This is a genomic window from Nocardia miyunensis NBRC 108239, assembly GCF_001613065.1.
Lineage (GTDB): Bacteria > Actinomycetota > Actinomycetes > Mycobacteriales > Mycobacteriaceae > Nocardia > Nocardia miyunensis.
On sequence record NZ_BDBQ01000117.1, the window covers coordinates 1 to 41788 of the forward strand.

General features: G+C 63.9%; 35 protein-coding genes. 12 read left to right on the forward strand and 23 right to left on the reverse strand.

All coding sequences use genetic code 11. The features are described from left to right. The first annotated feature begins 376 nt into the window (after window positions 1-376). Together NM2_RS41860 and NM2_RS41865 are read left to right on the forward strand one after the other, a co-directional pair. Window positions 377-1585 (forward strand): acetyl-CoA C-acetyltransferase, encoded by a 1209-nt coding sequence (locus tag NM2_RS41860; protein WP_067681948.1) that lies wholly within the window; start codon window positions 377-379, stop codon window positions 1583-1585. Window positions 1586-1604: 19 nt separating this feature from the next. Further along, window positions 1605-3770 carry a 3-hydroxyacyl-CoA dehydrogenase NAD-binding domain-containing protein gene (locus NM2_RS41865; RefSeq protein WP_067681952.1) on the forward strand — a complete coding sequence of 722 codons (2166 nt, stop codon included), beginning with the start codon at window positions 1605-1607 and terminating at the stop codon, window positions 3768-3770. Between the two features lie 107 nt (window positions 3771-3877). On the opposite strand, the gene NM2_RS41870 is transcribed toward NM2_RS41865, so the two are convergent. The 7 genes from NM2_RS41870 to NM2_RS41900 form a co-directional block, all read right to left on the reverse strand. Then, on the reverse strand, window positions 3878-7330 hold the full coding sequence (locus tag NM2_RS41870) for a serine/threonine-protein kinase (protein WP_067681959.1): 3453 nt from the start codon (window positions 7328-7330) through the stop codon (window positions 3878-3880). 182 nt (window positions 7331-7512) lie between these two features. Beyond that, window positions 7513-8067 (reverse strand): flavin reductase family protein, encoded by a 555-nt coding sequence (locus NM2_RS41875; RefSeq protein ID WP_067682031.1) that lies wholly within the window; start codon window positions 8065-8067, stop codon window positions 7513-7515. Between the two features lie 56 nt (window positions 8068-8123). Continuing rightward, window positions 8124-8738, reverse strand: coding sequence for a hypothetical protein (locus NM2_RS41880; RefSeq protein WP_157121768.1), 615 nt, complete (start codon window positions 8736-8738; stop codon window positions 8124-8126). 138 nt (window positions 8739-8876) lie between these two features. Then, window positions 8877-10382 carry an aldehyde dehydrogenase family protein gene (locus NM2_RS41885; protein ID WP_067681964.1) on the reverse strand — a complete coding sequence of 502 codons (1506 nt, stop codon included), beginning with the start codon at window positions 10380-10382 and terminating at the stop codon, window positions 8877-8879. A gap of 47 nt (window positions 10383-10429) precedes the next feature. Next, window positions 10430-11995, reverse strand: a complete 1566-nt coding sequence (locus tag NM2_RS41890) for an acyl-CoA synthetase (RefSeq protein WP_067681966.1) — start codon at window positions 11993-11995, stop codon at window positions 10430-10432. A 2-nt stretch (window positions 11996-11997) separates the two neighbouring features. Then, window positions 11998-12501 (reverse strand): ketosteroid isomerase-related protein, encoded by a 504-nt coding sequence (locus NM2_RS41895; protein WP_067681970.1) that lies wholly within the window; start codon window positions 12499-12501, stop codon window positions 11998-12000. A gap of 30 nt (window positions 12502-12531) precedes the next feature. Continuing rightward, complete coding sequence (locus NM2_RS41900) at window positions 12532-12981, reverse strand: ketosteroid isomerase-related protein (protein ID WP_067681973.1); 450 nt, start codon at window positions 12979-12981, stop codon at window positions 12532-12534. A gap of 369 nt (window positions 12982-13350) precedes the next feature. On the opposite strand from NM2_RS41900, the gene NM2_RS41905 reads away from it, so the two are divergent. After that, window positions 13351-13764, forward strand: coding sequence for an SCP2 sterol-binding domain-containing protein (locus tag NM2_RS41905; protein ID WP_067681976.1), 414 nt, complete (start codon window positions 13351-13353; stop codon window positions 13762-13764). Window positions 13765-13809: 45 nt separating this feature from the next. Next, entirely contained in the window at window positions 13810-15048 is a 1239-nt protein-coding gene (locus tag NM2_RS41910; protein WP_067681978.1) for an acyl-CoA dehydrogenase family protein, read from the forward strand. Window positions 15049-15232: 184 nt separating this feature from the next. Here NM2_RS41910 and NM2_RS41915 read toward each other — a convergent pair whose 3' ends face one another. The 14 genes from NM2_RS41915 to NM2_RS49860 form a co-directional block, all read right to left on the reverse strand. Beyond that, window positions 15233-16228, reverse strand: a complete 996-nt coding sequence (locus tag NM2_RS41915; RefSeq protein ID WP_051194370.1) for an ABC transporter ATP-binding protein — start codon at window positions 16226-16228, stop codon at window positions 15233-15235. A gap of 33 nt (window positions 16229-16261) precedes the next feature. After that, a complete protein-coding gene (locus NM2_RS41920) occupies window positions 16262-16951 on the reverse strand; it encodes an Rv1363c family protein (protein WP_084532094.1) in 690 nt (229 codons plus the stop codon). Further along, window positions 16948-17640 (reverse strand): Rv1363c family protein, encoded by a 693-nt coding sequence (locus tag NM2_RS41925; RefSeq protein ID WP_067681979.1) that lies wholly within the window; start codon window positions 17638-17640, stop codon window positions 16948-16950. Before NM2_RS41925 ends, NM2_RS41920 begins: the two co-directional genes overlap by 4 nt. Then, complete coding sequence (locus NM2_RS41930; RefSeq protein ID WP_157121770.1) at window positions 17637-18143, reverse strand: Rv1363c family protein; 507 nt, start codon at window positions 18141-18143, stop codon at window positions 17637-17639. The genes NM2_RS41925 and NM2_RS41930 overlap by 4 nt, the downstream gene beginning before the upstream one ends. A gap of 80 nt (window positions 18144-18223) precedes the next feature. After that, on the reverse strand, window positions 18224-18916 hold the full coding sequence (locus tag NM2_RS41935) for an Rv1363c family protein (RefSeq protein ID WP_067681994.1): 693 nt from the start codon (window positions 18914-18916) through the stop codon (window positions 18224-18226). Continuing rightward, window positions 18916-20328 carry an MCE family protein gene (locus NM2_RS41940; RefSeq protein ID WP_067681996.1) on the reverse strand — a complete coding sequence of 471 codons (1413 nt, stop codon included), beginning with the start codon at window positions 20326-20328 and terminating at the stop codon, window positions 18916-18918. The genes NM2_RS41935 and NM2_RS41940 overlap by 1 nt, the downstream gene beginning before the upstream one ends. Then, the gene (locus NM2_RS41945; protein WP_084532095.1) at window positions 20325-21464 is read right to left on the reverse strand and encodes an MCE family protein; all 1140 of its coding nucleotides are present in this window, start codon (window positions 21462-21464) and stop codon (window positions 20325-20327) included. The genes NM2_RS41940 and NM2_RS41945 overlap by 4 nt, the downstream gene beginning before the upstream one ends. Continuing rightward, window positions 21464-22747 (reverse strand): MCE family protein, encoded by a 1284-nt coding sequence (locus NM2_RS41950; protein ID WP_067682037.1) that lies wholly within the window; start codon window positions 22745-22747, stop codon window positions 21464-21466. The genes NM2_RS41945 and NM2_RS41950 overlap by 1 nt, the downstream gene beginning before the upstream one ends. Before the next feature lie 2 nt (window positions 22748-22749). Then, window positions 22750-23907, reverse strand: coding sequence for an MCE family protein (locus tag NM2_RS41955; protein WP_067682040.1), 1158 nt, complete (start codon window positions 23905-23907; stop codon window positions 22750-22752). Then, on the reverse strand, window positions 23907-24926 hold the full coding sequence (locus NM2_RS41960; protein ID WP_067682002.1) for an MCE family protein: 1020 nt from the start codon (window positions 24924-24926) through the stop codon (window positions 23907-23909). Before NM2_RS41960 ends, NM2_RS41955 begins: the two co-directional genes overlap by 1 nt. Then, complete coding sequence (locus NM2_RS41965) at window positions 24923-26122, reverse strand: MCE family protein (protein WP_067682005.1); 1200 nt, start codon at window positions 26120-26122, stop codon at window positions 24923-24925. Before NM2_RS41965 ends, NM2_RS41960 begins: the two co-directional genes overlap by 4 nt. 7 nt (window positions 26123-26129) lie before the next feature. Next, window positions 26130-26957, reverse strand: coding sequence for an MlaE family ABC transporter permease (locus NM2_RS41970; protein ID WP_051194377.1), 828 nt, complete (start codon window positions 26955-26957; stop codon window positions 26130-26132). Window positions 26958-26959: 2 nt separating this feature from the next. Next, complete coding sequence (locus NM2_RS41975; protein WP_067682010.1) at window positions 26960-27745, reverse strand: MlaE family ABC transporter permease; 786 nt, start codon at window positions 27743-27745, stop codon at window positions 26960-26962. Window positions 27746-27963: 218 nt separating this feature from the next. Beyond that, window positions 27964-28113, reverse strand: a complete 150-nt coding sequence (locus tag NM2_RS49860) for a hypothetical protein (RefSeq protein ID WP_157121772.1) — start codon at window positions 28111-28113, stop codon at window positions 27964-27966. 172 nt (window positions 28114-28285) lie between these two features. Here NM2_RS49860 and NM2_RS41980 point away from each other — a divergent pair, with 172 nt between their 5' ends. After that, window positions 28286-29596, forward strand: a complete 1311-nt coding sequence (locus NM2_RS41980; RefSeq protein ID WP_245718500.1) for a C40 family peptidase — start codon at window positions 28286-28288, stop codon at window positions 29594-29596. A 117-nt stretch (window positions 29597-29713) separates the two neighbouring features. Here the strand turns inward: NM2_RS41980 and NM2_RS41985 are convergent, their stop codons facing one another. Together NM2_RS41985 and NM2_RS41990 are read right to left on the reverse strand one after the other, a co-directional pair. Continuing rightward, window positions 29714-30523 (reverse strand): helix-turn-helix transcriptional regulator, encoded by an 810-nt coding sequence (locus NM2_RS41985; protein WP_245718501.1) that lies wholly within the window; start codon window positions 30521-30523, stop codon window positions 29714-29716. A 377-nt stretch (window positions 30524-30900) separates the two neighbouring features. Continuing rightward, window positions 30901-32013 (reverse strand): LuxR C-terminal-related transcriptional regulator, encoded by a 1113-nt coding sequence (locus NM2_RS41990; protein WP_245718502.1) that lies wholly within the window; start codon window positions 32011-32013, stop codon window positions 30901-30903. A gap of 349 nt (window positions 32014-32362) precedes the next feature. Between NM2_RS41990 and NM2_RS41995 the strand changes: the two genes are divergently transcribed. From NM2_RS41995 to NM2_RS42025, 7 genes are all read left to right on the forward strand, one after another. Beyond that, window positions 32363-33415, forward strand: coding sequence for an NAD(P)H-dependent flavin oxidoreductase (locus NM2_RS41995; RefSeq protein WP_084532099.1), 1053 nt, complete (start codon window positions 32363-32365; stop codon window positions 33413-33415). Window positions 33416-33597: 182 nt separating this feature from the next. Continuing rightward, on the forward strand, window positions 33598-35196 hold the full coding sequence (locus NM2_RS42000; protein ID WP_040830944.1) for an acyl-CoA carboxylase subunit beta: 1599 nt from the start codon (window positions 33598-33600) through the stop codon (window positions 35194-35196). A gap of 8 nt (window positions 35197-35204) precedes the next feature. Beyond that, window positions 35205-37244 (forward strand): ATP-binding protein, encoded by a 2040-nt coding sequence (locus tag NM2_RS42005; protein ID WP_067682022.1) that lies wholly within the window; start codon window positions 35205-35207, stop codon window positions 37242-37244. Continuing rightward, window positions 37237-38001: an enoyl-CoA hydratase/isomerase family protein gene (locus NM2_RS42010; RefSeq protein WP_067682023.1), complete on the forward strand. Its 765-nt coding sequence runs from the start codon at window positions 37237-37239 to the stop codon at window positions 37999-38001. The genes NM2_RS42005 and NM2_RS42010 overlap by 8 nt, the downstream gene beginning before the upstream one ends. Next, complete coding sequence (locus tag NM2_RS42015) at window positions 38001-38801, forward strand: TIGR03084 family metal-binding protein (protein WP_067682025.1); 801 nt, start codon at window positions 38001-38003, stop codon at window positions 38799-38801. The genes NM2_RS42010 and NM2_RS42015 overlap by 1 nt, the downstream gene beginning before the upstream one ends. A gap of 14 nt (window positions 38802-38815) precedes the next feature. Beyond that, entirely contained in the window at window positions 38816-40615 is a 1800-nt protein-coding gene (locus NM2_RS42020) for an acyclic terpene utilization AtuA family protein (protein ID WP_067682028.1), read from the forward strand. Continuing rightward, window positions 40602-41753, forward strand: coding sequence for an acyl-CoA dehydrogenase family protein (locus NM2_RS42025; protein WP_040830948.1), 1152 nt, complete (start codon window positions 40602-40604; stop codon window positions 41751-41753). Before NM2_RS42020 ends, NM2_RS42025 begins: the two co-directional genes overlap by 14 nt. The last annotated feature ends 35 nt before the right edge of the window (window positions 41754-41788 follow it).

The window sequence follows — 41788 nt, forward strand, 5'->3', positions numbered from 1 at the left end:
CTAGGTCGCCGACCATCCATCCGGTGACAGATACAACCTGCAAGTGACCAGCTACAACCTGTCGTCACCGGACATCGGCCGACCCGACATGCCCCATGACGAAATATATTACTACACAAGATAATTCGATCTTATTGAGGACGAATTACCACAGCGCCGCAGCAGCTGTCACCGATCACCGACCCATGACAGCCCAACCTCACACCACCTACAGTCAATATTGACTGTAGGTGGTGTGCTGCGTTACCTTCAGCTGACACCGCGCGAGCGCGGGAGCGCATGACTTATCACCAAGTGATTGATCGTTCGACTGTCCGAGCCACCATCACGGCCGGAGAACGCCCACAGATAGGGCCGCAGACAATGAGGAGCGCCGATGCCGAACGAGGCCATCGTGTACGAGGCGATTCGCACCCCCCGAGGTAAGGGGAAGAACGGATCGCTGCACAGTGTCAAGCCGATCGACCTCGTAGTCGGCCTGATCAATGAACTGAAGGTTCGCTTCCCCGATCTCGATCCGGCTGGTATCGACGACCTCGTTCTGGGCGTCGTCACGCCGGTGGGCGATCAGGGAGGCAATATCGCGAAGGCAGCCGCACTGGCCGCCGGATTGCCGAATACTGTTGCGGGAGTTCAGGTCAACCGATACTGCGCCTCTGGCCTGGAGGCGACCAATCTAGCCGCTCAGAAGGTGCGTTCCGGATTCGAGAATCTGGTTCTGGCCGGTGGGGTCGAGTCCATGTCGCGTGTTCCGATCGGTACCGACGGCGGGCCGTTGTTCAACGATCCGGCCACCGCCTACGATCTCCACTTCGTCCCGCAGGGCGTAGGCGCCGACCTCATCGCGACGATCGAGGGGTTCAGCCGCGCCGACGTCGACGCCTACGCCGTCCGGTCCCAGCAGCGTGCGGAATCTGCTTGGGTTGGTGGGTATTTCACGAAGTCGGTGGTTCCGGTCAAGGATTTCAACGGTGTCACCGTGCTCGACCAGGACGAACATCGACGCCCGGCGACGACGATCGAGTCGCTGGCAGCACTGAAGCCGTCGTTCGCCAAGCTCGGAGCCGCCGGCTTCGATGCGGTTGCGCTGCAGAAGTATCCCTCCGTCGAGCGGATCGACCACGTCCACCACGGTGGTAACAGCTCCGGAATCGTCGACGGCGCCGCACTGGTTCTGATCGGAAACGAAGGAGCGGCCACGCAGTTCGGACTCACGCCCAGGGCGCGCATCGTGGCAACCGCGGTATCGGGCGCCGACCCGACGATCATGCTGACAGGACCGCGTCCGGCCACCGAGAAGGTGCTCGCCCGGGCGGGTCTGAGCATCGACGACATCGACCTTTTCGAGTTGAACGAGGCCTTCGCCTCGGTGGTTCTGAAGTTCCAGAAGGATCTGGGCATTCCCGACGAGAAGCTGAACGTCAACGGTGGCGCGATCGCTATGGGGCACCCGCTCGGCGCCACCGGGGCCATGCTCGTGGGCACTGTGATCGACGAGCTGGAACGACGCGGAGATCGCCGTGCACTGGTCACGCTGTGCGTCGGCGGCGGTATCGGAATCGCGACCATCATCGAACGCCTCTGAGCTGGAACGGAACTCTGCAATGAAGCAACCACAGGTAATCGGCTGGCAGCGAGACTCGGACGACATCGTGGTCCTGACCCTCGACGATCCAGCCGCGGCGGCCAACACGATGAACAACGAGTTCCTCGAATCACTGACCGCAGTGGTCGATCGACTCGAGACCGAGCGCGACTCGCTCCGCGGCATCGTTCTGACCTCGGCGAAGAAGACATTTTTCGCGGGCGGCAACCTCGACGACCTGATCGCCGCGACACCCGCCGACGCACAGCACTTCACCGATTTCTGCAACAGCCTGAAACGACAGCTGCGCCGGCTCGAGACATTGGGCAGGCCCGTTGTGGCTGCCATCAACGGCGCCGCGCTCGGCGGCGGACTCGAGCTCGCACTCGCGACACATCACCGGATCGCCTGCGCACGAGGCGTAGTCGTCGGACTGCCCGAGGTCGGGCTGGGACTGCTGCCCGCGGTCGGCGGAGTCACGCGCACCGTGCGCATACTCGGCCTGCAGCGTGCGCTGAGCGAGGTTCTGCTGTCCGGCACGCGGTTCAAACCAGAGAAAGCGTTGCAGCTCGGACTGATTCACCGGATCGTCGACACGGTCGAGGAGTTGGTCCCGGCCGCCAAGGCATGGATCGAGGCGAATCCGGATGCCGGCCAGCCATGGGACGCCAAGGGCTACCTGATTCCCGGCGGCTCCCCCGCCGATCCCGAACTGGCGACCCAGCTTCCGATCCTGACCGCGGCCCTGCACAGCCGGTCGAAGGGTGCTCCGCTACCGGCACCGCGTGCCATCCTGGCCGCGGCGGTCGAGGGCGCACAGGTCGACTTCGAGTCGGCCGCACTGATCGAGACCCGCTATTTCATACCGTTGGTCACCGGCCAGATCGCGAAGAACATGATCCAGTCGGCATTCTTCGATATCCAGACCGTGCATGGGGGCGCCAGCCGTCCCGCGGACGAGCCGGCCTTCGCCGCGAAGAAAGTCGGTATCCTCGGCGCCGGAATGATGGGCGCCGCGCTGGCGTACGTGTGCGCGCGGGCAGGGCTTCCGGTGGTCCTCAAGGACGTCACTGCGGAATCGGCGGTGCGCGGCAAGGGATATGCAGAGGCGTTGGAGGCCAAGGCACTGGCCCGCGGCACAACGACCGAAGCGAAATCGAAGGAACTCCTCGACCGCATCGTTCCGACCGCCGATAGCGCCGACTTCGAAGGCGTGGACTTCGTCGTGGAGGCGGTATTCGAGGACGTCGAGATCAAACAGCGTGTGTTCCAGGAGATTCAGGATATCGTCACCCCCGACGCGGTGCTGGGATCCAATACCTCCACACTGCCGATCGGCACGCTGGCCGAGGGCGTGAATCGGCAGCAGGACTTCATCGGCATCCATTTCTTCTCTCCCGTCGACAAGATGCCGCTGGTCGAGATCATCACCGGTAAGAACACCTCCCGGCAGACCTTGGCGAAGGTTTTCGATTTCACCCAGCAGATCGGCAAGGTCCCGATCGTCGTGGGCGACAGCCGCGGCTTCTTCACCAGCCGAGTGATCATGACCTTTCTGGACGAGGCCGTCGCCGCGGTCGGCGAAGGCGTCACTCCGGCGCTGATCGAGCAGGCCGGTGCGCAGGCCGGATACCCCGCTCCGCCACTGCAACTCATGGATGAACTGACCCTCACGCTGCCGCGTAAGATCCGCCAGGAGAAATGCGCCGCGATCGAGGCCGCCGGTGGACGATGGACGGCGCACGGCTCCGAAGCGGTCATCGACACCATGATCGACGCATACGATCGCAAGGGTCGCTCGACCGGTGGTGGCTTCTACGACTACGACGAATCAGGTAAGCGCATCGGCCTATGGGCCGGGTTGCGTTCCGCCTTCGGCGCGGGCGCCAACGACATCCCCCTGCGAGATCTACAGGACCGGATGCTGTTCGCCGAAGCGTTGGAAACCGTGCGATGCTTCGACGAGGGCGTTTTGACCTCCGTTGCCGACGCCAATATCGGGTCGCTGTACGGAATCGGCTTTCCGGCCTGGACCGGCGGGGTGCTTCAGTACATCAACGGCTACGACGGCGGGCTGACCGGTTTCGTCTCGCGGGCACGGGAACTGGCCGACCGCTATGGTGATCGCTTCACGCCGCCGGACTCGCTGCTGGCCAAGGCATCGCGCGGCGAGACATACCGCTGATGCGACCCTTTCGGCCGACGGGACACCCGGTCCGCTGGGTGTCCCGTCGGCCGTAACATTGTGTGGCAGGTAGGCCGGACCGGATCCGCGCTCGCCTCGACGTTCTACTACGACAACACCGCGTCGAGGAATGCCTCGGGCAGCGTGGACCCGCGCTCGGTGTCGCGCGCGACGCGTTCGAGGATCGCGAGCACTCCTGGGTCGCCGTAGCGGAGCAGACCGATCAGCGATCGTTCCGCGCACATCCGTGCGCACGGCAGCAGGATCCGCTCGGCCTGTTCCGTCTCGCCTGCCGCGGCGAGACAGGCGACCAGCAGCAGGTTGGCCTGCAACAGCGCCCTGGGCCGACCTTGTCCGGCGATGCGGTCCACGCGGGCTCGCGCGAGCATACCTGCCTCGGCCGTAGCTGTGATCGACTGCCGCGCAAGCAACTCCCGGATCACCGAGTCCTGCTCCAGTTCCGCCGTCACCAGCTCTATCCCGTTCCCGGCTTCGCCCGAGCCGGGCCGTGCGGAGCCCTCGTCCGAATCGCGTTCGGCGGGAACGGGTATCCCGGTCCGGATGCTCTCGTTCACGATGCGGGCCGCCAGCCGGGGCAAGGACAGCGCGGTAGCGAGGCGCAAGCCGTCCGACAGGCGCTGCCGGGCGCCGTCGAGATCCCCGCGCAACGCTTTGATCCGTGCGCCCGTGCCGAATGTGGCAAGCATGGAATCGACGATGCCGCCCTCCTGACCGAGTTCATATCCTTCGTCGAGCAGACGTTCCGCGGCATCGATATCGCCCATGTCGAACAGGAGGTCGCCCAGCAGGGCGCTGGCGATCCGCGCCGCGTGCAACCGTCCGCCACGGCTCTGCCTCGCGATGCGCACCGCGTTACGGAAGTACTCCTCGGCAGCGGCGATATCGAGCTCCTCGTTCGCCGCGATGCCGTCGAAGCTGTAGCCGTACATGACACTGAACGGCCCACGCGTGTGCCGATGATAGTCGGCCGCCCACTGCTGCCTTCGATGCACCGCCGCGAAATCGAAGCGGTAGATCGCGTCGAAGGCGTCCATATCGGCCGCGGTGCTGACGACCCAAGGATGCAGTATGTCCGGCCGGGCCAACGCATCGGCCACCAGTTCGCGCACTCCACCGACACGGTCACCAGACACGCGCACGGCGGCCTCGACCACGGCGGCCTCGATCTCCAGGCTCTCGTCCCGCTCGCGGCCATCACAGCGAAGTAGTGAACGCACATGCGCCAAAGCGGAATTCGCGGTGTCACGACGTTGCAGGAGCAGGCTGGACCATACCACCGCGAGTTGCAGGCGCGGACTCGACGACACCGCGGACACCGGCAGCTTCCCGATCACCGCGAGCAGTGTCGACATCTGCGACTGCTCGAGCAACCGCGTGCCGTCACGCTCCACCATGTCCACAGCCCATCTCTGGTCACTGGCCGCCAGCGCGTGCTCGACCGCCTCGCGAAGGAGTCGCTCGTGCGAGAACCACCGGGCTGCGGCGCGATGCAGGTCCGCGATCCATTCCGGATGATCACGCTCGAGCCGCCGGCGCAGGAACTCGGCGAAAAGATGGTGATACCGGAACCACTCCCGATCCACGTCGACTCTGCTGAGGAACAGGTCACGGGCCTCGACCTCCTCCAGTAATGCGGTGCCATCCGGCATTCCGGACAATGCCGAGGCCAGGCCGCCCGACAAGCGATCGGTGATCGAGGTGCGCAGCACGAATTCGAGCATCCGCGGTTCCAGCCCGTCGAGCACGTTCTCGGCCAGAAAGTCACCGATGGCGTGGTGGCGGCCCGACATGTTGCCGATCAGGTCGCTGGGATCCTCGGCGGTCCGCAGCGAGAGCGATGCCAGCTGTAATGCGGCCACCCAGCCTTCGGTCGACTCGGTCAAGTGGGCGATGTCGGCGGGGTCCAGTGCCAGCCCGCCCGCACCCGCGAGGAACGAGCGTGCTTCGGAAACGTTGAATCGCAAGGTGTTCGAGTCGATCTCGACGAGTTCGTCGTGAACTCGCATACTGCTCAACGGCAGACCGGTCCGGTTGCGACTGGTGACGATCACCTGGAGGTGATGGCACCCCCGATCGAACAGGTAGGTGAGCGCCGATCTGGTGGCGGCGTCGGTGACTCGGTGCCAGTCGTCGATGATCATCGCGACCGGTTCTGCCGTGGAGTGGATCTCATCGACCAGGGCGGAGAGCACATAGGGCGACGCGTCGCCGCCGTGCAGTTCGAGCATCTGCTCGAGCTTTTCGGTCAGCTCGGGTGACACCGGCCGCAGGGCCTCGATCAGATGCGCCAGGAACCACAGCACGTTGTTGTCGTCCTGGTCGACACTCAACCATGCGACACGCACATTCTCCCGCCCGAGGATGTCACGCCACTGAGCGGCCAGCGTGCTCTTGCCGAATCCGGCCGGCGCGTGGATCACGATCAGTCGCCGGCGCTGCCCGGCTCGGAGCAAATCGAACAGGCGCTGCCGCACGACCATGGGACGTGCCGGCGTCGGCGGCCGGAATTTGGTCGACGCGGCGGGTGGTGTGCACAGCGCGGAGGACCTGCGGCTCGAGCCGGTGGCGCCTATGGTGAACCGCGGCGGCCCGATCGCCCGGATGGTCGAATTCTTTTCCGCTCCTTCATTTTTCGCTTCGACGGGAAGAACCATTCGATCGGCGGGAAGATGGTGGCGGAGCTGGCTCACGCACAGTTCGTCGCCGAATTCCGCGGCCGAGAGCTGCCGGTCCCCCGGATCGTCCGACATGGCCCGTTCGATCACGCTACCGACGTCTTTCGGGATTTCGAGTGCATGCAAGTCGGGCAGCGGCTCGGAGGTGATGCGCAGAAACTGGGAAACGAGCTTCTCCCCGGTCCGGCGCTCGAAAGCGGCATGCCCAGTGATCAGGCAGAACAGCGTCGACCCGAGGCTGTACACGTCCGAGGCGACGGTCGGCGGGGAACCTCGGAGCACCTCCGGCGCGGTGAACGCGGGTGATCCGGTGATGACCCCGGTGGTCGTGACGAAGCCGCCGGATACGTGCGCGATGCCGAAGTCGGTGAGTTCAGCTTCACCGAACTCGTTCAACAGGATGTTTCCGGGTTTGACATCACGGTGCAGTACCCCCGAGCGATGGACCGTTTCCAGGGCGCCCGCGGTCTTGATCACAGCCCGGACGGCATCGCTCCACGGCAGTGGCCCACTGCCTTCGATCTTTTCCCGGAAGGACTTCTGCGGATGGTACGGCATGACTATGTAGGGTCGCCCCGCCGAGAGCGCACCGCTGAACAGAATGCTGACGATATTCGGGTGTCCCGAGAGCTTGGCCATGGCCCGTTGCTCACGCAAGAACCGCGAGAGGTTCTCCGAGTCCAGTTCCGCGGTGAGTACCTTCACCGCCACGGTCCGATCCAATGCCGGCTGCTCGCAGCGATACACCACTCCGAAGCCGCCGTTCCCGATCGGGGTGACGCCCTCGAAACCTGCCGACTCCAATTCCGAGGCAATGCTTTCGGCGAGATCATGGCGGGTCCGCTGCGGATCGAAGCTGACCATCGATCGGCCCCATCTCCCGACATCCACCCGCGTCGCACGAGACCGGAAATTGCTCATCGCACCGGCAGCCGTCCGGTCCGCCTGCTGGCGTATTACCAGCATACCGCGCGTAGCCTGGTCGGCTCGGGCGATCGAGACGACTCCGGAAGCCTGACGCGGCGTGAACATGGCAGCCGGATCCGCTACTCGCCCAGCGGGATCGCGGCGGAGTATGTGCCTTTGTGATACAGCAACGGCGCGTACGCCTGTTCGCCGTCGTCGTCCCAGTACACGCGCACGACACGGCAAACGACCAATACCGAATCGCCGGCCGGAATCAGCTGTTGTACGTGGGCATGGATCCACGTGGGGGTGCCATGCAGCACCGGCTCCCCTGTATCCAGCGGCGACCAGAGCGATTCATCGGCGAACCGCTGATCGGCTGTCTGCGAGAACCGCTTCGCGAGATGGAGCTGGTGTGTGCCGAGCAAATGGACGACTACCGCCTCCGCTGCCTGCAGTGCACCGATGCTCGACGAGGTGCAGGTGATATTGAACGACACCAGCGGCGGATCCAACGACAGCGAGGCGAACGAGGTCGCCGTGAAGCCAACCGGGCCGCTGCGTGAGTTCAGCGTGACGATCGTGACGCCGGCCGGATGACGACGCAATGCGGCACGGTATTCGTGTGCGCTGACATTGCGGAACTGTTCCGGGCGATTCGGCCGGCTCGCGGCCTCTTCGATCGAGCTCGACATGGATTTCTCCTTAGTTCCGTCCACCGAGGTGGTGATGACCGGGATGGGCACGGCGGTCAGGCCGGCTGCCAGGCGTCCGCCGTCCGGCCGTCCCCGTACCGCATTGCTCGCCCGCGCACCGCCGCGACCTGCTCGGGGGACAGCGCCGCACCGATCGATCCGAGCCACGGCAGAGTTCGGAAAGCGATGTGTCCCAAGACCTCCGAGTTCGCCAGGGGCAGTATCGTGACACCGTCCGCGACGTGTACGGCGTGAATATCGGCAATCAGACCGGCCAAGCCCTCCGGTGTTCCGACGTACCGCAGCGAAGTCGGTATCGAAGGCCGTTGCAGCCGACTGTCCAGTCGGGCCAGTTCCCGGCGCGCGGCCGGCGCGTCGTGCGCGACCATCACTTCGACGTCGACCAGGACGATGACCGTACTCGGGTCGCGTCCTTCTCCGGTCGCGGCAGCCTTGAGCCGGGCCGTCTGTTGTTGTGCCGCAGTAAGATCGGGTGCCTGGATCCGCACGACAGACGACGGTTTCGACTCGGCGGCGGCCACGGTCAGGTTCAGCCATTCATCCGGGTCGCAGGAGTGCCCGTTGCTCACCGCCGCGGCATGGTGACCGACCGTGGTCAGCTCGAGTGCCACCCGCAACGGGGGTCTTGCCCCGATTGTCCAGCGCGACATATTCGTTCCATTCCTGTCTTCGGGTCCGGCTGTCGTTGCCGACCGTGAACCGCTCGCCGCGAGCCCTCTCCACGTCCGGGCGGATGGTGGTTCGCACCGAGGCGGCGCGAACCACCATCCGTTGCCCTGCGGCAGGTATCAGGCCGTTGCCGGATCGATCACGATCGCGAACGCCTTGTTCTCGATACCGCCCGACCGATCCAGCGAGATGAACTTCTGCTCGGTGTACTCATCGAGCGCATCGGGGCCGCCTTCGCGTCCCAGACCGCTCTCCTTGTAACCGCCGAACGGGTACGCCGGGTGGATCACGTGCCAGTCGTTGACCCAGACCATGCCCGCATCCAGCTGGCGGGCGACCTCGAGCGCACGCTCCTCGCTGCCCCAGACCCCGGCCGACAAACCATAATTGGTGTCGTTGGCGATCTTGATCGCTTCATCGACCGTGTCGTAGGCCAGAACGGTGAGCACCGGCCCGAACACCTCCTCGCGCACGATCCGCATGGCATTGGTGACGCCGACGAAGATGGTCGGCTCGATCCAATACCCCTTGTCGAACCCCGGCCCCGACGGCGCCCGGCCGCCCAGCGCGACGGTGGCGCCCTCCTCGGCTGCGATCTTGAAGTAGTCGAAGATGCGGTCCCGCTGTACCCGGGAGGCGATCGGACCGATATGGGTGGTCGGATCGAGAGGATCACCGACCTTCAGGGTCGAGGCCCGCTCGATCAGGCGCCCCACGACCTCGTCGTACCTGCTCGTCGGCACCAACAGGCGGGTTCCGGCCTCACACGCCTGGCCGTTGTTCGCCATGCAGGCGAACAGGGCGCCATCCACGGCGATATCGAGATCGGCGTCGTCGAGCAGGACGTTGGCGCCCTTGCCTCCGAGTTCGAGAGTGACCCGCCGGATGGTCTGGGCAGACTGACGCAGGATGCTCTTGCCAACGGCGGTGGAGCCGGTGAATGCCACCTTGCGAACATCGGGATGACCCGCGAGATAGGCACCCACAGGGTCGCCGTCGCCGGTGATCACGTTGAGCACACCAGGGGGTAGCCCGGCTGCCTCGAATTCTTTGGCCAGCTCGAGCGCGAGCAGCGGTGCATGCTCGTCCGGCTTGAGCACCACCGTGTTTCCTGCGGCCAGCGCGGGCGCGATCTTCCACACCGTCGTGAGCAGCGGGATGTTCCACGGCACGATCGCCGCAACCACGCCCAGTGGCTCGCGGCGCACGATGCCGACAGCCGGAACCGGACCGATCTCCGGCCCGCTGGTCTCCCATTCATAGTTCTCCGCCAGGGAGGCCAGGTACTGCATCTGCGCTACCGACAACCCGACATGCAGCGCACCGGTGATCCGGATGGTGGCGCCGTTCTCTCGAGTCTGCAGCACCGCGAGTTCGTCGACGCGTCCACTCAATCGGGTGGCGACCTCGTTGAGCAGCGCCGCACGCCCGGCAGGCGAGGTGCGCCGCCACGTGCCCTCTTCGTGTGCGGCCCTGGCGGCGGCCACGGCCTGATCGACTTCGGCGACACCACCTTTGGCGACCGTCGCAATCAGTTCTTCGGTTGCGGGACTGCGAATTTCGTAAATGTCGCCGGTGTCTATCCATTTACCGTCGACGAACAATGAGTAATGAGGGGTGCTCATCGGTTACTCCTGATCTGATGTGAACCGTCGGACATGGCGCGGGCGCGTCATCCGATTTGTCGTTCTCGCCCTTGCCAATACGGAGCGCGGATCGACTTCTTGTCGACCTTGCCGGCCGGATTGACGGGCACGCTGTCGACGAACTCGACCGTCTTCGGAGCGGGAACGCTCCCCAGAGCGGCCTTGACGTGGTCGATCACTTCGCGCTCGGTAATCCGCGCACCCGGTTTCGGCACGACCACGGCATGGACAGCCTCGCCCCATTTCTGGTGCGGCACCCCGATCACCGCCGATTGCGCCACCGCCGGATGCGTCGCCAGCACATCTTCGACCTGTCGCGGGAAGACATTGAAACCACCGCTGACGACCATGTCCTTCTTACGATCGACGATATAGAGGAAACCATCCTCGTCGAGCCGACCGATGTCGCCGGTGTGTACCCAGCCGTCACGCAGCGCTTCGCGATTGCGGGACGGATCGAGGTAGCCGAGCATCTGACCGAGCTGCTTCGAGCAGATCTCGCCTACTTTCTCCACCGGAAGCAGTCGATCGTCGTCGTCCTGAATGCTCACTCGCACCTGGAACATCGGGCGACCGGCCGAGGCGAGACGCTCGATCCACGCCGGCGAATCCAGGCGATGCTCGTTCTTGCGCAGGCAAGAGACATATCCCTGTTCGGTCCCCGCGTAAGTCTGGATGAAGATCGGTCCGAAGACTTCCAGCGCCTCACGAAGTCGCTCCGGCGTGATCGGCGACCCCGCATAGATAATGGTCTGAAGAGACGACAGATCGTATTGACCCCGCTTCGGGTGGTCCAACAGCAGGTAGACGATGGTCGGGACCACCGCTGTCGCAGTCACCCCGAACCGCTCGATGCTCGTCAACAGGCCCTCGACCTCGAGTCCCGGCAGCATGACGTTCGTACCACCGCGCACGAACGTCGGCATCACGAAGATCTGGGTGAAGTGGGTCAGCGGCGCGCCGTGTGCGAATACCTCGCCGAATCGGATGTCGCCGATTTCCAGCCCCGCCGAGATACTGTACTGCGCCCAGGTGAGATGAGAATTCACCACACCTTTCGGCTCACCGGTGCTGCCCGAGGTGAACAGGACATACGCCTCGTCGTCCTCGAACAGGTCTATCTCCGGCCGGGTGCTGGGCTGGATGCGTACCAGTTCCGAATAGTCCTGCGCATCATTCGGATTCGTCTCCGGGCTGCCGCCCAGTCGGACCAGATTCTGTAGCTTCGGCAACCGGTCCCGGATCGCGGCGACCTTGTCGTCGAACTGTGCGTGATAGATCAGCGTGGTCGCGTCGGTCTGCGCGAGGTTCGATCGGAACCCCTCCGCGGCCGACCGGATCGGCAGTTGGACGAGCACGCCGCCGGCCGCCCAGATCCCGTGCTGCGTCGGGATGAACTCCAGGCAGTTCGGCAACAGCAACCCGACCCGTTCGCCCTTCTGCAGGCCCAGTGCTATCAGGCCGTTGGCGACACGGTTACGCCATTGGCCCAGCTCCCGGTACGTGATCGACCGGTCGCCGTCGATGATCGCCACTGAGCAGGAGTAGTAGGTGCACGCCCGATCCAGGACGTCCGGCAACGTACCCCACATGGTCAGGAACCAGCGAGCGTCGAGGGGTCGAAGCCCTCGACCCAGTATTCGGGGGTGATGATCGGCAGGCCCAGCTCCTGCAGCACCGGGGTATCGTTCCAGTAGGTCGTCTCGCGTGCGATCTTTCCGTCGGCGTCGAGCTGGTGCCAGGTGATCCCCTGGGTGGTCAGGGTTTTGCCGCCGGTGGGAACGCCACGGTAGGTCTCGAGGTCCTGGCCGGTCCACTGCCAGCGGATCACCACGGCCGGGTTGCCACCCGTGCCTGCGAGCGAGAAGCTCTCGAAGACGTCGAAGCGGTGGATGCCGACACCATTCGCCGAATCGCTGTTCGCGAACGGCGCCAGTCGCGGGGCGAGTTCCGTCTTGGTGATCGCCGTGGACAGAACGTGGTCACGATCGGCGTGGTCGTCGTACACCAGGTCGTCGGCATACAGATCGACGACAGCCTCGGTGTCGGTGGTCAGCGCTTTGATCCAGCGCTGAACGTGGTCGTCGTGCGTGCTCATGATTCGAATTCCCTTCGGAGAGTGCGTGGTTCAGGCATTGACGGGATTGGCAACCGAACGCGGCTCGATTGGCAGACCCAGCTCGCCGACCGCGGTGGCGACGTCCCAGAGACTCGCCTCCTTAACGATCAGCCCCTCGTCGTCGTAGACGTGGAACGTGATGCCACGCGCCCCGGGCACCTTGCCGTTGGTCGGCACACCGACGAATGCCGTCGCGGTCGGGGCCGTCCACGTCCACCGGTAGATCGCCGATTTCTCGTCGCCGACGACCTCGTCGATACGGAAATTGTTGATCCCGATTCCGTTTTCTGTGTCTTTGTTCGCATACGGCGCGAAAACACGCAGCAGCTCGTCTCGGTCGGTAATCTTCTGACCGAGAATGGGGTCCTCGAAGAGGAATCCGTCCGCGTAAAGCGCCACGATCGCCTCAGGGCTGTCCCGGAAGGCCTTCAGCCACTTGATTGCAAAGGCATGACTCATAGAAGTTCACTCTCCCTCGGTTCGTGAGTAACACAATTCAAGGTATTGCGACCCAGGTCACCGATTCGACTTCCTCTCGGAGGAAAAGCACCGTCCTAAGGGGGGATGCGAGGGTATGCGGTCCGGAGCGCGCACATGAGTCGATGCCCTCGGGACCACGACGTTCGCGGCCATGAGACGGGCGAGGCCCGCCCTCGGACGGGCACCCCCTCCCTCGGCCATCGCGGCCCCGCGACCCACACCTGCCAACTGGCATTTCCCAGGATTTTCTCCCCCTTCGTTGGTCTCAAATCCCTCTTCCGGGAGGTGTGGCCACACGGCCGCCATTGCCAGACTGAGCTGAACACACACGAAGCAAAGGGTTGATCCATGAGCACGTTCAAAAATGCGGACGAGGTCTACACCTATATCGGTGGAATTTTCGAAATCGCCACCAAGGAACCGGCGTTCGTCGAAGCCACCGCGGGCACCGGATTGGTCGTGAAGCTGATCCAGAACGATCCCGATGCGGTCATGGTGATCGATTTCCCGGGCCAGTTGGTCACGAGCGGCGACGCAGCGCGGAGTATGGAAGCCACCGTGCAGCTTCGGATGTCTTCGGACAACAGTAACCGGTTCTGGCAGGGCAAGCTCAACTTCACACTCGCGATGGCTCAGCGGAAGGTCAAGCTCGATGGCAAACGGTCAATTGCGTTGAAGCTGCTTCCGCTGACTGCGGGATTGTTCGACGTCTACAAGAAGCTACTCGTCGATGCCGGTCGCGAGGATCTGCTGATCCGCTAGAAAACCTTCTACCCCAACACTTCTCACTACAATCAAGGAGCAGGCATGCTGAACCCGGATATGACCGACGAAGAGTTTCAACCGTACTTCGAGAAGGCCCAGAAGGTCTCGAAGTTCTTCCGCGAGATCGGACCCGAGTACGACGAGAAGAACACCTTCGCATATCCCTCGATCAAGGCGTTCAAGGACTCGGGCCTCGGCGCGCTGCCGGTGCCGCGAAGCTTCGGCGGACTGGGCGGCGACTTGCTGCAGACCTCCAAGGTGGTCAGCGAACTGTCCAAGGGCGACTCCGCGATCACCCTCGCCTACAACATGCACTACATCATGGTCGGCATCGCCGGCAATCTGATGAGCGAGGAGCAGAACAAGTACTGGCTCGGTCGCGTGGCGGAGGGCGACCTCATCTTCGGCCCGTTCTCCGAGCAGCGCGCCGGGTTCAGTGGCCTGGCCGATATGAAGGCGGTTCCCCAGCCCGAGGGCGGCTGGCGGCTATACGGCAAGAAGACCTGGGGCACCCTCTGTGAGGCCGCGGACATCATCACCACTAACGCGACCATCACCGACGCCGCGGGCAACCTGCCCGAGGATTTCCAGGAGCGGGTCAACGCCGAGAGCTTCTTCATCGGCGAGTTCAAGGTCGACGAGAACGGCCAGGGTGACGGGATCCGGATCGAGAAGACCTGGAACGCTCTGGGAATGCATGCCACCGGCACTCAGACAATCCACTTCGAAGGCTATTACGTCCCCGAAGACGGCTTCATCTGCGAGTGGCGCTCAGGAGCATTCGGGGTGCTCGAGTGGGCCTCACTGATGTTCGCCAGCATCTACCTCGGCATGCAGTACCGCGTGCTGGAGGAATCGCGGGCGGTGCTGTCGAAGAAGACGCTCGGCGCCACCTTCGGCGCGATCGTCGCTCAGGACACCAAGGTCGCCGGCGTCGGCCACATCATCGATGGCATCGGCGACATGGCCTCGCGCGTCGAGGTGAGCCGACGGGTGCTGTACCAGACCTGTCAGGAACTTATCGATGGGAAGGACGACGAGTGGCCGCTGGAACTGCGATTCCCCTACATCGGCCTGGCCAAGACTTTCATCGCCGACAACGTTCTGCACATGACCCGGCACGCCATGAGCATGGTCGGCGGCTCGTCCTTCCGCAAGGGCACGATCTTCGAACGCCTCTACCGTGACTCCGCGGCGGCGATGTTCCAGCCCCTCAACGCCGACCAGTCCCGGACATACATCGGTGAGTTCCTGCTCCAGCCCGAGGAGCTCGCCGACTGACATCGGCATCAGGATCGAAGCAACCCCCGGCCGAACAGGCCGGGGGTTGCTTCGTCACCCGAGAGCTTCGCCGATCACGACGGCGGAAGATGACCTCGAATGAGCAGCCACGCAATCGCGGTAACCAGGTTCTGGATGGGATCGACCAGATCGATGGTCATGGAGTCTCCTTGTAGGACAGGCGTCACGCGGAGAGCCCGGCCGGTTCGAGCATCTCCTCGATGGCACGCCGAGCATTCTGCGGAAGCGTGTGCAGGATGCCGCGCACGCGTTCCTCGCGCCGCGCCGCGGCCTGCCGGAAAGGCATTCCCGGGGTCGGTTGCATCTGCGGCACGATACCCTCGACGTCCTCGACGCCGCCGGCGTGATGACCGGCGTCGACAAGTGCCTGCTCGTGCGCCATCTGAGCCTCGTCCTTCTCCTCGCTCATGCCGATCGGGCCGATCATGCGGCCGTTGAGGAACTGCTTGACAACCGGCTCATCGCTGGTGAGGAGCACTTCGCGGGGACCGAACATGACCAGTTCGCGGCGGAACAACATACCGATGTTGTCGGGCACGGTGCGGGCCAGGTTGATGTTGTGTGTGACGATCAGGAATGTCGCATCGATCTGTGCGTTGATATCGAGGAACAACTGGCTGATGTAGGTGGTGCGGACAGGGTCGAGTCCCGAGTCCGGCTCGTCGACCAGGATGATCTGCGGATCCAGTACCAGAGCCCGCGCCAGGCCCGCACGTTTGCGCATCCCGCCCGAAATCTCGCCCGGCAATTTGGTTTCCGCGCCGGTGAGGCCGACCAGGTCGAGCTTGTCCATGACGATCTTCTTGATCTCGGATTCACTCTTCTTGGTGTGCTCGCGCAACGGGAACGCCGTGTTGTCGAACAAGGTCATCGACCCGAACAACGCACCGTCCTGGAACAGCACGCCGAACAACTTGCGGATCTCGTAGAGTTCCTTCTCACTGCATTCCAGAATGTCGGTCCCATCGATCAGGATGGAGCCGTACTCGGGCCGCAGCAGCCCGATGAGCGACTTGAGGAACACCGACTTGCCGGTGCCGGAGGGGCCCAGCAGCACACTGACCTCACCCGGTGGCAGAGTCAGCGTGACATCACGCCAAATCGTCTGGGAGCCGAACGATTTCGTCAATCCTTCGACATGGACTTCGACACCACTCACGATGACTCTCCTTCTCCTACGCTGCCCTGGCGGTCAGAACAGCGGATCGAACCGGTTGATCAACCACCGCCCCTGCACCTTCGTCAGGCCCACGCGCAAGGCGTTCTGCGACTGGGACGGTTGCGGATTGCCCGCGACAGTCGTGGTCTGGTTGATGTAGACGATGACGGTGGCCTTGTCCTCGGACACCGATTCCACTGCCGCACCCACGGGTGTGGCTTGCATGCTGACTTGCTTCTCCTTGGCGGTCGGGCCGACCACGGTGTCCGCCAGCTGACCGTAGGTATCGAGAAATTCGCCGGTCAGGCGGGTTTTCGCGGAAGCGAGGTCCTGCTCGACGGTCTCCGGCTTGTAGGACAGCACCACTACCGCACTGTCGGAGGCCGCCTTGGCGACGGTGTCGCGGGCGGAAGCGAGGTCACGATCGGCCGAGTGCTGGACCAGCAACTGTAGCGAAACCAGCAGCGCCAGAATGAGAATCGGCACAACGGCGCCACCAACGAGGCGCCGGCGACTGTGCTGCCGCCTGTGCATCAGGCCGTTCCACCAGGCGGAGCCCAGGGCAGCGACGATAACGACTCCGCACACCACCTGCATCCACACCGGATTCCCCAACACCGAGGAGACGGCGACGATCCCCGCGGCGACGATCGCCGCCGGAACCAGATCTGCCGCGATCGATACGACTGTGCGTAGGTAGCGGGTACTGGTACGGACGCTCATTGGACGAACCCCACTTTCGAAAGCTTGTACTTTCCGCCGACCTCCGTGATGTCGACGCGCAGCTGGTACTGCTTCGGCTCGGTCTTCACCTGCACCCCGTTGGGCAGTGCCAGGCTGTGGCTCGCCTGGTCCGGCCCCGGAGCCTGGTTCGACTGCGGCAGCGGAACCGACGTCTGGGACGTGGCGACGACCATGACGGTGATGCTCCCGTCCCGGTTGTGCCGCTCGATACCGGCGGCGACGCCGTGTCCGGTGCTCACGCCGCCAGATGCCTGCATCGTGTCCAGGACCGAACGTTTACGCGCGTCGAATTCGTCATGCCACTGCCCGGTCGAGTTCGCCAGCACGCGGTCCACGTATCCGCCGGCATCCGCGGAATCGGTCGAAATCAGTTGTGCCACTGCGTCCATCGAGAACTGCATGATCTGCTGATCATGATCGTTGTTCCGGACAACCGTGTGGTGTCCGCTCATCGACCAGCCACCGGCCACACAACCGGCCACGAAGATGAGCGAGAGAAGCCCGGCGGCGATACGAATCGCCAGGTAACGACGTCCGGTGTGGGGCTGCGGCGCATCGGATTCCGGCTCCGGGTCCGCTTGGGCGATGCCCGTGTCCGATTCGGTGGTGTCCAGATCCGCTTCGGCGATAACCGGCGCCTCGTCCTTCGCGACGTCCACGGTTCTCACAGCGGCTCCATTCGGTCGATCAGCCATTGGCCGTGCGGTCTGACCACGTGCACCCGGATGCTGCTGACCAGATAGGCCGGATCCGGCTTCGTGCTGTTCGTGGTCACTCCGCGCAGAAAGACCAGCACCACCGCGGAGTCGTCACCAGCCGATACCAGCGAGGTACCACTGACCTCCCATCGGGCGGCGACGTGGGATTGCTTGGCCTGCGGGATGAGCGTGTCAGCGGTCAGCTTCGAATACGAGGCCAGGAAATTCCCGGTGAGGTGACTCTCGGCTTGGCGCACGTCCGAGTCGACCGAATCGGCCCGGTAGGTGAGCACACTCGCGGTGAGCTTTCCAGCCTGCTCGGCGACGCTGCTGCGAATCTCGTTGGTGTGCCGGTCGGGAACCGTGTAGCAGAAGTACCCGACCGCCGCGAACGCCGTCGCCAGAACCGCCAGCAGCGCAAGCACACTCAATTTCAACGCCCAGCGGCCGGAAATACGCCGCCGCAGATCCACCGAGCCGATCCTCCGCTGAATCATCGACATCGGCCGGCCACCGACGGCGAAGGGAATTCTCGATACCCCCAGGCGCGCGATCATGGGACGACCTCGACCTTCGAGAGTTTGTAGCCCCCTGCTGCCTGGACCACATCGACCCGCAGACGCCAGGTTCTCGGATCGTCCTTGGCGCCCGAGGAATTGGACACCTTGGACACCGCCGTCACCAGCACGGTGGTACTGCCGTCGGGGTTGTGCCGCTCGATTCCGGCGCCCAGGATTTCGCCTGTCGAGTCGGTCTTCGAATCGTTGATCGCACCGACGAAGTTGTTCTGGACTCCCCGAAATTCCGCCAGCCACTGACCGGTCGCATCGAAGGCGATGCGGTTCGCGCTGCCCGTGGGATCCTTGACACTCGGCGATATGAGGTTGACGACCTCCTGACGGGCGGCCCCCAACAGGGCCATATCTCGTTCACCGGCCCGATCGCTGTTGCGATGCACGATGACCAGCGCGATCGCCGCCGTCGCCAACCCCGCCAGCACAAGTACGACCAGCGCCGCGCCGACCGCGTTCAGGCTCGGGCGCACGAGCCATCGCGAGGCGGCGTTGCGCGGTGCGTCCTCGTCAGTGCTCTCGGAATCGATGGCATCCGAGGCCTGTTCGTCCTCGAGGTCCTCGGGATTGAACTCTGCTGTCTCCCGCTCCGTGGCGATTTCTCGCTCGTCGCCGACGTCCTCCTCAGCGGTCGGCGATTCGCTCCGTGGGGGCGCGTCGGTTCGGTGCGTCATCAGTGGCCTCCTGTCAGCAGGGTCTGCAGTGTCGGTGCAACCTGTCCGGTGCCGGGGACCAGTCCTGGCTGCGTGTGGACGGTCCCGTCGCCGCCTAGATATCCGCCCGTGGCGGGGTCGTAGCTCGCGGTGCCCACATGCGGTGTCGGCGCGGACGCGGGTGCGGCGGGCGCCTGCGGGTTGTCGATTGTCGGCGTGGGGTTTTCCCGCCAGGGGTTGGTGCCCTGCGGAACGTAGGGCTTGTCGCTGTCGCACATCTCGACCGTCGGCGCGCGCTTGCCCGGGTGATCCATGCAGGGCAGGTTGCGGGCACCGCGAACCGCGTTGTCGGCGTTCTGCGGAATCGCACAGTAGATGGGATTCGGGGTGCGCACCGGGGCATCGACCGACGAACCATCCCTGCGCTGTGCGGGCGGAAGGAATCCGGTGGTGCACGGCGACGGGGCGTTGAGGTTCAGCTTGAAATCCAGGAAGGCCCGGTTGGTGCCGCCGGAATCCGGGAGGTTGATGGTCTTGAGCGCGCTCACGCTCGCGGGCAGCAGGACCAGTAGTTGCTCGATGGACGCGTTGTAGGTCACGGCTACCTGGCCCAGGCTGCTGAGGTTCGCGACCAGCAGCGGCGCGGTCAGGTGCAGCTGTCCGAACAGTTCGCTGGCCTCACGCGCCGACCCGGGCCCGGTTTTCAGGATGTCGCGAACCTGCTGATCGCTGGCCTGGGCCTGTCGCACGGAGTTCGACAGATGCGCGACCCAGTCCCGGATCGCGGGGCTGCTGACCTGTTGTGAGTCCAGGAATGGAGCCGAATCGTCGATCAGTGTGGTCACCGCACCGGTATCGGTGTGCGTCTGGTCGAGCACCCGGTCGGTCCCGTTCAACAGGCGCTGCAGGGCGTCACCGGAGCCGCCGAAAGCGTTCTGCGTCTCGTTGATCAGCGTGGAGAGCTTGTCCTTGGGAATGGAGGTGAGGCTGGTGTTCAGCGTGTCGATCAGCGGCGCGATGTCCTGTGGCACCGTTGTGCGCGTCGCGGGAACCACGTCGCCGTCCGTCAGATACGGCCCGTCCGGCGAGGTCGGCACGAAATCCAGATACTGCTCGCCGATCGCCGAGCGGCTGTGCACATTCGCAGTGGACGACACCGGGATTCGCACCGAACTGTCCACGCTGAGTGTCGCCACGGCGCCGGTCCTGGTCGCCGCCACACCGGTAACAATGCCGACGGTTTTGCCGCGATAAGTCACGTTCGCGCTGTTGTACAGACCACCGCTGGTGTTCAGCTGCACCGAGACCCGGTACCGGCCGATGCCGACCACCGACGGCACTCGCAGATAGACCACGCCCATGACGATCAGGGCGACCGCCGTCACGACGGCGAAGATGATCAGCTGGATGCGTACGAATTTGGACAGGATCATTTCCCACCTCGCACGACGACGTTGTCCAGGCCCGCGGTCAACGGATTCTTCGTCGACAAGGCGGGCACCCGGTCGACGGTGCGCCCCAGGCGCGTTTCCGCGTTCTCGAGCACCCCCTCGAGCGGCGTGCCCTGCAACAGTCCGCGCCCCAGCCGTCCGAGGGTGAGATCGACTGTGCCGCTCAGGTTTCCCGCGTCACCACGGAAGAACTTCGGAATATTCGCCAGCGGCCACGGATATGTCGGGAGCAACCCCAGCGCCCCGGTCAGATCGGGTCCTGCATTGGCCAGCTCACGCATGACCGGTTCGATGTCATGCAGGTTCTGCTGCAGATCCTGAGAGCTGGCGGTGACGACCTGATCGGCCGAGTCGGCGAACCCGCCGAGCGCGGTGACCGTGTCGGTGAGCTGCTGACGCTGCTGCGCCAGGATCGACAGAGCGGGCGGAATCCGATCGAGGGCGGTCGCCAGCACGTCGTTCTGCTTCCCGACGGTCGCTGCCAGACGGTTCAGGCCCGTTGCGGCACTGATGATGTCATTGCTCTGCGCATTGAGGTCGCTACTGAAGGTGTTCGTCTGCGTGAGCAGATCACGAACCTCCTTCTCGTGGCCGGACAGGGCCGCGTTCGTCTGGTTGTTGATCTCCTGGAGCTGCGCCAGCCCACCGCCGTTCAGCACGGTCGACAGCGAGGCCAGCGTCTGCTCGGTGGTGGGATATGTGCTGGCGTGGTCGACCGGAATCACGCTGCCGTCCTTGAGTTCTCCGACCGGCGGCTCGTTCAGCGGGGCCGCCAACTCGACGTGCAGCGAGCCCAGCAGACTGGTCTGGCCGATCTTGGCGGTGGCGTTCGCCGGTAGGTGCACATCTCGATTCAGGGTCACCGTCACCTGCGCGTGCCAGCCCACCAATTGCACGTCGGTGACGTTGCCGACGGTCACGTCGTTCACCCGGACGCGCGAATTACGTTGAATGGATGTCACATTCGGCATCTCGATCTTGACGGTGTAGGAACCGGTACCCCCGCCGACCGTGCCGGGCAGCGGCAGCGAGTTCGGCCCCTGCCACTCACATCCGGCCGCGCCCAGCGCGAGACCGCCGATCAACGCCATCGCCGCGAAACGCTTTTTACACCGCATCACCGGCCACCTCCTGTACTCGCGGGATTCGGGATTCCCAACAGCCCGGCCAGACCGCCGGCCGCATTCACCGGTTGGGTGGTCGCGGGCGCGGGCGCGCGGCCGCGCAGCCACTGCTCGCTGTAGTCGATCTGCTCCGGACGCACCGACAGACCCGAAACCGGGTTCACGCCGACCGGCGGATAATTCATCTGCAGCAGTCGCAGCACCGGCGCCAGTTGTGACACACACAGCTTCGCGGCGTCCGCCGCGCCGAGGTGACTCGCCGATTGAATTGCGCCACAGATGAACTGCACCGGATTGTCGAGCTGTGTCACCGCCAGCGCACCGGTGAACGATCCCTGTGCCGGGTTGTAGATGTTGTAGAAATTCTGGATCGCCGTCGGCGCGACATGTAGCAACTGCTCGATATTGGGACGAATATCGTTGAGCGACTTGGTCACCGCGGCCAGGTCCGCGACCGACTTGGCCGCCGGGTCCCGGTTGTCCTTGACGAACTGCTCGAGCCGGCTCGACATGGCATCCACGCTCTGCAACGCAGTGGCCAACTCCTGATCGGTGCCATCGAGCGCACTCGACACCGAGGCAACGTTCTGGTTCAGCCGGACGATCTGGCTGTCGCTCGCCGACAACGCGGTCATGAACGCCTGCAGGTTCCGCACCGTGGCGAACAGATCGTCACGCCCGTCGGACAGTGTCGTCATCGCGTTGGAGAGTTTGTTGAGGGTGTCGTTGATCTGATCACCCTTGCCGCTGAGCGCATTCGCCGCGGAGTTCACGAAGTCGCCGAGCGCGCCGGCCTTGTTCTGCTGGGTCGGGTTGATCGAGTCGGCCAGCGATTGCAACTGCTTGCGCAGATCGTCCCATTCGATCGGCACCGCGGTGCGTTCGAGCGGAATCTGACCGCCGTCGGCCAGCTGCGGACCGCCGGTGTAGGCCGGAGTCAGCTGGATCGCACGGGCCGAGATCAGGCTCTGGGAAAGGATCACCGCCTTGGCCTGCGCGGGAATCTTGTAGCGAGCGTTGTAGTGGAACTTCACCCGCATCCGGTTGCCATCCGGATCGATCGCGTCGATCGTGCCGATGTCGACACCCAGGATCTTGACCCGGTCCCCGAGGAACAACCCGTTGGTGTTCTCGAAATACGCGGTCGCGGATTCTGTCGTCTCCCGGTTGTAGAAGTGCCAGCCGATTCCCGCCATGCCCGCCAGGACAACGGCGGTCACGCCGACAAGCACCACCTTGCTCTTGATAACACGCTTCACCAGCGCTGTACGCGTCATCGTCATCCCCCCAATCCGGGCAGCGGCGGCAGTCCTGGCAGCGAAGGCAATCCGGGCAGCGCGGGCGCCGGGCTCGGGACACGAGCCGGCGTCTGAGCCGCGCTCGAGGCGGGGGCGGGCGCGGCCTGTGGCGCGTTCAGCGGCCTCGGATCGAGCCCCGCATTCTTGAACGCGGCGTCGATGAAGGGCTGTAGGTACTGTCCCGGGAGCAGATTCATGATGTACGCCTTGAAGAACGGGCCCGACGCAACCGACTCCCCGAGCGAGGTGATGTACTGGCTGGCCGGAAGAATGGCCTTGGCCAGATCGTCCTTGCGCCGGTTCAGCAGATCGGTGACGCTGTTGAGCTGCTGCAGCACGGGCCGCAGTTGCTGCTGGTTGTCGTCGATCAGCGCGGCGATATTCGACGTCACCGACGACAGATTCGTCAGAAGGGTCTGGATCGCCTGGCGGCGCTGATTCAACGCTTCGAAGAGGGTATTGCTGTCGAGAAGTAGTTTGTTGATCTGGTCGCTGCGCCCGCCGAGCACCTTGGTGAGCGACTCGGCGTTGTGAAACAGGTCCTGCACCATCTTGTCGCGCGAAGCCACCGAATTCGACAGGCGCCCAACACCATCCAGTGCGGCACCGAGATTGGGAGCGGTCTGGTCCAGGGTGCGGCTGAGCGTACCCAGTGCATCGGTGACCTGGCCCAGGTCCAGGTTGCTGACCGTCGTGGTCAGGTCGCCGAGGGCATCGGTGAGCAGGTAGGGAGTGCGAGTCCGCTCGATCGGTATCGGGCGGTCCGCCGGCTGTTTGCTGTTCCCGCGGGAAGTGATCTGCAGGGATTTGCGTCCCAGGACGGTCAGCGTCTTGATGGCGACCTGGGTGTCATTGCCCAGTGCTGGCCCGTCGACGTCGAATTTCATCAGGACCTTGTCGCCGTCGATATCGATGTTCTTCACCGTCCCGACCTGGACCCCGGCGAGAAAGACCTTGTCTCCCAACACGATTCCACCGGTGTCGCCGAAGTATGCGGAATATGTCGTCGACGAGCCGAACCAGGAACTGATGGTGTCGAAGCCCACCGCGACCACCACGAGTGCGATGACGACGAGGATCCCGATCAGTCCGGTGCGGACGGTGTGGGTCTTCTTGTGGTTGCTCTTCTGGCTTGTCATCAGGGTGTGCACCTTCCTGCCCGCTGCCCGATGATCGGGATGTAGACCGGATTGCCGTCGGGACCGTTGACCTTGATCTGCACGTCACAGAGGTAGAAGGTGAAGAAGTCGCCGTACAGGCCCAGCCGGGAAAGCCGGTTGTAGGCGTCGGGCAGACTGTGCAGGGCCCAGTCGGCGTAGTCCTTGCCGCCGTTGATCGTTCCCGCGAGCCGGCCCATCTCGGTGATGTCGGATTTGATGGTGGGCCGCGTATTCGTCAGCAGATCCGCCACCGACCGCGACGCGTTGTTCACATGAACCAGCGCATCGCCGATGGGATCGGATTGCGCCGCGAGCCCGCTGATGAGCTGCTGCAATTTGTCGATCCCCTGGTCGAATTCGGCATTTCGCTTGTCGACCGTGCCCAGCACGGTATTCAGGTTCTTGATCACCGACCCGATCAGCTGATCCCGATCGGCCAGCGTCGAGGTCAGCTGTCCAGCCTGGCGCAGCAGGTCGGAGATCGTGCCCCCCTGTCCCTGCAGGACCGCCACCAGGGAGTTCGAGAGCCGGTTGACCTGGTCGAGCTGCAATGCCTTGAACAACGGGCGAAAGCCGTTGATCAGCGCATCCAGATCCAACGCCGGCACCGTTCGGCTCACCGGAATGGTGGCCTGTGTGGGCTGCGGGGTCGTCGAGCCCGGACTGTCGAGCAGTTCGAGATAGTGCTGGCCGACCAGATTCTCGTAGCGCACCGCCAGTTTGGTCGACTCGGTGATCGGCACATCGTGGGTGAGCCCGAATTCGACCAGGGCCGTGCCGTTCCCGATGACGTGCACCGACTTCACCTTGCCGACTTCCACACCGGCGACCCGCACGAACTCCGCCGATTTCAGTCCGGACGCGTCGCTGAACTCGGCTCGGTACATCCGCTCGGACCCGAAGCGCATCTGGGAGAACACGATGATCACCGCTGTGGTGAAGAACACCATGACCACCGCGAATATCGACAGCTTGAGGATGGTTCCGGATATCTTCATCGGTGCGCCGGCCCTCCCAGGATATTTCCGAACAGGTAGTCCACGAAGTACGGCGAACCGATACGCGGAGCCGTCGAATCGACGATGTTCGCGCCTGTGTCGGTGACGAGCACCGGCGCCGGATACATCTGGCGGGTGATCAGCGGATAGCAGCCGGGCTTGCCGCCGGGCCCGCCCTTGGCCGCCACCTTGGGAAGATTGTCGGGGTACCGGTACGGGTCCGCCCCGCCGAGAAAGCCGATGTCGAGGTCGGCGGAATACCCGGTATTGCCGCCGAACGACTTCAGCTGGGCGTTACGGGTATTCACGCTCTGGTGAAGTAGGCAGGTCAGCTCTGGACTGTATTTCGCGAGCAGTCCCGCGGTCGGAACCAGCAGCCGCATCGAATCGACCAGCCCGTGTTCGAGGTCGTTGGTCAGCCCAGCGCCTTGATTGCCGAAGGTGACTGCCGCTTGCAGGACCGATACCAGCTCGGACTGTTGCGTGACAACTGATTCCGCGGTGGTCGAGGCGTAGCCGAGCATATCCAGAAGCTGCGGTGCGACATCGGCGTACATGTTGGTGACGGTTGCGGCATCGTGCAGGTCACGCTGCAGCTGCGGCATCGCCGGATGCAAACGAGCCAGGGTTGCGTCCGTTTTCGCCAGCGTGTCACCGAGTTGCTGTCCACGGCCACGCATCCCGTCGGAGACGGCGGACAACGCGGAGTTCAGCTTCGCGGGGTCCACGTGCTGCATTACCGATTCGAGGTTCTCAAAGACCGTGTTCACCTCGGTCGTCACATTGGTCGAGAGCACCTGCGCGCCCGCCGCCAACGGGCGCCCTTGACTCGATGCGGTCTGTAGCGCAACGTATTTCGACCCGAAGGCGGTGGTCGCCTTGATCTGGGCAGTGGTGTCGGCGGACAGTAACGCGAACCGTGGCGCATCGATGTCGAGATTCAGCCGCGCTCGCCCGTCGGTCTGGGACACGCTGCGTACGTGCCCGATCACGACACCGTTCAGTTTGACCTTTGCGCCGTCGTCCATCACCAGGCCCGACCGGTCGGAAACCACAGTGATCGGTACCGTGCGCGTCAGGTCGCCGTGAAACGACAACGTGCAGAACAGGATTGCTGCCACCAAGATCGCAGTCAGCGCCAGCCCGGCTCTGATCAGAGGTGGCTTCTTATAGTGGTTCTTCCTACCTGTACTCATATCGTGCCTATCCCGCGAGGTCGAATTTTCCGGAGACGCCGTATATGGCCAGTGAGGCGAACAGGACAACCATCACCACCACAGCCAGCGAGGTGCGAACAGCACGTCCGACTGCCTCTCCGACCCCCGCCGGACCGCCCGCGGCCCCATATCCGAAATAGCAATGGATCAACATCACCACCAACGCCATCAGCAATGCCTGCAGAAAAGACCACAACAGGTCGCTCGGACGCAGGAAAGTAAAGAAGTAGTGGTCGTAGATTCCGGAAGGTTGTCCGTAGACATCGACCGTGATCACCCGGGCGGCAAGAAAAGACATGATGACAGCAACCGAGTAGATGGGCACGATCGCGACCACGCCTGCGATCACCCGTGTCGACACCAGATACGACATCGATCGAATCCCGGCGACCTCCAGCGCGTCGACCTCCTCGCTGATCCGCATCGCCCCCAACTGCGCGGTCGACCCCGCGCCGATCGTCGCCGACAATGCGATACCCGCTGTGATGGGCGCCATGATTCGAACATTGCAGAATGCCGCGAAGAATCCGGTGAGCGCATCGACGCCGATGTTTCCCAGCGAATTGAAGCCCTGAATCGCCGCGAGGGTGCCGCCCGCGAAGGTCATGAACCCGACGATCACGATAGTGCCCCCGATAACGGCGAGCGTTCCGGTGCCCATGCCGATCTCGGCGATCAGGCGCATCGTTTCTCGATTGTACGAGCGCAACGCATGCGGCGAGTAGCGTACGGTCTTCCAGTAGAACAACGCCTGATCGCCCAGAGACTCCAATGTCCTGCGCGGGGCGACGACCAATGTCGATATTGTAGCCATGACTACTTTCCCGTTCCGTACTTGACGCCGACAGCTGTGGCGATGACATTCACGGCGAATAGCGCCATGAAGGCATACACCACGGTTTCGTTCACCGCGTCTCCGACACTCTTCGCGCCACCCTTGACGGTGAGTCCGCGATAGCACGCGACCAATCCCGCTATCAGCCCGAAAATGCAACCTTTAGATTCGGATATGACAACCTCGGGCGTTCCGGTGACAAAAGTCAACGAGGACACGTAAGCACCGGGTGTAACGTTCTGAAAAAAGACTGAGAAAATGAATCCGCCGACTATTCCGATGGTGATGACCAAGCCGTTCAACAGCAGGGCGATCATCGTGGAGGCCAGAACACGTGGCACGACCAGCCGGTGAATCGGATCGATGCCGAGTACCCGCATCGCATCGATTTCCTCGCGGATGGTGCGCGCCCCGAGATCGGCGCAGATCGCAGTCGCGCCCGCGCCGGCCACCACGAGAACCGTCACCAGCGGCCCGATCTGGGTAACCGCGCCGAGCGCGGCGCCGGCGCCGGACAGATCTGCCGCGCCGAATTCCACCAGAAGGACATTCAGGGTAAATACCACCAGGACGGTGAACGGCACCGCGACCATCAGTGTGGGTACCATCGATACTCGAACGATGAACCAGGACTGCAGCACGAATTCCCGCCATTGAAACGGCGCCTTCACCATGGCACGAAATGTCGCGGCACACATTTCGAAGAATGCGCCGACCGGCCGCAGAGCAGGATCGACCAGTTTCGACACTCTCGCTGTCCGGTGCATCACCGATTTCGGTGTGGCCGAGCCGGTATCCGGCGAACCGGTCATCGACTTCCTCCTCATCACTGTGGACAGCGGCAGTCCCGAGTTCGGTGGATCCGCTGTCGAAATGGGGTGACTCAGCTCCCGGATGTACGGTGTGTGCGGTTATTCGCGCAACCTCCGAACTGGGGCCGGATAACACTCACGTCATCGAGAACGTCCTAAACATATGACGCGAATCACCTGCGGGCGATATCCCCCGGGGGGAAGCCCACTATCCGATCGGGGGAGATTCCCGCACCCCGATCACCTCGGGCCAGGGCGCTGACGTCGAGTTTTCCGGCGAACATCATGCCGATTCGGCACAGGAATAACGATCGATCGATCATTTTGCCCGCTTCCTGCCCATCACTCCCCCCCTATAGGAGGGCGTATCGCCTATCGGAGGAGGATTCGGCGACGACGAGCACTGATCAGGATGGGTTGCAGGTAGCACAGTCTCTGCCGAACTCCGAGTAAACCGATCCAGAAGGGTGAGCCGCGATGTCGGATCCGATTTCCGTGATCGCCACCATCGTGATTAACGCGACGGGTGCGATCGACAACGCCAACCTTCCCAGCGGCGCCAAGGCATCCGCGCAGGTAGCAGTCGAATCTGGTGGCAAAGCCGCCACATCGCTCAGTGCCCGACTCGACCACGCGGTCGCACAGTTGCCCGAGCCGGCGCAACAGGCCGCCCGCAATGGCATTCAAGGAGCCTCCGATCACATCGCAGCGATGATGTCGGCACCGAATGCGCTTCGAGCGCAATCCGATACGAATCACGAGCCGGTCCGGACCCGGACAGATCCCGCCGAAAGCCACCGTCAGCCGCCGGCGACCCGCATCGTGCCTGCGGGCCAGTTTCCCGACAGCCAGGGCACAGTCGGTCCGACTCGTTCGATTGTCATCCAGGTACCCGATGCCGCAGCGGCGCCGCCGGCGATGACCAGCGGGCGAATCGCAGCATTCGTGCCGTGGTTCCAGCAGGCCGGGACGCTGTGTTCCGGTGTTACAGCGCCCACTCTGGCGGCTCTCTACGCAGCCGAGAACGGATTCCACTACGGGCCCGACGCACCCGTATCACCGGCCGGCGCGCTCGGGCCCGGACAGTTCATGCCTGGCACCTGGGCTGTTTATGGAAAGGACGTTCACGGCACCGGTCGCGCCGATGTCTTCGATGTCGGCGACTCGGTCATGGCGTCGGGACACCTGTTGTGCGACGACTACCGGCGGATACAGTCGTGGAAGGCCAAGGGGCTGGTTACCGGCGACACGCTGGACCTCACCCTCGCCGCCTACAATGCCGGCGCCGCAGCTGTTCTGCGCTCACACGGGATGCCGTCCGGCAGCGCCGATTACGAAAACCAAACCAAACCCTACGTCGCCCGCATCCGGGCGACCGAGAAGGACTACGACTGGCTCCAGCAGGCATCCGATCTGCTCCGCCCAGCCACCGACATCGGCACACGCATTGTCGCCGACGCGATGAAATACCTCGGTATTCCGTATGTCTGGGGCGGCGGGGGCAGCAATGGGCCGTCCATGGGCGGATTCGATTGCTCCGGACTCACGTCCTATGCCGTGCACACCGCCAGCGGCGGAACCATCACCCTGCCCCGTACCTCACAAGGCCAATGGCACGTCGGCACCGAGGTCCCCCTGCCGGACGCAGCACCGGGTGATCTGTTGTTCGGCAACTGGGGTCCCGACGGCCCGGGCCACGTTGCCATCTATCTCGGTAACAACCGCATGATCCAGGCCCCGCAGCCCGGCGACTCTGTCCGGATCAGCCCCGTCATGCCCGGCATGCACGCCCGCCGGATCAACTGAGTACGAACGTGGCGGCTCCCCCGGAATTCACCCGGGGAAGCCGCCATCACATATCGAATGGAAGGAGTCCGACCACGCAGATCGCCGGTCACACGCGAAAGAGGCGAAGCCGCAGCACTATTCGCCCAGCAGCGACCAGGCGATCGCCTGTGCCCGGTTTGCCGCACCGAATTTCCGGAGAATATGTTTGACGTGCGATTTCACAGTGCCCTCGGTGATGACCAACTGCTCGGCGATGGCACGATTGGTAGCGCCCGCAACCATCAGGCGGAAGACGTCCGCTTCCCGTTCGGTGAGACTACCGGTCGTTCCGTAGACGGACTTCGACGGAGTCGGGTTTTCGTGATCGTCAGAATCGGCCGCACGGACCATGGCGATATCGGATTCACACAGGTCGTCCATACGATTCACCGCTGAAACGACCAAGTCCCGCACCTGGTCACGCTGGTCGCGTAGCCGCTCCAGTAACACCGTGCGTTCGTAGATGTGGCTGAAGCCATCGGTGAAGGCCCACAACACATCCCGGTCCCCCTCATCGGCGCGGCGAGTCAGCGGATGGTGGTCGGCATGGACGAATCCGACCACGTCGTCAGCATGGACGATCGGTGCCACCACATACGACCGGGACCGCCCGGCATCGACGATGATCGGCTTGTACACCGCGGCGTTGGATGTGTCGTACACCAACGACGGACGCCGTTTGGCGAGCAACTGTGCCTCTGGCGCACGGGAATCGAGCGGAATGCTCTGGTTGATCCAGTCCACGAACCACGATTCAGATTGGCGCTCGCCTGCGAAATGCGCCATCGACGGACGCCATGAGCGGCCCTCGACCCGGGACAGAACGACCCGCTGGAAACCGCACCGCAGCACGACCTCCTCGCAGGCTACGTCGAGCAACGCCGTGGTGTCGCGAATACTTCGCAACCGACTCAGTCCCGCGGCACACTCCGCCAGCCGCTGACTGCGTTGACCAGTGTCGTGGAGGTAAAGGTCCATTGCCAGTTGCTGCAGCTCGAGAATCAGTCCGCACAACGTCTCGGCAGCCGTACTATCGGTGCTGCGGACATTGCGCAATCGCGCAATGCAGAAGTGGACGAGATTTGAGACCACCTCCGCCGAACGCCACGGGCCGTCCCATTCCATCTGTGGGAGAGGGGCGGCACCACCGACCGCCTCGAAGACCGCGTCCCGCAGCACTGCGAGCCGGGCTACAAGTTCATTCTCTCGTCGACGCCATCCCAGGCGAACGCGGCCGGTCGGGCTGGTGCCGGTGCAATCACTGGCCATTGCTACAGGCATTGTCACACCCGCCGTTCAGAGTTCGTGGCCCGGATGTATTGCGCGATGGCACTGGCACGATTGGGAGCACCGAGCTTGTGCAGGATGTGCTTGACATGGGATTTCACTGTGCACTCAGCAACCGTGAGCAGGTCTGCCACCTGGGCGTTGGTCACGCCACTCGCCAGTAGCTTCAGTACCTCACGTTCACGCGCGGTCAGTCTCGCCAAACCGCCTGGCTCGGTTCGGGCGGTGACTTCCGCCGGGGAGAATCCGTCCGCTTCGACAGCGACAGCTGTCCGGACCATCGGGTCCGGAAATCGGACTGCGATCCGCACGGGCGCTTCCAGAACTTGCTCGACGGATCGGAAAGCCTCCGAAAGCTGTTCGCGCTGGCGCGTCAGGCGTGATTCGAGCACCATGCGCTCGTAGATCACACCGACCCCCTCGGCGAACGTGCGCAAACTGTCCCGATCGGCTGTGGTGAGCGGGCGCCGCGACAGATAGGTGTCGGCGTGCAGCAACCCGAACACCGACCCACCGACGATAAGGGGCGCCACCACGTATTCGCGGGTGTTGGATGCCTCCATCAGCGGCCGAAAAGTCCGCGGCTCATTCTGTGCGTCCGAGACGAGGGCAGGCAGCCGCCGCCGCACGATTTCCGCCTCCACCATCGGCGAGGCCAAGGCAATCTGCAGGTCGGCTATGTAGTCGGTGAGCTCACGATTGAAGCCGCTGTCGTTACCGTCGGAGAGGAAGAGTAACCACGGCGCCCAGATGGAACCACGCACAGTCGAGACCATCGCCCGGTCGAATCCCGCAGCCGCGCACAGCTCGGCAGCGGCAGCTTCGAACACCTCGGCGGCGGTAGTCTTTCTACTCAACCGCGCCAACGCGTCGAAAATCCGTCCCGGTGCGAAGCTGGGCTGTGTGAGCGTGTGCTTGCGCAGCGTCGACTGCACCGCGCTGACATCGGTCAACAGCTCAGCCAGATCCGTTGTATCGGCCGGACGCCCACGTACACAGGCAAGTCGTCGCTTTGTGCGCTCCAGTGTCACCCCCAGCAACTGGAGGTAGGGCCGGTTCGCGCCATCGCCGCCGGCGTGTTCGGCCAGCTCGCTGACCTGAGCGTTCAACTCCACTATCCGGGACACCAGTGCGGCGAAAGTATGTTGGGGTGCTGCTACCGGTGCCGTCATAGTTCCTCGAACTTCTCTGACGCCGACCGGAATCCACGCAGCCAGCGTTCCGGGTGCCTCGTCGCGCCCTTGGCCCAACTCCCGGGGTGCCGCACCTCGCGCTCACGTTAACGATGTGTTGCGAGATTTACTTACGGCTACATGGTCGGTGATGTAGGTCACCGTGTCAAGTCCGATCTATAGGTATACATCGCACGAATACACCTTCAGAGCTGCTCCGCGATCCTGAACGGTGCGACACGAAACATGCCGTCACCACGGTAGTGATTCATGATTTACTAGCGGCATGGCATTGCCTGAAGCCCTCGCGAATCGACTGACCGTTCCCGCCATCGCCGCGCCCATGACGAGCGTGTCGGGACCCGAGCTCGTGATCGCCGCATGTCGCAGCGGCGTGGTCGGCTCCTTCCCCACACATAACGCCGCCACCACGGAAAAACTGGACACCTGGCTCCGGCAGATCTTCGCGGCCCTCATCGACCACGACGGCCCGACGGCTCCCGTCGCTCCGAATCTGGTGGTACACCGGACGAATACCCGCCTTCAGGCAGACCTCGACTGCCTGGTCCGGCACGGAGTCGAACTCGTGATCACCAGCGTGGGGTCGCCGAAACCGGTCATCGCCCCCTTGCATGCCATCGGCTGCCGGGTATTCGCGGATGTCTCGAGCATGGCGCACGCACAACGTGCCATCGAGGCCGGGGCCGACGGCCTCGTGCTACTCACCGCCGGCGCAGGCGGCCAGACCGGCTGGGCCAATCCATTTGCGTTCGCACGCGCCGTCCGAGCCCGCTACGACGGCCCGATCGTGCTGGCCGGGGGTATCACCGACGGCACCTCGATACTCGCCGCACAGGTATTGGGCGTCGACCTCGTCTATCTGGGGACTCGATTCATCGCCACATCGGAAAGCCTTGCCACGGACGAGTACCGAACCGCGCTGATCGAATCGACCCTCGATGACGTCATACTGTCCACCCGGGTCGGCGGCATCCCGGCCAATCTGCTGGCGAGCTGGCTGGCCCGCGACGACCAGTCCGCCGCCAACCAGGAAAGCTCGAGCGGATTCGAACAGGACCGGTTGTTGCGCAACCGCGCCGCCTGGAGCGCGGGGCACAGTGTAGCGGGGGTCGGTGCAGTCACCACGGTGGCCGAACTGGTCCAGGCCATCACAGAACAATACGAACGTGCGCGCGACAAGTTGCTGCCGACGCTCACAGAATCCCGCCCCGAGGCCCGGATCGACACCTACCGACCCGCCACCACCCCGGGCAATCAAGGGCGAGTGACCAGCTCCGCCGCCGGCACTGTCGACCTCAACAGACCAGATAGTTACTAGCAAATCACTAGAGAGGCCGAAGTTGATGGGTTTTCAGGCCTCGCCATGCCGCTTGAACCGCAACAAGCCCACACTTCCGCGATAACTATCCATGCGATAGTGTATGACCATTCACTAACTCGCTGGTACGTCGTACTCGCTCGCCGGCAGTGATCGCGACATTCGAATCGAAAGGCGTACGGATGCCCGTACTCAAATCCGAGGTCGACACAGCGTCGTCGACGTATCTGGAGAATCACCAAGCTCAGTCGGCGGCCGTGGCCGCCCTGAACGAGCAACTGGCGCTGGTCGCCGCCGGTGGCGGCGAGCGCTACGCCACACGTCACCATGATCGCGGCAAACTGCTGGTCCGGGAGCGAATCGAACTACTCATCGATCGTGATGGCCCGTTCCTGGAGTTGTCGGCCTTGGCGGCCTGGGGCACCGAGTTCAACGTCGGCGCCGCGATCGTCACAGGTCTCGGCGTGGTCTCGGGTGTCGAGTGCATGATCATCGCGCACGACCCCACGGTTCGCGGCGGCACAATGAACCCCTACACACTGCGAAAGAACCTGCGTGCGTTGGAGATTGCCCGCATCAACAGGCTGCCGGTCGTATATCTCGTAGAGTCCGGCGGTGCCGATCTGCCGACCCAGGCGGAGTTGTTCGTCCACGCGGGCCGGATCTTTCACGAGCTGACCGAGATGTCCGCTATGGGCATCCCTACCATCGCCCTGGTATTCGGCAACTCGACCGCGGGTGGCGCCTACGTACCGGGTATGTGTGACTACGCGGTATTGGTCGACAACGCGGCAAAGGTCTTTCTCGGCGGCCCGCCGCTGGTGAAGATGGCCACCGGCGAGGACGCCGACGACGAGGAACTCGGCGGCGCGGACATGCATTCGCGGATCTCGGGTCTGGCCGACTACTTCGCCGTCGACGAGACCGACGCCCTCCGCATCGGACGCGACATCGTCGCCCACCTCAACTGGCGCAAACTCGGTCCCGGACCGACACAGCCGGCCGACGAACCGTGCTATGACGCAGAGGAGCTACTCGGAATCGCGTCCGGCAATCCACGTATCCCCTTCGACCCCCGAGAGGTCATAGCCCGCATCGTCGATGGGTCCCGCTTCTCCGAGTACAAGCCTCGCTGGGGCACCAGCATCGCGACCGGGTGGGCCTCGATTCATGGATTCCCGGTCGGCATCCTCGCCAATACCCGCGGCGTGCTGTTCAGTGAAGAAGCCAAGAAGGCAACGGAATTCATCCTTCTGGCCAACCAGACCGATACCCCGCTGATCTTCCTGCACAACGTCACCGGGTTCATGGTGGGGACCGAGTACGAGCAGGGCGGGATCATCAAGGACGGCGCCAAGATGATCAACGCGGTCACCAACAGCGACGTGCCGCATATCAGCATCAATATGGGGGGATCCTTCGGTGCCGGAAACTACGGAATGTCCGGTCGCGCATACGACCCCCGCTTCATGTTCACCTGGGCCAATGCCCGGCTCGCCGTCATGGGCGCTCAACAGCTCGCCGGTGTGCTCTCCATCGTCGGCAAGGCCGCCGCCGCCTCGGCGGGACGGGAGTTCGATCTCGAGGCCGACGCGAAGCGCACCGCCGCGATCGAGCAGCAGATCGAGGACGAATCCCACCCGTTCTTCATTTCCGCGCGCCTCTACGACGACGGCGTGATCGACCCGCGCGACACCCGTGCCGTGCTCGGCATGTCCCTGTCCGCAGCCCATTCCGCCAAGGTCGCCGGTCGGCGCGGCTTCGGCGTCTTCAGGATGTGAGAAATCCGATGCCCTCCACGACAGAACTGCCTGCGAAATCCCAGCGACCTGTGATCACCAAACTGCTCATCGCCAATCGCGGCGAGATCGCGTCCCGGATCATCCGCACCGCGCGGCAGATGGATATCGCGACTGTAGCGCTGTATTCCGACGCCGACCGCGACGGGCCGTACGTCCTGCAAGCCGACGAGTCGGTTCACCTGCCCGGCACCACGCCCGCCGAAACATACCTACGCGCGGACCTCGTTCTGGATGCGGCCCGGCGCACCGGCGCTACAGCGGTCCATCCCGGCTACGGATTCCTTTCCGAAAACGAGCAATTCGCCCGCGACTGCGCGACGGCGGGTGTGATCTTCGTCGGCCCCAGCCCGGAGGCTATTGCCGCGATGGGATCGAAGATCGAGGCGAAACGCATGATGTCGGCCGCGGGAGTACCGGTGTTGCCGGGGGCCACCGTCGAAAGCGAGTCCGACGAGGACCCCGATCGGCTGCGTTCAGCAGCGGAACAGATCGGCTTTCCGATTCTCGTGAAGGCGGCATTCGGCGGCGGTGGGCGCGGTATGCGCATCGTGTCCGACCAGAGCGAGCTGATCGATGCCGTCCGCAGTGCCCGGCGGGAAGCGGCATCGGCATTCGGGAACGGCACGGTATTCCTGGAGAAGTTCGTGGAGTCACCGAGGCACATCGAGGTGCAGATCTTCGGCGACAGCTACGGAACCGTCGTCCATCTCGGCGAACGCGAATGCTCGATCCAACGGCGATACCAGAAGATCGTCGAGGAGTCTCCCTCTACCGCAGTCGACGACGCGCTGCGCGACGAGCTCGGCAGAGCCGCGGTCGCCGCCGGCAAGGCCCTGTCCTATGAGGGCGCCGGCACGGTGGAATTCGTGATGGCACAGGATGGTTCGTTCTACTTCCTCGAGGTCAACACCCGCCTCCAGGTCGAGCACCCCGTCACCGAACTCGTCACCGGCGTCGATCTGGTTCGCGGACAATTGCTGGTCGCCTCGGGCGCACCACTACCCGAGGAAATGCTCGACGCGGCGCCGCAGGGGCACGCGGTCGAGGTCCGCCTGTACGCCGAAGACGTTGCGGCGGGCTTTATTCCGGTATCGGGCACGCTGACCACGTTGGAATTCGCGGAACTGCCGGGCGTCCGCATCGACTCCGGTTTCGCCTCCGGCTCGCATGTGAGCACGTTCTACGACCCGATGCTCGCCAAGGTGATCGGTTACGGAGCCGACCGCGATGCCGCGTGCGACCAGGTCGCGCGGGCGCTGCAGGAGACTCGCATCCACGGGGTGACCACCAACCGCGATCTGTTGATCGGCATACTGCGCGAGCCGGAATTCCGCTCCGGCGCCATCGATACCGGATATCTCGACCGGCACGATCCGGCCGATCTGATGGCACGCCGCAGCAGCGACGGGACGGCCGGCCACACGCATGCCCTCGTGGCCGCCTTGGCAGCGCAGGCGGGGCGTCGCACGAATTCGCCGGTACTGCCCCGGCTCCCGTCGGGATTCCGCACCCTTCCCAGTGCACCCCAATCGGTTTCCTTCGAGTGCGGTGACAAGGTGATCACCGTCGAGTACCGCTTCGACCGTGCTGGTCTCATTGCTCGAATCGGCGATCGGCGTTCGGACAGCCTCGAGCTGAACACGGCGACAGCCGAATTCGTCGACATCGTCATCGACGGCATCAGGCGGCAGTATCACATCACCCGTAGCGGAGCAACGCATTTCGTCGACAGCGCCCTGGGCGCTACCGAACTCCGAGAGGTCGAGCGCTTCCCCGACCCGAGCGACATGCAGGAGGCCGGGTCACTGCTCGCACCGATGCCCGGAACGGTCGTGCGAGTCGAAGTGACCGAGGGACAGTCGGTTTCGGCCGGGGATGCGGTCGTGGTGCTGGAGGCCATGAAGATGCAGCACACCATTCGCACGCCCGCGGACGGGATCGTCGTGAAGATCCCGGTCGCGGTGGCGGCTCAAGTCGATTCCGGCGCAGTGCTGGCGATCGTGCAGGACGGTGAGGCCGATGAGTGACGCGGTTCTCTACAACGTCGACCGCGGCGTCGCCTGGCTGACCATCAATCGGCCGCATGCCCGCAACAGCCTCAGCAAAGCGGTGCGCGACGGACTGTTCGAGGCGATCGGCCAATTCAACGCGGACGAGCGGGCCAAGGTGCTCGTGCTCACCGGTGCCGGCGACAGAGCGTTCTGCGCCGGGGGCGATCTCAAAGAGATGTCCACCGAGAAACTGACGATTCCGCCGATCGATTATGTCCCGCAGTTCGGCCGCAATATCGACGTGCGCAAGCCCACGATTGCGGCCGTCAACGGTGCTGCGTTCGCCGGTGGCTTCCTGCTGGCGCAGACCTGCGACCTGTGTATCGCTTCCACCACTGCCACCTTCGCCATTTCGGAGGTGAAGGTGGGGCGTGGATCGCCCTGGGCAGCACCACTTCCACTGATGATCCCCCGCCGGATCGCAATGGAGATCGTGTTGACCGGCGCCCCGATGACAGCGCAGCGTGCTCACGAGATCGGATTCGTGAATCAATTGGCCGAACCGGACCGGCTCCACGCTCGCGCGCAGGCACTCGCCGAGCAGATTGCTGCGAACGCGCCGCTCTCGGTTCTGGCGGGCAAGCAGACAATGGCGCTGACCGCGGAACACCCGTTGCGCGAGGCTTTCGATCGCGCCGAAACGATATGGGCGCCAGTGTATTCCAGCGCGGACGCACAGGAGGGCATGCTTTCCTTCGCTGAGAAACGCGCCCCAAGATGGCAGGGGAAATGATGGCTCTCGACTATCCCGCGCTGCTGCGCGATCTGAAGTATGAGACCGACCTGCTGGTCGATTATCTATCCTGTTCTGCCGAACTCGCCTGGGATGCCAAGACTCCCGCGGACGGCTGGGCGATCCGCGACCAGGTGTCACACCTCGCCTACTTCGACGACTGCGCTCATCTGGCGCTCACGGACGCCGGCCGATTCCGTGTCGAGGCCGACCGACTGATGGCGCTCGGTCCGGACTTTCCCGACCGTGTGGCCGAAGCGCACCGCCATATGTCCCCCCGCGAACTGCTGAACTGGTTCGACGAGTCCCGCAGTCGCCTGCTCACCGCGTTCGACACCGAGGATCCGCGTCGGCGTCTGCCCTGGTTCGGTCCGGACATGAGCGCAGCTTCCTCGGCAACCGCACGGCTGATGGAGACCTGGGCACACGGTCAGGACATCTACGATGCGCTGGGCGTCGAGCATCCACTGAGTCCGGGGCTGCGGAACATCGCTCATCTCGGGGTGAGCACATTCGCGTTCGCCCATCGCCTGAACAACCTCGAAGTGCCGACGGAACCGGTGCGCGTGGAACTGGACGCGCCCGAATCGGATGGGGTGTGGACCTGGGGACCGGCCGATGCCGAAAACCGCGTGACCGGTCCTGCGGAGGACTTCGTACTCGTGGTCACCCAGCGCCGCCATCCTGACGACACCAAGCTGAACATCATAGGTACCGTCGCGCGGGTATGGATGTCGATCGCCCAGGCATTCGCGGGGGCACCGGGAACCGGACGTCCTAGCCGAACCGGCGCTTGCTGAAGGGAATTCGACTAATGAACAGGACGACTCCGCGTCGGCCGGTGCGTATCGGCAATGCGTCGGGCTTCTATGGAGACCGGCTTGCCGCTTTCCGGGCAATGGTCGAAGGCGGGCCGGTCGACGTGGTCACCGGCGACTATCTCGCCGAGCTGACCATGCTGATCCTTTGGAAGGCGAAGCAGAAGGATCCCGAAACCGGTTATGCGAAAACGTTTGTGACCCAATTCGAACAGGTTGCCAGGACCTGTGCCGACCGCGGCATCAAAATCGTGGTCAACGCCGGCGGGCTCGCCCCGGCAGGCTTGGCGGCGCGGGTCCGGTCCATCGTGCAAGCCGAAGGGCTCGATCTGGCGGTCGCCCATGTGGAGGGCGACGATATCGTCGATCGTCTCTCACAGTTGCAAGCCGCTGGTCACCCCTTGCGCCACCTCGACAAGGACATATCGCTGGAACAGGCTGGCGCACAGCCGATTTCGGCGAATGTCTACCTGGGAGGCTGGGGGATCGCGGCGGCGCTGGCCCGGGGCGCGGATATCGTGATCACCCCGCGTGTCACCGATGCGGCTCTCGTCCTGGGCGTCGGAGCGTGGTGGCACAACTGGAAACGCACCGATTTCGACGCATTGGCAGGTGCGGTGGCGGCCGGTCATATCATCGAATGCGGGCCGCAGGCCACCGGCGGCAACTACTCGCAGATCCACGAGATCGCCGACCGCCGCTACCCGGGCTCGCCGATCGCGGAGCTCGCGCACGACGGTAGCTTCGTCATCACCAAACACGATGGCACCGGAGGGACGGTGTCACCCGGAACCATTACCGCTCAGTTGCTCTACGAGGTCGACTCACCGGTGTATTTGAACCCGGATGTCGTCGCGCACTTCGACACACTGCAGCTGACCCAGGACGGCACAGACCGGGTCCGCGTGAGCGGTGCGACCGGGTCGCCCCCGCCATCGACGCTGAAGGTCGCGATGAACTTCATCGGCGGGTACCGCAACACGATGACGTTGGTGCTGACCGGCCTCGACATCGAGGAAAAAGCTCGCTGGGCCACCGAGCAGCTGTTCGAAATCCTCGGCGGGCGCGAGGCTTTCGACGACGTCGACGTCCAACTGCTGCGCTACGACCGCGCCGAACCGGCGCGGCTGAGCGAGGCGACCGCGCACCTGCGGGTCACTGTCAAGGACCGCGACAGGTCGAAGGTCGACCGCGCCTTCTCCAACGCGGTTCTCGAACTCGCTGTCGGCGGCTACGCCGGATTCCACACCACAACCCCTCCATCGTCGGCATCCGAATTCGGCGTCTACTGGCCGACCGTGGTGCCGGCGGCGGGGATCGAACAGATCGTGGTGCACACGGATGGGTATCGGGAAACGATCGAGCACGCCCCACAGACCGACGACCGATACAGCGGGGTCATCCGTGGTGTCGAATACAACTCTGGCACTGCTGATTTCGGCCCGACAACCAGGCGTCCGCTCGGTTCGGTGGTCGCGGCCCGCTCAGGCGACAAGGGAGGCAAGGCGAACGTCGGCATCTGGACGGATACCGCTGAGCGATGGAACTGGCTGCGCTCACATCTGACGACCGAGCGGCTCACCGAATTGGTCTCCGATGCAGCGGGCTTCGAGGTTCGCCGGTACGAGTTCCCGAACCTTCGCGCACTGAACTTCGTCATCGTCGGGTTCCTGGGCGATGGTGTCGCATCGTGTACCCGGACCGACCCGCAGGCGAAAGGGCTCGGCGAGTTTCTGCGAGCGACATATACCGACATACCCGACAAGCTCATGGGAGACCCTGATGGACTTCGCTGAATCGGTCGAGCACCAAGAACTTCGTCGATCAGTCGGTGCGATCACCGACAAGTACGGGCCTGCCTATTACGCCGAACGTGCTGTGGCACACCAACCGACCACCGAACTCTGGCAGGACCTCGCCGACCACGGATTCATCGGAATCAACCTGCCGCAACAGTACGGCGGTGGCGGCGCGGGCATGACCGAACTTGCGATGGTGTGTGAAGAGACCGCCGCACACGGGTGCCCGCAACTGCTACTACTGGTCTCGAGCGCGATCTCCGGCGAGTTGCTCGCAAAGTACGGCACCGATGAGCAGCGACGAGAGTGGTTGCCGCGCATGGCTTCCGGTACGAAGGTCGTCTTCGCGATCACCGAGCCCGACGCCGGATCCAACAGCCATCGGATATCCACGACAGCACGACGATCGGGCGACGACTATCTTCTCACCGGAACCAAGTACTACATTTCCGGCGTCGACGAAGCAGCCGCACTGATCGTCGTCGCCCGCACCGGACGTGACGAATCCACCGGCGCAGCACGGATGTCACTGTTCCTGGTACCGACCGACGCTGCGGGTCTGGTCGAACAACGCCTGCCGGTCGGAATCAGTGTCCCGGAGAAACAGTTCACCCTGCACTTCGACAATGTCCGGCTACCCGCCGACAGCCTCATCGGCATCGAGAACGAGGGCTTCCGGCACGTCTTCGACGGCCTCAATCCAGAGCGAATCACCGGAGCAGCGGTATGTATCGGCATCGGCCGCTTCGCTGTCGAGCGTGGCGCATCGTACGCACGCACTCGATCGGTGTGGGGGTCACCCATCGGCGGTTACCAAGGGATTTCACATCCGCTGGCCAAAGCGAAGATCGAGATCGATCTCGCGGCCGTGATGACGGCGAAGGCAGCGTGGCTGTACGAGAACGGGCTGCCCGCGGGTGAGGCGGCCAACATCGCGAAATACGCGGCGGCCGAGGCGGCGGCTGCCGGCGTAGATCAGGCGATCCAGATCCATGGCGGGAATGGGCTCAGTACGGAGTTCGGCCTACTCCCGCAATGGGGACTGGCACGATTGCTCCGAATCGCGCCGGTCAGCCGCGAGATGATCCTCAATTATGTTGCCCAACATAGTCTTCGGCTTCCGAAATCCTACTGAACGAGATGGTATGACCGAGAACACCGCTGATCAGC

Bases quoted from the DNA above. Each gene is read 5' to 3' on its own strand.
- NM2_RS41920 (WP_084532094.1), bottom strand. From the start codon at position 16,951: ATGAGCGTCCGTACCAGTACCCGCTACCTACGCACAGTCGTATCGATC.
- NM2_RS41975 (WP_067682010.1), bottom strand. From the start codon at position 27,745: ATGCACCGGACAGCGAGAGTGTCGAAACTGGTCGATCCTGCTCTGCGG.
- NM2_RS41895 (WP_067681970.1), bottom strand. From the start codon at position 12,501: ATGAGCACGCACGACGACCACGTTCAGCGCTGGATCAAAGCGCTGACC.
- NM2_RS42005 (WP_067682022.1), top strand. From the start codon at position 35,205: ATGCCCTCCACGACAGAACTGCCTGCGAAATCCCAGCGACCTGTGATC.
- NM2_RS41890 (WP_067681966.1), bottom strand. From the start codon at position 11,995: ATGTGGGGTACGTTGCCGGACGTCCTGGATCGGGCGTGCACCTACTAC.
- NM2_RS42010 (WP_067682023.1), top strand. From the start codon at position 37,237: ATGAGTGACGCGGTTCTCTACAACGTCGACCGCGGCGTCGCCTGGCTG.
- NM2_RS42015 (WP_067682025.1), top strand. From the start codon at position 38,001: ATGGCTCTCGACTATCCCGCGCTGCTGCGCGATCTGAAGTATGAGACC.
- NM2_RS41900 (WP_067681973.1), bottom strand. From the start codon at position 12,981: ATGAGTCATGCCTTTGCAATCAAGTGGCTGAAGGCCTTCCGGGACAGC.
- NM2_RS41965 (WP_067682005.1), bottom strand. From the start codon at position 26,122: ATGAGTACAGGTAGGAAGAACCACTATAAGAAGCCACCTCTGATCAGA.
- NM2_RS41960 (WP_067682002.1), bottom strand. From the start codon at position 24,926: ATGAAGATATCCGGAACCATCCTCAAGCTGTCGATATTCGCGGTGGTC.
- NM2_RS41945 (WP_084532095.1), bottom strand. From the start codon at position 21,464: ATGCGGTGTAAAAAGCGTTTCGCGGCGATGGCGTTGATCGGCGGTCTC.
- NM2_RS41970 (WP_051194377.1), bottom strand. From the start codon at position 26,957: ATGGCTACAATATCGACATTGGTCGTCGCCCCGCGCAGGACATTGGAG.
- NM2_RS41910 (WP_067681978.1), top strand. From the start codon at position 13,810: ATGCTGAACCCGGATATGACCGACGAAGAGTTTCAACCGTACTTCGAG.
- NM2_RS41885 (WP_067681964.1), bottom strand. From the start codon at position 10,382: ATGAGCACCCCTCATTACTCATTGTTCGTCGACGGTAAATGGATAGAC.
- NM2_RS41955 (WP_067682040.1), bottom strand. From the start codon at position 23,907: ATGACAAGCCAGAAGAGCAACCACAAGAAGACCCACACCGTCCGCACC.
- NM2_RS41880 (WP_157121768.1), bottom strand. From the start codon at position 8,738: ATGTCGCGCTGGACAATCGGGGCAAGACCCCCGTTGCGGGTGGCACTC.
- NM2_RS41950 (WP_067682037.1), bottom strand. From the start codon at position 22,747: ATGACGCGTACAGCGCTGGTGAAGCGTGTTATCAAGAGCAAGGTGGTG.
- NM2_RS41870 (WP_067681959.1), bottom strand. From the start codon at position 7,330: ATGGTCAGCTTCGATCCGCAGCGGACCCGCCATGATCTCGCCGAAAGC.
- NM2_RS41995 (WP_084532099.1), top strand. From the start codon at position 32,363: ATGGCATTGCCTGAAGCCCTCGCGAATCGACTGACCGTTCCCGCCATC.
- NM2_RS42000 (WP_040830944.1), top strand. From the start codon at position 33,598: ATGCCCGTACTCAAATCCGAGGTCGACACAGCGTCGTCGACGTATCTG.
- NM2_RS41875 (WP_067682031.1), bottom strand. From the start codon at position 8,067: ATGTCGAGCTCGATCGAAGAGGCCGCGAGCCGGCCGAATCGCCCGGAA.
- NM2_RS41865 (WP_067681952.1), top strand. From the start codon at position 1,605: ATGAAGCAACCACAGGTAATCGGCTGGCAGCGAGACTCGGACGACATC.
- NM2_RS41905 (WP_067681976.1), top strand. From the start codon at position 13,351: ATGAGCACGTTCAAAAATGCGGACGAGGTCTACACCTATATCGGTGGA.
- NM2_RS42020 (WP_067682028.1), top strand. From the start codon at position 38,816: ATGAACAGGACGACTCCGCGTCGGCCGGTGCGTATCGGCAATGCGTCG.
- NM2_RS41860 (WP_067681948.1), top strand. From the start codon at position 377: ATGCCGAACGAGGCCATCGTGTACGAGGCGATTCGCACCCCCCGAGGT.
- NM2_RS42025 (WP_040830948.1), top strand. From the start codon at position 40,602: ATGGACTTCGCTGAATCGGTCGAGCACCAAGAACTTCGTCGATCAGTC.
- NM2_RS41940 (WP_067681996.1), bottom strand. From the start codon at position 20,328: ATGATCCTGTCCAAATTCGTACGCATCCAGCTGATCATCTTCGCCGTC.
- NM2_RS41935 (WP_067681994.1), bottom strand. From the start codon at position 18,916: ATGACGCACCGAACCGACGCGCCCCCACGGAGCGAATCGCCGACCGCT.
- NM2_RS49860 (WP_157121772.1), bottom strand. From the start codon at position 28,113: ATGATCGATCGATCGTTATTCCTGTGCCGAATCGGCATGATGTTCGCC.